The organism is Bacillus hominis (genome assembly GCF_030348325.1).
Lineage (GTDB): Bacteria > Bacillota > Bacilli > Bacillales > Bacillaceae_G > Bacillus_A > Bacillus_A hominis.
Map to the genome: position 1 here is coordinate 3821112 of NZ_JAUCFS010000005.1, position 57671 is coordinate 3878782.

The window sequence follows — 57671 nt, forward strand, 5'->3', positions numbered from 1 at the left end:
CTGTACAAGAAATTGCAGATGAGTTTGACATTCATCCAAACGTGGCGCGTTTACATTTATCTAAATTAGAAGATGTTAATATGCTCAAATCAGAAACAAAAAAAACTGGGAAAGGTGGAAGACCAAGCAGACTATACGTCTTGTCTCAAGATGTCATCCAGTTACAATTTCCATTTCGTGATTATCAATTATTAGCGAAGATAGCATTTAATTCACTGCTAAGCTTAGGTAGCGCTGGTGAAAAAGCGCTATATGAAACAGGGAAACAATTCGGCAAAGAATTAATGCAACAACATATGCATCGCTTAAATGTAAGTGCAGAAGCATTAACAATAGAACAAAAAATGCAAATCGCAAAAGAAGCATTCTCAACAGCTGGTTTATCTCCTGCTTTTGAATTAAGTACGGATGGTACAAAAATTTTCTATAATGTACACAATTGCCCATTTAAAGAAGTTGCTACGCATCATCCGACTGAGATTTGTAATATGCACGGAGATATGATGAAGGGGATTTTTGAAATCCTATTCCCGAACGTGGAATTAACACGAAACGATAGTCTACTAGATGGATGCAAATCTTGTAACTATAAAGTGCAACTTTAATCAGTGGGGGGTTTTTTCATCCCCCACTGATTATTAGCCTTCACCAATCGGGCGTTTACGGGCAGCAGGGCTCCCACCTAACTTCTTTGCTCAAGCCGAATTTTGAGGTGGGAGTTTTACTGCCCGGCAAATAGCGGGATAAAGTTCAAATTTAGTTTTTCAACCAAGAAGAAGTCAATATTATAATTGGCTTCTTTCTTTTATATGAATGAATATTTACAATAGTTAGAAAAATAAACTATAATGAAAAGAGGTTTTACTTTTTTTAGAAAAGGAGGGAGATGGCATGGAGCGCATGTTTCGCGTTCTCGGCTTTTGGACTGGAATTTTCTCGGTTATGTTTTACGTAGGGGATATGCATTCGACCGCACTACTATTTTTAGGACAAACAGGATTCTTCGTACTTTTAAGTTATTTAAAATTAACAGAGCGTATGTATATATACGTATTCGGGGCATATTTAACCGTTTTCTTCATTGGATTTACATGGTACACAACATTTTTACTTGTCCCTGGAGCTGGGCATTAAGAGATGGCAAATTGCCATCTTTTTTTTAATTCCGCAATTCCCTAGTTGACTTATAGGTTTTATTACCTTATATTCTATATAACAGATTGGAATTAGGGGGAATCAACATGAATACACTGCTTGTCGGAATTAACGTTGCAGTCATGCTCATTTTAGTTGGCGTATTATATTATATGCAACGTAAGCATGTATCTTTTAATAAACGTGTATTTACTGCTTTAGGAGTCGGAATTATATTCGGTCTTATATTACAATTTATTTATGAGCCTACTTCTAAAGTAATTATCGACTCAAATAACTGGTTTGGTTTAATTGGTAACGGTTATGTAAAATTGCTTCAAATGATTGTTATGCCACTTATTTTAGTATCTATTATTTCAGCATTTACAAAATTACAATTAACGAAAAACCTTGGTAAAATCAGTGGTCTTATTATCGGAATTTTAATTCTTACTACAGGAATTGCCGCAGCTGTCGGTATAGCTGCAAGCGCAGGATTTGATGTATCAGCAACAGGATTACAACAAGGTGATGCAGAATCTGCTCGTCTGAAATTAGTAGAAGAAAGATTTACTTCTATTGAAAAGACAACAATTCCAGACAAATTATTAGAATTGTTGCCTACAAATCCGTTTCTTGATTTAACAGGTGTTCGTCCAACATCAACAATTTCTGTCGTAATATTTGCAGCCTTTATCGGTATTGCCTTTATAGGTGTAAAACGAAAATATCCAGAACAAGCAGAGCTATTTAAGAAGATGCTTGATGCTGTATATGCAATCGTAATGCGTATGGTAACGTTAATTTTACGCCTTACTCCATACGGCGTATTAGCTCTTATGGCAAAAACAGTTGCTGGTAGCGATATAAATGCTATTTTAAAGCTTGGTAACTTCGTGTTAGCGTCTTACGTAGCACTTATCGTAATGTTCGTTATTCACTTATTATTAATTGCTCTATCTGGTTTAAATCCAATTCAATATTTGAAAAAGGTGTTCCCTGTATTAACATTTGCATTCACATCTCGCTCTAGTGCTGGTGCAATGCCATTAAATATTGAAGCACAAAAAGAAAAGCTTGGTATTTCTGAAGGAATCGCAAACTTCGCAGCTTCATTCGGGGTATCTATCGGTCAAAACGGTTGCGCAGGTATTTATCCAGCGATGCTTGCTATGATGGTCGCTCCAACTGTAGGAATCGATCCATTACAACCACAATTTATTTTAACTTTAATCGCTGTCGTTGCTATTAGCTCATTCGGTGTTGCCGGTGTTGGTGGCGGTGCAACATTCGCAGCATTAATCGTACTCTCTACAATGAACTTACCAATCGGCATTGTCGCTCTTGTTATCTCAGTTGAGCCATTAATCGATATGGGTCGTACAGCTCTTAACGTAAGTGGTTCTATGACAGCAGGTCTTATTTCTAGTAAATGGCTTGGTGAATTAGATCAAGATACGTACAATCAAGATGATGTAAAAACTGGTGAAATTGCTTCATAATAGAAAAGGCCGCTAACAATTTATACTGTTAGCGGCCTTTTTTTATTTCTTTCCATCTTCCTCTTTATCTTTTAAACATAAGGCATAACATATTGTCTCAAACACTATGAATAAAGCTCTACCGATTACTTCAGCCATGATAACAACATCACCTATATATCTATTAATTTCTTATAAATAAAAGACGAATTATTATTCCGCATCTGCAAACTGTAAAAACTCTTCCAACCGCTCCTTTAACTCCTCCTCTATCTCACAATATGATTCATCAACAAGTTCACCCCTTAACTTACTCCCAAAAACCCTCATTTGAAGTGGCATTCCTAAAAAATAATTACTACATTCCCAGATAGGAACTGTGTAAAATTCAATCATCGCTCCTTCTTCATCTAATACAGCTATCGAAATGGATGAAGAATATCCTGCTTCAAAAGAATTTTCTTTATCTCTGATGAGTTCCATAAATAGTTCCATGTTTTTTTCTATGTATAAGTGTGAATAATCTTTAAAAAGTTTAAGTGATATTCTCTCTATTTCATTTTCCATACTTTGAATCTTCTCTTTCAACTCCAATGTAAACTCCTGTTCTTTATATTTCATTTCCGCCTCCTTAATCATGGAAAAAGAGAATACAATTTTGTATTCTCTTTTTCTCAAATGTATTTTATTATCTCACAGCCCGTCCCTTTTACAAATAACCATTCTGCTCGCACCATTTATGAAATTGTCCTACATCTACTCCAACTAACACGATATCCTTTAGCTCTACAGCAATACTTTGTTCCCCAATTACAATAGCAAAGTGGGATTCTAATTGTTTTTCATTTTTTTTTACAGTTCCAATTCGGTTCCGATGCGGCCCATCTTTTATATATGCTTTTTGTCCTACAATATCAAAGTTCAAGATTCTCACCTCTTTTACTGCGCTCAAATTGGAAATACAATCTCCACCTCGGAAAATTTCCTTTCATTGCACTATTTCTCTATATATATGACGAAACAATAAAAGAGTCCTTCCTTCTTTACAATTATTTTTTCTTTGTTTCATTTTTATGATTAAAACGTAAAGTTTATAATAAAATACACTTGGAAGCGCTTTCTGTGTAATTTTTTATGCTATAATATAAAAGTAGAACTTCGTAAAGAGGGTTAAAAAATGAATACAAAAATGATTAACAAAGTAATTGAAGCATTAAAAGTATATGGCTTTCAGGATGTATCATTCTGTGAAGAAACGAAGCAATTTTTATTTCATAACGAAACCGATATTATGAGCGGCTATGCAGAAATAACATATAGTAGTCAATTCGAAAAATTTAACGTACAAATTCATCCAATTGAAACGCATCACCAAGCAGAGTTACAAGAGGTTGAAAGACATATACAAGCTTGTATACGAAAAGTAGAGTATTTAAATGCACTTCTTACTGGACAAACAAAGCTAGATGATAAAATTATGATTATGTAAAAAAAAGAACGTGATATCCTCACGTTCTTTTTCTTTATATGTTCATCTTTTCTTTCAGTTGTAATCCTGTAATGGATTGTAATACATCCATTACCTCTCCTAAAGTCATATCAAAAATCGTTTTATCTTCTATGTATGGGAACTGTCTAAAACGCTTTTCTAACATTTTCACCGCATCCGATGTGAAATTTGCGCTATCAATACCAAATTCTGTTTCAAGAAGCACGATCCAATCTAACACATGAAAACCTAATCCATTTACGAATGAAATAAGTTTTTCTTCTGGCTGTGAAGATAAGAATACGTTTCGCTCCATCTCACTAAAAAGTTCTTCTCCTAAAATTCCTGCTAACTCATCATCATGTTCGCGTTCAATAATCTCTTCATAGCCGTAATCATCCACAAGCTCTTCTACTTCTTCACTATCTGCAAAAAGCAATTGGCTAAGAAGCGCATCTTTCTTAAATTCACTCTTTTGTACCACTTCTAAAAAACTCGTTTCCCATCCATTTTCTAATTTCATATTTATAACTCCTTTATATGCTTTACTTATAATAACTGTGCCCAAAAGATCCCTTTTATAACCTTTTAGGTAATTACTATTATTCCATATGCTTCATAACATAAGATGCGAACTCAGCTGCATCTCCTTCAAAAATATTTATCTCTGGTAAATGATAAAACGTAGTTTGCAGTGGGTTTCCTTCATGATAAATATATACCTTTTTCTCTAGCGCAATCGCCATTCCAAACTCTGTATGACTTCCATTTCCGCCATCTAGTATAAGTAAAAAGACATCAGCTTCTCGGATCGCTTTTTGTTCTTCTTCACCAAGTTTTTGCAATTGTTCTCTATTAGTTGCTCTTTCATTTTTCGTCCAATCATATGTATGATGCCATCCTACTTCTTTCAACTGGCTTGATATGAAACGTACAAGATGCTTATTTTGAAATCCTGAAGCAATATAAAATTTCATTTATACTCACTCCTTAAATATACATGGGGAAACTCCGTTTTAGCGTTAATAGGATTTTTTTCAAAAAAAAATCCCCATCTTTAGAACTTATTTGCGTTTCAATGATGGGGTGCCTCATGATCTTCTTTTATTTTTTGTTTTTTATAACTTTCATCAGCTAACATTTCTAGTTCAGCTGTTATTTCTGATTTTTCAAGTTCTCGTTCTTGTGAAAATTTCCGTGAAATATAAACAATAACACTACCAACGTACAACACAAAGCATATAATAAGTGCAGTATTTTCATAGAGACTTAGCTCCAACACAGTCACTCCTAATCCATTCGTATTTTCACGCTTAATCAATTGGAATTTCCCTATTAACCATTTGTTATTGTACCATAAAAATATCAATTCTTGGAATCTTTCATCCTATTAAAAAAGGCATGATTATATAATCATGCCTCTGAAATATGTTGAATGATAGTTTTAATTGCTTCTTTTCCATTATATTTTTTTAATGCTGTTTTATACGTCTCATTATTATGAGATAGCTCCTCTATATGCTTTGTAAGCGCGTTTACCGTTACATCCTCTTCATATAATACCGATGCATACCCTTGTCTTTCAAAGGATTCCGCATTTAAAATTTGGTCTCCACGGCTTGCAAATTTCGATAACGGAATTAAAACCATTGGCTTTTGCAATGTTAAAAACTCAAAAATTGCATTGGAGCCCGCACGCGAAATAACAAAATCTGTTGCCGCTAATATATCTGGCAACTCCCCATGTACATATTCAAACTGTCTATATCCTTCTTTATTCTGTAAACTTTCATCGAGATTACCTTTTCCGCAGAGATGAACAATTTGATACTTTTTAAGAAGTTCTGACAACGCCTCTCGAACTGTTTCATTAATTTTCTTCGCACCTAAACTTCCTCCCATGATCGTAATAACCGGCTTTTTACGTGAAAACCCTAGAAACTCTAAACCTCTTTCACGATTTCCGCTTACTACGTCTTCACGTACAGGCGATCCTGTATATACTACTTTCTCTTTTGGTAAGTGCTTCGCAGCTTCTTCAAATGTAACAAATATTTTCGAGGCAAAACGGAGCGCAATTTTATTTGCTAGTCCAGGTGTCATATCAGATTCATGTAGTAAAACTGGCACCCTATTTAACCATCCTCCAATTACGACTGGTACAGATACGAAACCACCTTTTGAAAAAATAACATCCGGTTTTAGTTTACGAATTGTTACGTACGCATCCATAACACCCTTCATCACGAGAAAAGGATCTTTTATATTTTTTAAATCAAAATAACGACGTAGCTTCCCGCTTGCAATACTATGGTACGGAATACCTTCCTTTTCTATAATCGTTTTCTCAATTCCTTGATGAGAACCAATGTAAGAGATGTCCCAATTTTGTTCTTGTAAATGTGGAATAATGGCCAAATTAGGTGTTACATGCCCTGCTGAACCGCCACCTGTAAAGACTATTTTTTTCATACGTCTCCCCCTTCTACACTATAGTACACTAAAATACCTTGCCTCAGGGTGAGAAAATACCATAGCCGTTACAGACGCTTCTGGCTCCATCATAAATCCTTCTGTTAATGTAATACCTATTTCCTCTGGATGAATTAAGCGAAACAATTTTTCTTGGTCAGCAAGTTCTGGACATGCTGGATAACCAAATGACACGCGTATTCCTCTATATTTTGTGCGGAAACGCTCCTCCATCGTCAGTTCAGGCGAATCTGGAATGCCCCAGCGGTCACGAATAAGCATATGTGTTTTTTCAGCAAGTCCTTCTGCTAATTCAAGTGCTAACGATTGAATTGCATGACTGCGTAAATAATCTCCCTTCGCCTTCCATTCCTCTGCAATATCTCGAACTCCTTCTCCAACGGTAACAGATAAGAAAGCGACATAATCCATCTCATCTCCAATAGGGCGTATATAATCTCCTAAAGTACGGTATGGCGCTTTCCCTTGTCTCGGAAATTCAAATCGCTCTATAATACGTGTGTGATCTTCCGGATCGTATATAATTATATTTTGTCCATCACTTTGCGCCGGGAAAAATTGATACACCGCTTTTGGACGTAACCAAGATTGTCCTTCTTGTAATAATTCATCAATTAAATCATTTAGCTCATGCGCTCTTTTATCCCCTTCTTGCAGGAGTTTTTTTACGTTTCCTTTTAATCCAAGGTGATGTCCAAGTAGCATTTGTCTATTTAAAAACGGCGCGAGATGTGCAACTGGAATATCGCGTAATACAATTCGTTTTGTTGAATCAGGTATCATAACCTCCGCCTTGAGTAATGGCTCAATTACTGCTGGAATTTCCACTTTCTTCTCTTCTTTTTTTACGATATGAAGATGACGTTCTTTTTTATCCTGTTTCATCTTCTCACGTTCTTCTTCTTTTTGAAGCTTATTAATAATATCAAGCCCCGTCATAACATCACTCGCATAGCATACGAGCCCTTTATATGATGGAGAAATACGATTATCTGTAAATTTTCTCGTTAGCGCTGCACCACCGACAACGATTGGAATATCAATATTTGCCGCTTTTAAATCTTCAGCTGTTGTTACCATTTGTTGGGCTGATTTTACTAGCAAGCCTGAAAGACCAATAATATCAGGCTTCTTCTCTTGTACTTCTTGAACAATTCGATCCGAACGAACATTAATCCCTAAATTAATAATTTCATATCCGTTATTTGATAAAATAATTTCAACGAGATTTTTCCCAATATCATGTACGTCACCTTTTACAGTCGCTAATAACACTTTCCCTTTTTTCGCACTATCACTAGATTCCATATGTGGCTCTAAATAACTTACGGCAGCTTTCATACTTTCAGCACTTTGCAATACTTCAGCAACGATAAGCTCATTACCATTAAATAATCGTCCCACCTCATCCATTCCTGTCATAAGCGGCCCGTTAATAATATCCAGAGGTTTTCGTCCTTCTGTAAGCGCGAGACTTAGATCTTCTTGTAGTCCTTGCTTCGTACCTTCTACAATATAGTTTGCCAGTCGTTCATCAAGCGTTAGCGTTTCTTGTGTAGCGACTTCTTTCTTTTTGGCAACACGATAAAAGTTTGTAAATTCTTCTAACGTCTCTTTCGTCGTTTCAAATAATAATGCATCTGCAAGACGTTTTTCTTCCTCTGGAATTGACGCATAGCGTTCTAATTTTTCCGTGTTAACAATCGCATAATCTAATCCTGCTTTCGTTGCATGGTATAAAAAGACAGAGTTTAATACTTCACGTCCAGCTGGTGGTAAACCAAAAGATATGTTACTCACACCTAGAATCGTTAAACATTCTGGTAACGCTTCTTTAATAAGACGAATTCCTTCTATAGTCGCTGCCGCTGAACCTATATATTCTTCATCACCTGTTCCTACAGGAAACACAAGCGCATCAAAAATAATATCAGATGGGCGTATACCATACTTCTTCGTTAGTAATTCATAGCTTCTTTTAGCAATCTCTATCTTTCTTTCTGCACTAACTGCCATACCATCTTCATCAATTGTCCCTACAACTATCGCAGCACCGTATTTCCGAAGAAGGGGTGTCACTTTTTCAAAACGTTCTTCTCCATCCTCTAAATTAATAGAATTGATAACACCTTTTCCTTGAATATAAGTAAGAGCTTTCGCCATAACATTTTCATCTGTTGAATCAATCATAATAGGTACTTTTAACACTTTCGTAACTTCTGCCAGGAATCTTTCCATATCTTCTATTTCATCACGATCAGGGTCTGCCATACAAATATCAATAATATGAGCATTTTTCTTCACTTGCGCTCTTGCCACTTCAGCAGCCTCTTCAAATTTCCCTTCTGCTACTAATCTTTTAAACTTACGCGATCCAATTACGTTCGTCCTTTCTCCAACAAATAAAGGTCTCATAGAATCATCGTATTGCAACGCTTCTAGCCCACTAATTCCATGTCCAACCCTTTCATGATGCTCACGAGGATTAATCGAGGCAAGCGCCGATTTCATTGCACTTATATGTTCTGGTGTTGTGCCACAACAACCACCAATAATATTAATCCATCCTTCTTCAGCAAATCGCTTCACTTTTTCAGCAAGGGAAGATGGAGATTCATGATAATGTCCATCTTCATCAGGAAGACCAGCGTTTGGATAACAGGAAATATAACACTCCGATAAATCAGATAGAGAACGAATATGTTCCCTCATAAATTCTGGACCTGTAGCACAGTTTAATCCAACCGATAATGGCTTCATATGCTCTACCGATAAATAAAAGGCTTCGATCGTTTGACCCGCTAAAGTCGTTCCCATCGGTTCAATTGTTCCGGAAATCATAATAGGTACTATTTTGTTTAGTTCTTCAAACGCCGATTGAATTCCAAGGTAAGCAGCTTTCACATTACGCATATCTTGACTCGTCTCAACGAGTAATACATCAACTTCTCCTCTTAATAATCCTCTCGCTTGCCTTGTATATGCTTCGATTAACTCTTCAAAAGTCACACCGCCTGTAACACTAATTGCTTTCGTCGTTGGTCCCATCGCTCCCGCAACATATACTTCTTTCCCACTTTCTTTGACCGCTTGCTTCGCCAAAAGCGCTGCCCTTTCGTTTAACTCTTCATCTAAATGAGACAATGCATAATCACTTAATACAATATTCGTTGCACCAAAAGTATTCGTTTCAATAATATCTGCTCCAGCTTCAATGTAGACTTTATGAATATTTAAAATAACATCCGGTCTTGTTTTTACTAAATATTCATTACAACCTTCATATTCTTCTCCTCCAAAATCTTCCGCTGTTAAGTCTTCTTGCTGGATCATCGTTCCCATTGCACCATCTAATATTAAAATTTCATGTTGTAATCTCTCTTCTATTCGTTTCATCAATTAATACCCTCTTTCATTTCTTGCTTTTCTCTCACATATTTCACGAGATGTTCTGTAATTTCATATTTTAAAAACGGCGTAATAAGATAAATACCGTTAAAATATTTCATTGCCGCATCGATCAACTCTTGTGAAATACGAATTCCTTCCTCAATAGCAGCCTCTTTCGTTTCATGTCCATCCATTCTTTGTCTTATCTCTTCTGGAAGAGTAATACCCGGCACTTCAAAATGAAGAAAATCTGCATTCCGCTTACTTACTAACGGCATAATTCCAATAAAGATTGGTTGTTCCAAATGCTTTGTCGCTTCATATACTTCTTTAATTAAAGCTACATCATAAATCGGCTGAGTTAAGAAATATTCTGCTCCAGCATCTATTTTTCGTTCCATTCGTTTTACCGCTGCTTTTAAATGCCTTACATGAGGATTGAATGCCCCACCGACAGAAAACCTTGTTGCCGGACCAATTGATTTCCCTAAAATAGAGCGACCGTCGTTCATCTCTTTAATCATTTTAATTAGCTCTATAGATGACAAATCATATACAGAAGTTGCACCTGGAAAATCACCAACGCGCGCTGGATCACCAGTTAAAGCTAGCACTTCCTCCATACCTAATGCTGATAATCCAAGCAAGTGAGACTGTAGTCCAATGACGTTATGATCTCTACACGTTAAGTGCGTCAATACTGGAATATCATGCTTCGTTAATAATGCACCCATAGCCATATTCGAAACACGAGGAGATGCTAATGAATTATCTGCTAGAGTAATAGCATCCGCTCCAGCCCTTTTCAGTGCTCTTGCCCCTTCAAAAAATCGCTGCGTGTCTAACGTTTTCGGTGGATCTAATTCCACTACAACTGTCGTTTGTTTCTTTGCCTTCTCTGCGAGAGTAACATGAGCTCTCGAACGCTTCTCGTGTGTATGGACCACTTTAGGCCTTTGAATCGTCTCCTTTGCTATTACAGGTGTAATATTTGCAATAGCACGTTTCATTCCTGCAATATGTTCCGGGGTAGTACCACAACAACCGCCTAATAAACGAATACCTTGTTCAATAAATTTTGGTGTCATCTCTTCAAAATATGCTGGACTTCCCTCGTACACATAACGCCCTTCCACATAATTCGGGAGACCTGCATTCGGATATGCTGATAAGTAGCCATTTTGAGGAATCGATATCATTTTGAAAGCTTCCGTCATATGAAGTGGCCCTAGTTGACAGTTCAATCCAACAACATTGGCACCGTAGTCTAAAAGCTGTTTTAATATTTCATTGACATCATTCCCATTTTGAGTCGTACCTGCCTCATGTAACGCTAACTGAGCAACAATCGGAATATTCGTTTGTTTACGCAATACTTTAACGGCATGCAATAATTCAAATTCATCATAAAAAGTTTCTAATAGTAATCCATCAACCTGTTCTTCTAGTAAAGTACCTGCCTGCTCAAGTAACATAAATTCTCGCTCTATGTCAGTCGTTGTAACAGCACCAATATGTTTCATACCTCCAATTGTCCCTAAAATTGCATTCCGCTCTGTTACTGATGCTTTCGCAAGCTTCACTGCCGCTCTATTAATTTGGACAACTTGATTTTCTAATCCATACATACGTAATTTCGCTTCATTTGCCCCATACGTATTCGTTTGAATAACATCCGCTCCAGCAGCTACATATTGTTTATGGATTGATATAATTAAGTCCGGATCAGACAAATTCAATTCTTCAAAACTACTTTGTAAACCATGCGAATGTAATAAAGTTCCAACCGCACCATCGCCTATTACAATTCCTTTTGATAATAAATCTAGTAATTTCACGAATCTCCCTCATTTCTATCAATATAAAAACCCCTCTTCAAAGTGAAGAGGGGGACATAATCGTTCCTCCTCTTATTATGCAAAACACACGTTTTGCAGGTTTTAGCACCGTTTCAAACATTTAGTTTGAAGGTTGCCGGGTTTCACAGGGCCTTTCCCTCCACCGCTCTCAATAAGAGTTTGTCTTTATTATTTTATTTATGTAGCTAAAAGGAAATGCGTTCCCCTTTTAACAATGTTTGTTAATTTTTTATAAATTTAGCATGCACAAAAATAAAAGTCAATGACACTTGCGGAAAATTAAAAAAATATTTAAAATAAAGTTGCAATTCAATTATCTTTTGTTGTAAAGTTAAAAACATAATAAAATTTCATACGAACATTCTTATCTAGAGAGGTAGAGGGACTGGCCCTGTGACGCCTCAGCAACCATTAACGTTCATTCGTTAATAAGGTGCTAATTCCAGCAAATTGTGAAAGATTTGACAGATGAGAAGAAGACTCTATTCAAAACGAAAGCCTTCTTCTTAGAAGGCTTTTTTTATTTTACCCCGCATTAACGGGCAGTAAGATTCCCACCTCAAAATTCAGCTGGAACAAAGAAGTTAGGTTGGAATCGAACTGCCCGTAAAAGCCCGATTGGTTCAACTAATTGTTAATTTAAAAAGGAGGAATTTTCATATGTCAACTATCGAAACAAAACTAGCACAAATCGGAAACCGTAGCGAAACTACAACAGGAACTGTTAATCCACCCGTTTATTTCTCAACCGCTTATCGTCACGAAGGGCTTGGTAAATCTACTGGCTTTGACTATTCAAGAACTGGAAATCCGACTCGTGGTCTATTAGAACAGGCAATCGCAGACTTAGAATATGGCGAACAAGGTTATGCCTGTAGTTCAGGAATGGCAGCTGTGCTCCTCGTCCTTTCGTTATTCCGTTCTGGAGATGAACTTATTGTATCCGAGGATTTATATGGGGGAACGTATCGATTATTTTCTGAGCATGAAAAAAAGTGGAATATTCGATGTAGATACGTAAATACACAATCTATTAAACAAATTGAGAAAGCTATCACAACTGAAACAAAGGCTATTTTCATAGAAACTCCGACTAATCCACTAATGCAAGTTACTGATATCGCAAGTGTCGCAAGTGTAGCGAAAAGGCATGGACTACTTCTTATTGTAGACAACACATTCTACACGCCTTATATACAACAACCATTAACAGAAGGCGCCGATATCGTACTTCACAGTGCAACGAAATATTTAGGTGGGCATAACGATGTACTAAGCGGACTTGTCGTTGCAAAAGGAAAAGAACTTTGTGAGGAAATTGCTCATTATCATAATGCCTCAGGGGCTGTCTTAAGTCCATTTGACTCATGGCTATTAATTCGCGGTATGAAAACTTTAGCGCTTCGCATGAGACAACATGAAGAAAATGCGAAAGCAATTGTTGCTTATTTAAATGATGAAGACGGTGTGACAGATGTATTTTATCCAGGAAGAGGTGGTATGATTTCATTTCGTCTTAAAGATGAAACATGGATTAATCCATTCTTACAATCTTTATCTTTAATCACATTTGCTGAAAGTCTTGGTGGTGTAGAAAGTTTGATGACTTATCCAGCAACACAAACGCATGCTGATATTCCTGAAGAAATCAGAACGGCAAACGGGGTATGTAATCGTCTTCTACGATTCTCCGTCGGCATTGAAAATAGTAACGATTTAATCCAAGACTTAAAGCAAGCCATTAAACTTGTAAAAGAAGGTGTAAGAATATGAGTTATTCTATAGATACACTATTACTACACAACCAATATAAACACGATACACAAACAGGAGCTGTTAACGTTCCCATCTATAACACATCAACATTTCATCAGTTTGATGTAGATGCTTTCGGAAAGTATGACTATAGCCGCTCTGGAAATCCAACACGTGAAGCTCTTGAAGATATCATTGCTTTATTAGAAGGCGGGACAAAAGGATTCGCCTTTGCATCAGGTATTGCAGCGATTTCCACTGCATTTCTCCTTCTTTCACAGGGCGATCACGTACTCATTTCAGAAGACGTATATGGAGGCACTTACCGAATTATTACTGAAGTACTCTCCCGTTACGGTGTTTCACATACATTTGTTGATATGACCAATTTAGAAGAAATAAAGCAAAACATTAAACCAAATACAAAACTCTTTTATGTAGAAACACCTTCTAATCCACTTTTAAAAGTAACAGATATTCGTGCCGTTTCTAAACTTGCAAAATCTATTGGCGCTATTACTTTTGTTGATAATACATTTTTGACACCACTATTCCAGAAGCCACTTGATCTTGGCGCCGATGTCGTTCTTCATAGTGCCACAAAATTTATTGCCGGTCATAGTGATGTTACTGCCGGATTAGCGGTCGTAAAAGATGCCGAACTCGCTCAAAAAATTGGATTTTTACAAAATGCATTTGGTGCTATTTTAGGTCCTCAAGATTGTTCTCTCGTGCTTCGCGGTCTAAAAACATTGCATGTACGTCTCGAGCATTCAGCTGCAAATGCCAATAAAATTGCACATTATTTACAAGAACACGCTAAAGTTCAAAATGTCTATTATCCTGGATTACAAACACACCTTGGATTTGATATTCAACAATCTCAAGCCACATCAGCTGGAGCTGTCCTATCTTTTACTTTGCAGTCAGAAGATGCACTCCGCCAATTTTTATCAAAAGTAAAATTACCTGTTTTTGCAGTTAGTTTAGGGGCTGTCGAATCGATTCTTTCCTACCCAGCTAAAATGTCACATGCAGCACTGTCGCAAGAAGCACGTGATGAAAGAGGTATTTCCAATTCATTACTCCGTTTATCGGTTGGTCTTGAAAATGTTAACGATTTAATATCCGATTTCGAAAATGCTCTTTCTTATGTAGAAGAACCTGTAAATGCATAGAGAGAAAAGAAGATATGAAATTAAGTTTTCATATCTTCTTTTTATGCTGTCTAGCATATTTATTTTAATGTTTTTTCTTTTTGTATAGTTCATTAAAAAATAAAAGTATATCATATATTTCCAAGTAATGGATTAATTGATATATTAAGAAATAAAAGGGGGGAAAATAATGGATACTTGTGCAGATATTTTAATCGTTATCGATTTACAAAATGGGGTATGTTGTAACGGAGAGCATTTATTTGATTTACAAAACTTGCTTACAAAAGTAAATAAAAGAATTTCTTCATACAGAAAATTAAATAAACCAATCATTTTTGTTCAACATTGTGATGATGATTTAGTACCCGAAAAAGAACTTTGGGCTATTCATACCGATCTAGATGTTCAAGAACAAGATTTTTTTGTAAGAAAAACACATGCAAATTCATTTTATAAAACAAACTTAAAAGAAATTTTAGACAAATCATCTGTAAATCGTATTGAATTTTGCGGTGCCCAAACAGAGTACTGTATGGATGCTACGATTAAATTTGCTCACGGACTAGGATACGAAAACTTCATGGTTCAAAAAACAACCTCTACGTTAAATAATCCATTTATGTCCGCAAAAGAGACAATTGATTTTTATGAGAATATATGGAACCACAGATTTTTAAAGTTGCTAAAAGATGAGCTCTAGAATAAATGACTAATGGCTTGATCATTCTAAGATTTATCAGCTACACTCAATTGTTTCATTATCATCATAAAAAAGCTGATTACATCGGGCTTCTTTTAACCTGTTATATATTCTATATATAACATTATAATTCCTTTGTCATATTATTTTAAAAATTTTGTATATTCATTTGAAAGAATAAGAAAATCATGATAAAATTGTGTTACGAATATATCTATATCTTTCAATTTTTGAAACGCATCAAAATTTTCAACCAAAAATGTCATTTTACAAAACTGTGCAAATTTATCTATTTTATTTACATCAGGGTCTCTTTTCTTACAATTTCTTTACTTTAGGACTTTTTTTCTGCAACAACTGTTTTCTTTTCTTTGATTTTTTGGTATGTATAGTATGGTATAACAGCTCACACGGAGGTGGAAAAGAACATGTTAGAAACCTTTCAAAAAGAAATAGAACTATATGAAAGCAATGCAGAATTATTGAAAGTGCTTGCTCATCCTGTTCGCTTATGTATTGTAAAGGGATTAATTGAACGTGGCCCAAGCAACGTTTCTACAATGTACACAGGCTTGAACATGCCACAATCTACAATTTCACAGCATTTAGCAAAGTTAAAAAGTGCTAAAATCGTTTCTAGTGAAAGAAAAGGATTAGAAATTTACTACAAAGTAGAAAACGAAACAATTATTCAACTCGTTCGCGTATTATTAGGTTAGGGACCTATAGACAGAGAAAAAGAACGTATTCTATATTTTCCATCTCATATCTTTAATATAAATATATATCATGAGAGAAAATATATAATGCTACATACTAAACGTCGTATTAAAAAACAAGACACAGAAAATACTGTGTCTTGTTTTTTCACATGTACAAATAACGATTCAAATATAAATCTTTCATGTCTTTCGTATGTATAACAACATCGAAAGCATTACCTAATCCTCCGTTCAAAATCATAGAGCGAATAGCTCTATTTAGTTTTTGAGTTTCAGAAAAAGGGTTGGTATCTTGATGGCTGGTAAGCTGATCTAATATTCCTGCTGCTAACAAAAACTCTGATTGCTTCCTATGCCATATCGTATTAATTCCTTGTAGCTCAAAATTCACCTTCAACTCATCCCAATGAACATGCGTAGTAAGGTCCATTTCTCCTGGATATGCAAGCGGATTACGAATTAGCTTATGCTTATAATATCCTCTTAAACTTCCTTCATGATGTGCAGGATGCATCCATTCTTCTTTTGTATATCCATAATCAACTGTAATACATATACCTTTTTGAAACCATTTCGCAATCTCTTCTATATACTCTTCCATTGCAATAGACACTTCAAAACGCTGTCCTTCCGCAATATGAATGTTATATTTCAATAAGTAACGACCGATTTTTTTCTCTATCGGTCTAAATACTTCTGTAAGGTTTCCATCATCTGTATACGTGATACGTACTTCATATAAAATTCCATTTCTTTTCTCAACTACTTCAACAGGAAACGCATCAAATAATTCATTCGAAAAAATAATCCCTTCGAAAGACTCTCCTATTTCAATATAAGATGTATAATACGACACATTATCAAATGAGCAAAGACTCTCTTGCTGTAATTTTCTATGAAAAGGGCTCACTTCAATAATTGAATAGTTTAAATTGATAAAGGTTTCCGGAGATAATTGTTTCCATTCTTGTAAAACATCATAGGCAAACTTTCCTGTTCCTCCACCAATCTCACAAATATTTGGAGCAACTTCACCATTCTCAACAAGACGAATAAAAAACTTAGCAAACGTTTTTGCAAAAACAGAGGATACGTTGCTACTTGTAAAAAAATCACCTTGCCTTCCAATCTTTTCACGTTCCTTCATATAATAGCCATGTTCTTCTGTATACAATACGAGGTTCATATACGTACTATATGAAATTGAGCAATCCTTCTCTTTCCCCATCCATTCTCTTAAAATGAGCTCCATCCCCATAATAGCTCCTTATTGTAAAAATGGATTATTTTCTTTTTCAAAACCGATGCTTGTTTCTGGACCATGTCCACATAGCACCGCTGTTTCATCTGGTAATACAAATAATTTCTCTTCAATACTTCCAATTAATTCAGCAAAACTTCCACCAGGTAAATCCGTTCTTCCAATACTCATTTGGAATAATACATCTCCAGAAAATACAGCATTCGCCTCTTTGCAATAATAAGAAATGCTTCCCGGAGAGTGTCCTGGTGTTTCAAAAATTTCAAAGTTAAATGAACCGATAGTTAATCTGCCCTCTGCATCAATAATATGATCTGCTGGTTTTGCTGTAATACTGCGATTCATCATAAAAATTTGAGAGCCATTTACAGTTCCATCTCCTAACCAATCTGCTTCTTCTTTATGTACGTATACAGGAATATGGAAAGCGTCTCTCACCGCATCAACGGCACCAATATGATCAAAGTGAGCGTGTGTTAATAAAACCGCCAATGGTTTTAATTGTTCTTCTTGTAAATATGTAACGAGCTTCTCTCCTTCATGGCCAGGATCAAAGATAATACACTCATTTTGATCGTTCGTTAAAATATAAGCATTTGTTTGTAATGGGCCTAACGGCATTTGTATCCACTTCATATGAAAATCTCCTCCAGTTATTAAACTTACTTTTAATGATACAACATTTCTTTCTCTTAGGAAAAGAAAGGATGCTATCTCGACAATCATTTTTAAAACATGTACAATATAAAAGAGTAAATATTCCAAAAACTCACATTGAGGAATCGGTAGACAGAGGAGGGTATTGTATGGGCCTTGTTATTATTTTTGCGCTAGTCACTCTGTTAGCTGTATTTGCTACGCTTAGAACACTTCGCGAAAAAAACTTATTCGCGGGCGGCTTTGCAATTGCAACTGTACTCGTTTTCGGATGGTTTACGATCATGACTGTTCTATATAACGGGTACCCACCAGCAGCTTAATTCATTTACATGTTATTCTTCATCAAGATTTTGCACAAAAAGAGGAAGGGTTTCCCCTTCCTCTTTTCATATTTCACAACTTATATCATCTTCGCTTCGTATTTGTGCTTTTTTACAAGCCAAGCTCCTCCGATAACACCTGCATCATTACCAAGTATTGCAATTGCTAACTTTGTGCTCTTTACAGCACGTGAGAAAGCATATTGCTCGAAATAACGTTGAATTGGCTCTAATAGTGCATCTCCAGCTTTAGATACGCCACCACCAATTACGATTTTCTCTGGGTTCAACGTACTAGCAAGGTTCGCTACAGCTAATCCTAAATAAGAAGCTACTTTTTCCACTACTTCACCCGCTAGTTCGTCACCTTGTCCAAGCGCTTCAAACACATCTTTTGATGTAATAAGCCCTTCTTCTGCTAACATAGAACGTAAAACACTTTCTTTATCTGTCTCTTGTATTTTTTGCATAGCAACACGCACAATACCTGTTGCAGAGGCTACCGTTTCTAAGCAACCCGACTTCCCACAATTACATGGAAAAGCGTTCTCTGTAACAACTGTAATATGTCCAATCTCACCAGCAGCACCGCTTATACCATGTACAATCTCACCATTGGCGATAACACCACCACCAACACCAGTGCCAAGTGTCATACAAATTAAATCTTTTGCTCCTTCGCCAGCACCTTTCCACATTTCACCAAGCGCCGCTAAGTTTGCATCATTATCAATAACAACAGGTAATCCTGTTTCTACTTCTAGCAAGTCTTTTAACGGATAGTTTTTCCATCCTAAATTAACCGCTTCATAAATCATTCCAGATGCCACATGTACAGGACCAGGAGCTCCCATACCAATACCAATTAACTTGCTTTTTAATTCACCTAACTCTTCTAACTTTTTATCGATAGCTTTCGCTACATCAAGTGTAATATGTTTTCCTTGCTCATTTGTATTTGTAGGAATTTCCCACTTATGTAAAATTTCACCGTACACATTAATAAATGCTAATTTAATCGTTGTACCACCAAGGTCAACACCAACTAACCATTTCTCTTCCATGCCGCTTACCTACCTTTATCTAATTCTTATTTATCTCTTTTTGAATTTCTTGCTTCAATAAAAATAAAGCTGTTTGATAGTCTTGTGGATCGATTAGCTGTGATTGATTTAATTCACGCAATTCATCTTGCATTAATTGTAAATCAGCGATTCGATCACCCGTATAAATAATCGTGCCAAATTTCTTTAGCAATTGCTGAATATCATAAATGGATATCATTTTATCACCCTCTATGCTCACTTACTATAAAAAATTATAATAAGAAAACGTTCACATATTTTATTATAATCAAGAAGAAAAAGTCTCGTCAATTTTTATTTGTCTATACAAGCCCATTTATAACCATTGTTCCTTTTTCTGTAATAATTTTTTCTACATTTTTATCAAATGGCTCTACCGGAATATGTTTTACCATTTGAAAATCATAAGCTAATGATAGCGTTTTCCCTTTATAGTGCACGAGATAACGATCATAATAGCCACCGCCATATCCAATCCGTTCTCCTCGCTGTGTATAAGCTACTCCTGGCACGATAAGAAGATCAATTTCACACGCATTCACTTCTTCCGTAAGCGCTGGAATCGGTTCACATAAATTCATATATACTGTTTCTAATTGATTTAAATTACTAATTTGTCGGAAAGTCATCGTTCTTGTCCCTTTATTACACTTTGGAACAACAATTTTCTTTCCTTCTTCCCAAGCTTTTTCGATAATAGGATATGTATTCACTTCATGCTCCATCGAGAGAGTGATTCCAATTGTTTTAGCTTCAACCCACTCTTTTTGTTCATACACCGAAACTGCAATTTGTTCCGATAAAGTTGTATACTGTTCTTCAGATAAAGAATTCATGTGTTCTATTACTTGTTTGCGTAAACGTATTTTCTCTTCTTTCACACACTTTTCCCCCTTGCAGTGACACTTTACTCTACGAAGATAGTGTATCACTTTTACGTAGGAATCGCATAAAAAAAAGAAACAGTAGGAAAATATTCCTACTGCTTACTTTGTTTCACGGTGTAACGTAGACTTCTTGTCACGCTTGCAATACTTTTTAAGCTCGATACGCTCAGCGTTGTTACGTTTATTTTTCTTTGAGATATAGTTACGATCTCCGCATTCTGTACATGCTAGAGTAATATTCACACGCATTCTTATTTCCCTCCAGTCACTAATAACTTAAATCAGACTATACTATAATACCACTTTTAAAATAAAAATTCTACACCTTTTGATATTGTCTAATTTTTTCTATAAGGTTTTTCATGTTTTCCCTTGCTATTACTGGGTTTCTAGCATGTGAATACACCAAAAATTTTGGTTGTTTTGTATCAGAAACGATATAAGACCACTCTTTTTCTGTATATTTGAACTGTATTCCTTCAAATATACCTTCTTCTTTTCTTTCCATATCGGCCAATAATTTCCTCATTACTTTCCCTTTTTCCTTCCATGAACATACAACTTCATCATAAAGTAGATACAGTGGAGGAGATTGCTCTGCTATGCTAAGTAATGTTTTTCCTTGCAACGCTATTAACTCGAATAATTTTCCAATTCGATATAAAATATCTCGCTTCCATCTTATTTGAAAAGAATTTTTTTCATTATGCATATAAAAGAGGAGATAACATTCCCCTAATTTCAAAGACATTGGGTAAATATTATCTGCTGATTCGAGTAATAAATCCGGAATATCTACTTCTTCAAAATCAGTACCTTGGTAAATATTACCGTGATTGTCATATAATTCGAAGCGATTTCCGTGTTCAGAAAACATAAGCGCCATATTCGCTTTACTCGATTTCATCAAAGCTTTCACATGATCTTTTTGTTCACTCGCATAAACCCATGTAACTGTGCATCCAAGCCTTTGTAGAAAGAGCATAAGTAAATGTTGTAACATATCATTTCTCTTATTAATAAGAAGATGAAACTTCTGTTTTTGTATCGTTTCAATATCAATACGCTCTAACACAGCTTCTACATAATTATTTACAGAAACGTGAACTAGCTTATTTCGTCCCATTTCTTTCTCACAAGCGTAATAAAACGACTCAGACATATATACTTGTTCTATCGCCTTTTGCTGCTTATACGTTAAAAACGAGCCCTCCTTACCATACAGTTGTATAACAATCCCTCTTTCGCTTTCCACTTGAACGAAAACTCCACCTGCACATTGCAAATTATGAATGGCATACTGAAAAAGCGACTCATTCATTTCTTTACATTCCATCGTATGAATCCCACTGCTATGAATGGTATGAAGGAATAAATTTTTAAAGGAAGTTGTTTCTATATTTTCCTGACTTCCAATCAATATACTCTCTCCTTTTGCAAAAAGAGATCCATAAGCCATTGCAACTTTCACAATAAATTGAGGAGTAATTTCAACATTACCCCTTCCTACAATCCGGCTTTTTTGTAACCATCCTGTACTCTTTTCACTCTCTTTAACACCGGCAGAACCTACTATCGAATGACTATCTATCTCCTTATATGGCCATATTTTTCCTTTTTGCTTAATTACTGTACTTTTCCCTATATGACAATGGTCCGCTACAATACTTTTTTGAAAAAGTGTAACATCATCTTCGACCATTGTATGATCTCCTATTGTTGTTTCTAACAACTCACAATTTTTTCCTATATGAGCGTTTGCAAAAATGATGCTTTTTTGAAGATGAGAATAACTTGAAACGATACTATTTTTCCCGATAATAGAGTACGGTTCAATTACAGCCCCCGCACCAATCATTGCTCCTTCTCCAATAAAAGAAGGGCCATGAATTTTCGTCCCTTTTCCTATCGTTACACCTTCTCCCATCCACACCATCGGTAATACTTCTGTATATGGAATAGGCACCTTCAATTTTTTCGTCAACAAATCGAATTGAGCTTGCCGATATTGATCAAATGTACCAATATCTAGCCAATAGTCTTCTGATAAATATGCAAATAAAGCATTTTTATTTGCCAATAATGGAAACACATCATGACTGAAATCCGAAAATTCCATGGATGGTATGTAAGAAAAGATTTCTGGCTCCATTATATAAATACCTGTATTCACAATATTAGAAACTACCTCATTCCAGCTCGGCTTTTCTATATATCGTATAATTTCTTGTTCTTTATTCATTACAACTAACCCAAATGAGAGTGGGTTTTCTACTTCTTTCACAAACATCGTTACCATTCTCTTCTTCTGTTCATGAAATGCAATTCCTTCTGATAATTGAAAGTCAGTTAATGCATCCCCACTAATAACAACAAATGTTTCATCTAAAAAGCTTTCCGCTTGCTTAATGCTCCCTGCTGTTCCAAGCGGAGGAGAGTCTTCAAAATAATACAAGTTAACTCCCCACTTACTACCATCACCAAAGTATTGCTTAATGGCAGTACTCATATATTGAACTGTAATTGCAATTTCACGAATACCATGCTGACGTAATAATTCAATATTATATTCAAGAACTGGTTTTTCTAACAATGGTAACATCGGTTTTGGAGTATTACATGTTAATGGTCTAAGGCGTCTTCCTTTTCCTCCAGCTAAAATAACCCCCTTCATATACTTCAGCCTCCACTTATATAATGTTCAAGAACTCCGTATATCATTTACCCCACATTAACTGCAGTAAAAGTCCAGCTTGGTTTGGTATGATCTAACAATTAGTGAGAGACAGCCTCACTTTATGAATAAATGTACCTTTTAACTCCCAACAAAAAGAAAGCGCTTACCATTAACTTGGTAAAATAATTAATAAGACGTAACTAACACATATGTACTTATTTTTCCATTAATTATGATACATCTTATCATCATAGACTAAAGGAAACAACGAGCTTTTTTTGTCATGTTTTGACTAAAAAAAGCAGGTGATTTCTCATCACCTACTTTTCCCCCTACTCATTCAATAAATAATGCTTTCCTTTTACTAAATAAAATACATTCTCAGCAATATTTGTAACATGGTCTGCTACACGCTCAATATATCTTGCAACAAAGGATAGTTGTGTAATTTGTGTAATTGTTTCTGGTTGTCCAGGGATAGAGGAAATAAATTCACGAATCGCCTTCCCATAAATTTCATCAACTGAATCATCCATTTCAGCAATTTGTTTAGCAAAAGTTAAATTTTCTTGCTCGTATGCTTCTAATGCTAAATTTAACATCTTATGAGCAATCTCAAACATTTCCTCAAGGTTCTGCAAGCTAACAACCACTTCTTTTTCTCCAAGGCGAATTGTTGATTTCGCAATATTAACAGCATGGTCTGCAATACGTTCTAAATCTGTCGCTGTTTTAATTGAAATGAAAATTCTTCTTAAATCACTTGCTACAGGCTGCTGCTTTGTAATAAGCATAAGCGCAAGGTCATTTATTTCCTCTTCTAAATTATCCATGCGATAATCCCCATCAATGACTTCTAACGCTTTCTCTACATCCCTGTTGTGAAGACCTTCCATAGCAATCAATAAAGCTTCTCTTGCTAACTCACCAAGCTCGATCACCTTTTGCTGTAACGTTTTTAAATCACATTGAAATTGTTCTCTTACCATCGTTTCTTCCCCCTCAATATTATGTGCCATTATATATAAAGTGAAACTTTAATCAGTATGGGGGTTTTTCATCCCCACTGATTATTAGCCCGCACCACTCGGGCGTTTATGGGCAGCCCGACTCCTAACTAACTTCTTTGTTCCAGCCGAGTTTTACTGCCCGCAAATAGCGGGATAAATCCCCTATCCAGCCTCTTATACGTTTACTAAGCCTTGAGAAAAGAGAAATATTACTCCCCTTTAAAATAAGGTGAAAGTGAGAAATGCCCTCTGTTAAGAGGGCATTTACTCTTATCCTTACAACGATATCAACCAAATCGTCCTGTAATGTAGTCTTCTGTACGCTTATCTGTAGGTGTTGTAAATAATTTGTTCGTATCTGTATATTCCACAACTTCTCCACTTAAGAAGAAAGCAGTTTTATCTGAAATACGTGCCGCTTGTTGCATGTTGTGCGTTACGATAACAATACTAAAATCTTTCTTTAATTCCTGAATTAGTTCTTCTACTTTTGATGTTGAAATTGGATCTAGCGCTGATGTTGGTTCATCCATTAAAATAACGTCTGGCTCAATCGCTAAGCAGCGTGCAATACATAGACGTTGTTGCTGTCCACCAGATAAACCGTATGCATTATCGTGCAAACGATCTTTTAACTCATCCCAAATAGCTGCTCCGCGCAAGCTTTTTTCAACGATTTCATCAAGTGTTTTTTTGTCACGAACACCATGGATTTTCGGACCGTATGCTACATTTTCATAAATAGATTTTGGAAATGGATTTGGCTTTTGGAACACCATACCCACATGCGTACGTAATTCTTCAACCGGATATGATTTATCGAATATGTTTCGTTCTCTATATTCGATAACGCCCGTAGTTCGAACGATAGGCACTAACTCTACCATACGATTTAGCGTTTTTAAGTATGTTGATTTCCCACAACCACTTGGACCGATAATCGCTGTTACTTCATTCTCATGAATACTTAAGTTGATATCTTTTAAAGCATGGTCTTCTCCGTACCATAAATTTAAATTTTTCGTATCAAATACTACTTTTTGGGGTGCTGTCTCAATCTTTTTCTCATTTTTCACCTGTACATTTACTACTGTTGCTACCATTTGAATTCCCCTTTCATCCACTTCCAACTTATTTTCGATTTCGTAACCATAAGACAAATATATTTATAAAGAGCAGCAATCCTAGCAAAACAATCATCCCAGCTGCTGCTACATACTGAAATTCTTCTTGTGGTCTACTCATCCAATTAAAAATTTGAATTGGTAAAACCGTAAATCTATCAAACATACTGAACGGAACATAATTTGCAAAGGCAAGGGCCCCAATGACTAATAATGGCGCTGCCTCACCAATTGCTCTCGATACCGCTAACGTACATCCCGTTACAATCCCTGGCAAAGCTACTGGCAATACAACTTGATACATCGTTTGCCACTTCGTAGCACCTAATCCGTAAGAAGCCTCTAATAATGAACTCGGTACAGATCGAATCGCTTCTTGGCTCGCTACAACAACAGTCGGTAAGACGAGCAAGCTCATTGTCAGTGCCGCCGCGACTATGCTTTCTCCTAAGTGGAGAGCATATACGAAAATAGTTAATCCGAGTAAGCCGAACACAACAGAAGGTACCCCTGCTAACGTTTGGTTATTTAGCTCTATTAACTTTTTAAAGACGGAGTCCTTCGCGTAATGCTCTAAATAAAGAGCTGTTCCGACTCCAAATATAAAAGAGACCGGTATAACAATGCTCATAAATAGTATTGTTCCTGACAAAGCAGCGGCAATCCCAGCTTCTCTCGGATTACGTGAGGCGAAGTTTGTAAAGAAATCTATTGAAAGATAACTTATACCTTTTTCAAAAATTTGAAAAAGCAATATAAAAAGTATTACTACTGAAAACAAAATTGCTATATAAAAAAAACACTTGTAAATCCGATCCTTTAAAAAACGCGATGCCATATTTTCTTGTATTTTTTTATGGTTTAACATTCGCATATTATGTCATCCTCCTAAAACGGCGCATAATATATTGCGAAATGATATTCATAATAAAAGTAAACATAAATAACGTTGCACCTACAGCATACATGCTGTAATAAGTAATCGTTCCGTGCGGAGCATCACCTAAACTCACTTGTACAATATAGGCTGTTAATGTTTGAATAGAATGAGTCGGGTCTATCGATACATTAGGTGTTGATCCAGCTGCAATAACAACAATCATCGTTTCACCAATTGCTCGAGAAGCTGCTAATATAATCGCTGCCATTATGCCCGTAAAAGCCGATGGAAACACCACTTGTTTTACCATCTCAAAACGAGTTGCTCCTAGCGCTAATGAGGCTTCTTTAATTTCTTTCGCTACAGCTCTCATCGCATCTTCAGAGAGAGACGCAATCGTCGGTATCATCATAAACCCTATAACAATACCTGGACTAATAGCATTAAAAAACTGCAAACCTGGTATAATCCGTTGTAAAAGCGGTGTGACAACTGTTAACGCGAAAAAACCATATACAATTGTCGGAATGCCTGCCAGTAGCTCTAACAACGGTTTTAATATTTTTCGAGCGCCATTCGAAGCATATTCGCTTAAAAACACGGCACAACCTAAACCAATAGGAATTGCTACGAACATGGCAATTGCTGTTACAAGGATTGTTCCACATATAAGTGGTAATATACCGAATTTCGGATCTTCAAAAAAAGGTAACCATTCTTTCTCTGTCAAAAAAGAATACAATGATATCTTTTGGAAAAACATGATTGTTTCATTTGCCAACGTAATAATAATTCCAAGCGTCGTTACAATGGACACGCTAGCAAGGGCTTTTAATATTAACGGAACAATTCGATTGATTCGCTGCGTTTTTTTTCTTCTATTTGTATTTCTCTCAATCAAATGCTGTACAGAAAATGTAATTTGACTTTTGTCATTATGAGCCAAAGATGAAAACCCCTTTCCACCCTGACATTACCTTTTTATTTCTGTTAACATTCGCAGCTGTTCATTATATTTTTCTTTTGGTAATTTTACATATCCGACCTCTTCAGCAAGACTTCCAACATGCTTAATCATAAACTCAACATAATTTGCTACATTAATTTTATTTCTGATAGATGCATGATTTACATACGTAAATAGCGGCCTAGATAATGGTTTATACGTACCCGACTGAATGGTCTCTTTCGTTGGAAACACGCCATCCACCTGTATTGCTTTTAACTTATCTCGATTGGCCATATAATAAGCATATCCTACAAAAGCAATGGCATTTTTATCATTCATTACCCCTTGCATAATAACTTGATCGTCTTCAGACAAAGAAACCGTTTTTACAAGGCGATTATTTTGTAAGACAACATTTTGGAAATAATCATAAGTACCAGAGTCTACGCCTGGCGCATAAAATTTAACTTGTTCACGTGGCCATGATGAATGAATTTGTGACCATCGTTTCAATCTTCCATTTTCACTCCATAATAGACGTAACTCGTCTAGCGTCATATTGTTTACCCACGTATTTTGACGATTCACAACAATCGTTAGACCATCATAAGCGACCTCAAATGGTGTAAATTGAATGGAGTTTTTCTGCATTGCATTTTCTTCTACCGGTTTCATCAATCTCGAAGCATTGTTTATATCTACTTCTCCTTTACTGAAACGATTAAATCCTCCTCCTGTCCCAGAAATACTAATAGAAATTTTCACATTTGGATGGGCCTTTGTATATTCCTCTGCTACTGCCTCTATAATAGGAAAAACCGTTGAGGATCCGTCAACTCTCACTTCTCCCATTTCATTTGTAGCGAATGCAGTAGACGTATTAAAACAAAGGAAACATGTCGATAATGTCAAAACTTTAATCGATGCGCTCATCCATTTCACGTGTTCTTCCTCCTAGAAGTAACCGGAAATAACAGGATTACAGATATAAGAATACTGCTAAACTATTAATTCGGTTTTAATTGTTTGTAAAAGTTTTGTAAATTTCCACAAAAACAACTGTATACACAAACTTGATTTTCACTTTTGTACTTTAGATGCAGGAATTTTTCTAATCATCCATAAAACTGCTATCTCCTATCACACAAGACAAACTTAGAGCGTATGCACTAATCTTGTTATGTTCATCGTTTTTGAAACTACATGTTTTTTTCAACATTTTACGCTTGTCCACATTTACTAAACCATATGCATAAAGCATAAAAAAAAGCACACTATCTTTTCAGATAGTGTGCTTTTTTTACAACTTTTTTATTCATCATCTTGTGTATTACTTTTTTTCTCTTTTTCATCTTTTGGAGCTTCACCAGTTAATGCTTGTTTTTTCAAATCAAAGTAAGCGTCCATTATTTCACGACCAATATATCCATTAATCCCTGTTTTATCATCATGTACCCACGGCACAACAACAGAAAATGCTACTTCTGGATCTTCAAGTGGCGCATAACCTACTAATGTTAAGTTATATGTTTCAACACGCTCACCTTTTGCATTTCTACCAATCTCTTTATCTCCGCCATATACAGTTTGAGCTGTACCTGTTTTCCCAGCTGCTTTATATGGTGCACCTGCAAAGTATTTTGTAGCTGTACCACCTGAATCGTTAAACACTTGTCTAAATCCTTCTTGAACACGTTTAATTTGTGATTCAGGCATATCAACACGATTTAATACTTTTGGTTCCATAGATTGAACAACTTTTCCAACTTCCTCTGGCTTCGTAGCTGGCTCGCGGATTTCCTTTACAACTTGGGGTTGCATACGATATCCACCATTTGCAATCGTCGAAATATATTGTGCTAATTGAAGCGGTGTATACGTATCATACTGTCCAATTGATAAATCTAATAAGAAACCTGGTTGACTTCCTCTACCCATTTGACCAGCAGTTTCATTTGGCAAATCAATTCCTGTTTTTACACCAAGCCCAAACTGCCCAAAATAGTAACGCATAGTATCAAATGCTTTTTGCGGGATATCTAACGTACCGCCTCGTACGTATGGAACCCCTGCAATATTCATCGCTGTTTTAAACATATAAACGTTTGAAGACTGTTTTAACGCTGTAAGGTCATTAATATACCCCATCGTTTTCCAAGATGACTTCGTAGGTGTCCCTTTTAATTTAATCGGTTCATCTAACTGTACTGATCCAGGTTGAATCGCACCAGTTTGATATCCCGTAAGTACTGTCGCACCTTTTACAGTTGAACCCATCGGATAAGAACTCGTCATCGTTCCTAATGCGAAATCATTTACTTTCGTTTGACCATCTTCGTTAACTAATTGTTTCCCTGCCATGGATAAAACTTCACCATTTTTCGGATTCATCATTACAACGAAAGCGCGATCTAAAAGCGGTTCTGATCCTTTAAATTTAATTAAGTTTTTCTCAAGAATCTCTTCTACACGCTTTTGTAATTCCATATCAATTGTTAAATTCAGGTCATTACCTCGTTGCCCTTGTGATACATTAATAGTTTCTAAAATATTACCGTCTTTATCTGTAACATTTCTCACTTCGGATTTTGTACCGTGTAAACTATCTTCGTACTGTTGCTCAAGGTAACTTTTCCCTACGCGATCATTACGATTATAATCGCGAACAAGGTAGTAATCTAATCGCTCTCTCGGTAACCCTTCATCAGAAGACGTTACACCACCAAGTACACTTCGGAACGTATCCTCATACTTATATTTTCGTTCCCAGTCGACATTTGTATCTACACCTGGTAATTTTGCTAAATTTTCACTAATAATCGCATATTCTTCTTCTGTTGCACCTTTTTTAACGATTTGCGGCGTCATTGCATATCCGCTTTCCATCTTACTTTTGATCGCCAATATTTCTAAATCTTTTGCTGACAATTGACTGATCTCTTCTTCTGTTACACGATTTCGTTGACGCTCATCTAGCTCTTTCTCTTCAATTTTATTCGCTTTCAACTCTTCACGATCTTTTTTTGTGATTTTTGTTTTTGCTTCTTCTTTATGTAAAGCAAGCCAATAATCTTTTTTATCGCGATCTGTTAACTTATCTGTTGGGACCTCAATCAAATCTGCTAACTTTTTCGCCGTTTCTAAGCGATCATCTGCAGTTGATCCCTTCATTTTTGTAAATGTAATTGTACGAATAGGCTCATTATCTACAACTGGTTGCCCATTACGATCAAATATTTTCCCGCGCGGTACAGGATTACTTATCGTTGAATTTTCTTTTTTCTCAACTTCATTTTTATATTCCTCACCACGAACAATTTGTACGTATCCAAGCCTTACAATAACCGCGGAGAACATTAAAAACACGCAAAAAAACAACACGTTTAACCGAAAGGGAACGTGGGTCTTTATCTTTGTCTGGTTCTTTTTCTGTTTCTTGCTCATACAAACCCCCTCTACCAACAGCTATGTAATGTGAAAGGGACACCTTCATACAGGTGCCCTCACTGCTGTCTTACATCTTTTTCTATTCTAGCATAAAACACACGATAAGTTAACCTTCTGGTTCAGTTTGATTCTGCGTGGTTCCTTGCGCTACAACGCTGGTTTTGCTCACATTCCCCTCATCATATTTGACATTTTTAACTGCAAAATAAATAAGAAAATGTCCAGCTCCTAAAATACATAGTAAGAAAGGTAAACTTTTTTCAGGAGGAAAGAATATGACAGCACATAAAAAACTTAAAATGGAACAAATTCTTCCGGCATTTAACCATAATTCCCTGACAACTACATATTCTACACGCCATTCTCTCGCCTGTTTTGCTCTACCAATTACATCGTATGTCATGGATCCGTACGGAACAAGTAAAATAGGATATGCAATCGCAATACATGCTGCATAAATAAGTAATTTCGTATATGTAACATTAAAAATAACTAAAAATACGACCGCATATAAAATAATTCCACCAAGTAAAATTGCTTTTTTTCGCCATTCTTTCTTTAACATACGAGCAACTAAATAATAGCATACAAATGATACTGCAGAATTCACTAAACTATATTTCCCTAGTGCTAACTCGCTACCAGATGCTAAATAGACGTATACCGAAATAACGAAAATAAACGTTCCCTCTCTCAAACCTTGGAAGAAATGAGCGCGCGTAATTCTCCCCCAGTTTTCATCAACTTGCCGCTCTTTCAATACTTGTACAATTTCATAGCGTCCTTCACATTCTCTCTTCGATAAAAAAAAGCTTAGAACGACTGCAACCGCAAATAGCATTAACGAGAGGAAGAAAACGACAGTATAACCGCTCCATTTTTCCATACGTGAAATTGTATATCCTGCTGCTATCGGTCCAATCATTCCAGAGAAAGATGTAAGAAGTCCGAGAAAACCGTTAAAAAAATCTCTTGTTTCTGGTTCTGTAATCTCAAATGTCAACAAGTTAAAAGCGAGCCAATAAAAACCATAGCCAACTCCTAAAAGGGCTCCCATTAGTAAAATATAGTGAGATGCACTTTTTCCCGCTACTAAAACGACGATAAAAAAAACAGCTAACGTGCCTACACCTATTCTCAATAAAATCGAGCGATCAATACGTTTCGCTAATTTCCCGCCCACAAGAAATGTTAGAGGCTGCAATACAACGCTGGCCAAATTATACAAGCCCAGATTTACATAATTTTGTGTTTGCTTCCATAAATAAATGTTTACAAACGTATTCGATAAAGAAATTGCGAGCGTGTATAAACCTCCTATAACGAGCAATAATACTAAATCCCGATTCACTTCAACATCACCAATTACATGTTTCCACTTCATACACAACTCTCCTTTACTTCATGTTCTAGTCTTCCAAAGACAAGCTCAATTATGTAAAAGGAGAGCATAGAAAAAAGCTAGGAGAAAACTCCTAGCTTTTTTCTAGCTGTATTAACTTTAATTATTTTGCTTCTTGGTAAAGTTTTTCAGCAACGTTCCAATCTACAACGTTCCAGAATGCACCGATGTAGTCAGGACGACGGTTTTGGTAATTTAAGTAGTAAGCATGCTCCCAAACATCTAAACCGATAACTGGAGTTTTACCTTCAGTTAGAGGAGAATCTTGGTTTGGAGTGCTTGTTACTTCTAACTCACCATTGTTTACTACTAACCAAGCCCAACCAGAACCGAAGCGAGTTGCGCCAGCTTTTGCGAATTCTTCTTTGAATGCATCGAAGCTACCGAATTTCGCTTCAATCGCAGTTGCAAGTTCGCCTACTGGTTGTCCCCCGCCGTTTGGAGATAGGATTGTCCAGAAGAATGTATGGTTAGCATGTCCGCCACCATTGTTACGTACTGCTGTACGGATTGCTTCAGGTACTTCGTTTAAGTTTGCAACTAATTCTTCAACGCTTTTGTCAGCTAATTCTGCATGACCTTCTAAAGCAGCGTTTAAGTTTGTAATATACGTGTTGTGATGTTTTGTATGATGGATGTTCATTGTTTCTTTATCAAAGTGAGGTTCTAAAGCATCATACGCATAAGGTAAATTTGGTAATTCGTGTTTTGCCATTGTTATATTCCTCCCGGTTTATGTATTGTCACTATATATGTGACCTACAACTTCATTCTACCCTAATTGCCATAGGGTGCAAACAAATAAATCGCTTTGTCTTGCTATCATTAAAGTAGCAAAATTCCCACTTCTTTTCAATTAAAATGCTCATATATTCCGTAAAAAAAGCTTCCTTCTACAAGGAAGCTTCCTGCTGACATAATAAACATATGAAATGGATATGGACCCTGTAGGACTCGAACCTACGACCGGACGGTTATGAGCCGTCTGCTCTAACCAACTGAGCTAAGGGTCCACAATTATGTATGTAACATGAAAAACAACTAAATTCCCATCGGATATATCGTTTGAAAAATGTAAGATAAATTTACCATATACAAAAGAAAAGTGTCAATTGTATTTTTCTCTACTAAAAGAAGTAAATTAATAAGAAGAAATTTAGTCCTTTCTACTATATGTAAATATAATATATCTTGAGCTCCTCTAGATTCGTACGTTACAATGATTTTATACATACATAAAGGAAGTGAATCTATGTCCATTTTTACACAGCTAGCAAAAAGCGTATATTCGCCTAAAGATATGGCGCTTTTCCGTTTCCAAAAAATCGGTAAAACCATTTTGTATATTATGCTTCTTTGCCTAATCACTACTATTCCAAGAACTTTCTTGTACGGTAGCGTTATCCAAGATGGTGTTAACATGGTAAATAAAGTAATCGAAAAAGATTTACCTGATTTTAAAATTGAAAATGGCGAGCTACAAGCTGATATTGATCAACCTATCGAAAAAGAAGACGGAAATGCCCTTTTCGTATTTGATCCAAATTCAACAGACTTAGAAAAATATCAAAATAAAACAGGTTTATTTGTTTTAAAAGATAAAGTAGTCTCCATGGGGAATGGTCAAACACAAACATACTCCTATAATGACTTACTAGGCGCATCTCTTGAGAAAAAAGATTTACAAGATTTCATTTCGTTATTTGACAGTATTTATCCAATCTTATTATTCGTTATTGGGTTCTTACTGTACTTATTCCAATTATTTATTACCTTTGTAGGAGTTACATTGCTTGCCTTCATCGGTTCTGCGATGAGCGGTCAACGCAAATTATCTTATAAACAAGTTTGGACATTAACTGCTTACAGCTACACAATTCCAACAATCTTCTTTATGATTATGGATTTATTCAAAATAAACGTACCTGGTGCAACATTCATTTACATTGCAGTTGTTTTAATCGTTCTATACTTAACAATGAAAGAGGTTCCAAAACCGAAAGAAAAACAAGAACTATAAAAAAATGCCTAAATAGGCATTTTTTTTTTGGACAAGCATATATTCCTAGCAAAGGAGTGAAGGATATGAAGAGATTAGGTGTACTCTTATTCGTGCTTGTCCTCGGTTATATATTTTATTACGACATAAAAATCGGTACTTTACCGATGTTAAGTTCATACAAAAAAACCTCTGCTGCCCAAACGATAAAAAAAGAAAATACAGATACAAAACAAAATAAAGAGAAAGAAACAGAAAAAGAAACGGATACAGTTTATAAAGCAATCGAAGTAAAAACTGGCGATACAGTTCTTTCTATTACAGAAGCGATTAATAAGAAAAAAATTCCTTCTATTGAAAAAGTAATTGATGACTTTAAGCAATTAAATAAAAATACATCTGCTACAAAAATCCAAGTTGGAAAGTCTTATAAATTCCCGTTATATCAATAAGCCATCACTTAATCCTTGTCAATTATATAAAGGCGCTGATACAATAGTAAAAGTGAAACCGAGTACTTTGGTTTCTATAGCCCTTTCTCACACATACTATCATTGATGTAAGGGACTAAAATAAGAAACTTCTTTTATAAGGAGAGCGATCAATTCGTGAATGAAATGACTCATCGTACAAAAACACGTCCAGTTAAAGTCGGTAATTTAACAATTGGCGGTAACAATGAATTAATTATACAAAGTATGACAACAACAAAAACACATGATGTTGAGGCTACAGTTGCTGAAATTAAACGTTTAGAAGAAGCTGGCTGTCAAGTTGTTCGTGTTGCTGTTCCAGACGAACGCGCAGCAAATGCTATTGCTGATATTAAAAAACAAATCAACATTCCACTTGTTGCTGATATTCATTTTGATTATCGCCTTGCTTTAAAAGCAATCGAAGGCGGCATTGATAAAGTACGTATCAATCCAGGTAACATTGGACGTCGCCATAAAGTAGAAGCTGTTGTAAATGCAGCGAAAGAGCGTGGCATTCCAATCCGTATCGGTGTAAATGCCGGCTCATTAGAACGTCATATTTTAGAAAAGTATGGATATCCAACTGCTGATGGTATGGTCGAGAGTGCACTGCACCATATTAAAATTTTAGAGGACTTAGATTTCCACGATATTATCGTATCAATGAAAGCCTCTGATGTTAACTTAGCAATTGAAGCATACGAAAAAGCTGCTCGCGCTTTTGATTACCCATTACATTTAGGTATTACAGAATCAGGAACATTGTTTGCTGGAACTGTAAAAAGCGCCGCCGGTCTTGGAGCAATTTTAAGTAAAGGCATCGGAAATACACTTCGTATCTCTTTAAGTGCTGATCCAGTTGAAGAAGTAAAAGTTGCACGTGAACTATTAAAGTCATTCGGTCTTGCATCTAATGCCGCAACACTTATTTCTTGTCCAACTTGTGGTCGTATTGAAATCGACCTCATTAGCATTGCTAATGAAGTCGAAGAATACATCTCTACGCTTCAAGTTCCAATTAAGGTTGCAGTACTCGGCTGCGCTGTAAACGGTCCTGGTGAAGCTCGTGAAGCTGATATCGGTATTGCAGGTGCACGCGGAGAAGGGTTATTATTCCGTAAAGGGCAAGTCGTTCGTAAAGTACCGGAAGAAACAATGGTAGAAGAACTGAAAAAAGAAATCGATGTAATCGCTGCTGAAATGGCTGCCGAACGAGAAAAAGAAAAAGAAAAAGAAAAAGAAACACAAGAACAATAAAAAGAAGGTTGCCCACAATAATGTGTGAGCAACCTTCTTTTCTATGTAAAAAAGCTCGTCAGTTATATAACCGACGAGCTTTTACTTTGCACATTTTGGACAACGACCGTATATTTCAAATTTATGTCCCGTTACTTCATAACCGTTAAAATCTTTATTCATAAAATCCATTGGACAAGAAGTAATCTCTTTCGTGCCCCCACAATCTAAACAAATAAAATGATGATGATGTTCCATAATGGAACATGTAAAACGAAAATGTTTTTCACCATTTAATTCCGTTTGTTCTAAAACACCGATTTCAGCAAAAACCGTTAAGTTACGATAAATCGTATCAAAACTCAGCCCTGGATAATCATCCTTCATATGCTCTAAAACGTCTTTCGCAGTTAAATAGCGATTGTGAGCCGCGAATAACCTTAGCATCTCTTCCCTTTTCCCCGTATGTTTGTATCCTTTTTCTTTCATTAGGCGTAAAGCTTCTGTTAGATTCATACCTATCCCTACTTTATGCAGTTTTTTTCTTCTTCCATAAAATTGCACCGATCAAAATAAGAACTGCTATCATAACAATTGTACCACCTGGTGCTAGATCAAGTTGATACGAAGCAAACATTCCACCAATTACGGCAATTTCACCAAATAAAACGGAAAAGAAAATTGTTTGTTTAAATCCTTTTGCAATACGAATACTTGCTGCAACTGGTAACGTCATTAAAGATGATACGAGAAGAACACCTACAACACGCATTGATACGGCAATTACAAGAGCAACTAATATAATGAAAATAAAGTGAATCCACTTTGCACTCAAACCGGTTGATACAGCATATTCCTCATCAAATGATAGTAAAAACAACTCTTTGTATAATAAAACAATCGTTGCAATAACAACAATTGCTACTATACCAATAATAATTAAATCCGAGCTTGTTACAGCACTTACACTACCAAATAAATAACTAAATAAATCCGTATTGAATCCATTAGCAAGTGAAATGAAGATAACTCCAATTCCCATCCCTGCTGAAAGTATAATCGGGATTGCTAACTCTTGATAATGTTTATACACAGTACGTAATTTTTCAATTAGCAATGCCCCACCGATTGAAAAAAACATTCCCATATATAAAGGGTTTAAAAACCCACCAGTAAAGATTGTCTTTTCAAGTAATAAACTAGCTGCAATTCCCGATAACGTCACATGACTTAATGCATCCGCAATAAGCGACATGCGGCGAATTACAACGAACACGCCGATAAGTGGTCCGACAAGCCCTATTAAAACACCAGCGTATAAAGAATTACGTAAAAAATCATATTGTAAAAAATCCTGTATCATTATATCCTCCCGTGATGCCCATGTTCATGTTCTAAGCGATGAACATGATGCCCATATAAAATCGACATTTCTGCATCTTCTAACTCTCGGAATTTCTCTACATTCCCATGGAAATGTAGATGCTGATTTAAACATGCAACATGCGTCACCTTCTCTGTTACAGCACCCATATCGTGCGTAACAAGAATTAACGTGATCCCTAGCCTTTTGTTTAAATCCTCTAGTATCTCATAGAAGCTTTCCACATTTTTCACATCGATCCCAACAGTAGGTTCGTCCAAAATAAGCAATTCCGGATTACTTACAAGTGCACGAGCAATAAATACACGCTGTTGTTGTCCACCAGAAAGTTCTCCAATATTGCGACCTTGAAACTCACTCATACCTACATCAGCAATCGCTTTTTCTACTTTCGCATTATCGTCTTTCGTAAAAAAGCGAAAAAGCCCCTTTTTCGAAACGAGCCCCATTGAAACAACTTCAAAAACAGTTGCTGGGAAACCTGAGTTAAAACTACTTGCCTTTTGGGATACATAGCCAACTTTATTCCACTCTTTAAATTTCTTACTATCAATGCCAAACAATCTAATACTTCCTTGCTTCGGTTTTAAAACACCCAATAAACATTTAAGTAAAGTCGATTTCCCTGAACCATTTGGTCCAACTAAACCTAAAAAAGCTCCCTTCGGAACTTGCAAATTAATATCTTCTAACACGTTTCGATCTTCATATCGAAACGTTAATCCTTCTATTTCCAATATATTATTCATATCATCTCACCTATTTTAATTCAGAATGATTCCGATTTATCTCTATTTGAATTATAGTACAGCTTATTATAGTTGTAAACCAATCTGCCTAAAATATATTCTTTATTTCAAGAAACCTTATTATTATAACAAAAAGCAGAGAAGAATTCTCTGCTTTCAAAAGATATTACAATTAACTTTTTAGTGAATTGCTGATTTAAACTTACCACCATTTGTCTCTTGTGTATTCATAATCGTAACAAATGCGTTTTCATCAATTTCATGCACAATTGATTTTAACTTCGTCACTTCCAGACGTGTTACAACTGCATAAATAACTTCTTTTTCTTTATCTGTATAGCCACCTTTAGCAACAAGTTTTGTTGTTCCACGACCAAGGCGGTGTAAAATTGCATTTGATACTTCCTCATATTGATCCGATACGATTAAAACTGCTTTCGTTTCGTCTAATCCTTGAATTACCGTATCAATTGTTTTGAATGCGATATAGTACGTCATAACAGAATACATCGCTTGTTCAACACCAAAAACAAATGCTGCCCATGCAAAAATGAATAAGTTCACAAACATTACGAATTCACCAACAGAAAACGGTAATTTCTTCGTTAATAGAATTCCCATAATCTCCGTTCCGTCTAACGATCCACCATGACGAATAACAAGTCCTACACCAATCCCTAAAATAAGACCGCCGAAAACTGTTGCTAAAATCGGCTCTGTTGTAAATGGCGGTATAGCATGCAACGTTGATTCAATAAATGCTAAAGCTACAATTCCAAATGCTGAAGATAACATGAATGTTTTTCCAATTTGCTTATACCCGGAGTACATAAAAGGAATGTTGAGGATAACAACTAAAGTAGAAAAACTTAACCACCAAATATTAGGAGTAAGATAATCTAATATAAGAGAAATACCAATAATTCCACCATCAATAATTTTATTTGGCATTAAAAACAGTTCAATCGCTACCGCCGCACACGCTGCCCCAAAGACAATCATAACTAAACGATATACAAGGTGAATAACACTTTCTTTTCGATGTTGCTTTTTCTCCATAAGTCCTCCTTATACTCTTTATCTATAGTTTCGTTCTTATATTATAACATAAGCTTCTTTTCCCCATTGAAAAAATGCACCTTGATACGAATATGTACAAGCTACACTTACATATATTTCGATAGAAGAACGTGTGAAGGAGGACAACACGATGAACCTCATTAAACAAATTGTGAACAAAAAATTAAATCATATTTCTACAAAAGAGTTATTGAAATATAGTAAAGAATATGAAGTTTCAATTACGACTGCGCAAGCTGATCAAATTGTTTTACTTATGAAGGGAAAAAATATTAACATTTACGACAATAACGAACGACTAGAGCTCTTAAAACAAATAGCAAAAGTAACCTCCCCTGCTACTGCCCAACAAGTAAATACTTTATTTCAGCAACTATTAAAATAAGGAGGGGAAAATCCCCTCCTTATTGCGCTTTAATTTTTTCAAGAATTCCTTCATCAAAAGTACCATTTTTCAGCATTTCGATTTCTAATTTATATGGTGGCTTCTTGTCTTTTTTATCTTCACCGACATACGGCGTTTCAAGAATTTTTGGTACGTGCATTAACTGCGGATGATGTACAATGTGATGCAATGCTTTATAACCGATATGACCGAAACCGATATTTTCATGACGGTCTTTTCCTGCTCCGCATACATTTTTACTATCATTAATATGAAGTACTTGTAGACGATCAATTCCAACGATCTTATCGAACTGATTTAATACACCGTCAAAATCATTTACAATATCATATCCTGCATCGTGCGTATGACACGTATCAAAACATACAGAGAGTTTTTCATTATATTTTACGCCATCAATAATTTTCGCAATTTCTTCAAAGCTACGACCGCATTCTGTTCCCTTTCCTGCCATCGTTTCTAGCGCAATATTAACCGTTTGTTCTGGCGTTATTACTTCATTAAGCCCTTTAATAATTTGTTGAATACCAGCATCTGCTCCTGCACCAACGTGAGCTCCTGGGTGAAGAACAATTTGTGTTGCTACCCCTAATGCTGCCGTTCTTTCAATTTCCATACGCAGAAAATCAACACCTAATTGGAACGTCTCAGGTTTCGTCGTATTCCCAACATTAATAATATACGGAGCATGGACGATAATTTCCTCAATACCGTTTAGTTCCATATGTTTTCTTCCTGCTTCTATATTCAATTCTTCAATTGGTTTTCTTCGTGTATTTTGTGGCGCACCTGTATAAATCATGAACGTTGTTGCACCGTACGAAACAGCCTCTTCACTTGCTGCTAATAACATCTTCTTACCACTCATTGAAACATGAGATCCAATCTTTAACATACAATCACCTCTTCAATATACAATAGATATAATGATAGCATAATTTGTAGAAATATGTAGCGAATTGTTTGTTCCCACAAAAGGCACTATACAAATTAAACTGACTATTCAAATAATCTATATTCTACACTTAAGTTAACCGGATAAAGTGAAACTTCAGTCAACGTTTTTTCTACCCCTCACTAATTATTAGGCCGCATTAATCGACTTTCTCTCAAGTAGTGAGATAAAAAAAAATAAGGGAAATCCCTTATCTTTTTTTATTGCTATATTTTTTCTTCACTTTGTCACGTTCTGTTGCAAGTTTTCGTTTATAGTTTGGTTTTACTTTTTTCGGCTTTTTAACAACTTTTGTTGCCATAACATCTAGTCCATCATTTGGTTTTTTACGGCTCTTACGACGACGACGGTCACCTAAATCCGCCCATTCATCTCCGCGTAAATCTACATGCTTAAACTCGATATGACGTTGTTTTTCCAAACTATCTAACGCTTCTTCATTTGCTGGATCATAAATCGTTACCGCAATACCTGAATGACCCGCACGTGCAGTTCTTCCAACGCGGTGAACGAAGAAGTCTAAATCTGATGGAAGTTCATAGTTAATAACATGGCTAATTCCTTCAATATCAATACCGCGTGCCGCCAAATCTGTTGCGACAATGTATTGGAACTCTAAATCACGAACTTGTTTCATCATTTTTCTACGATCACGTGGTGATAAATCACCGTGTATACGTCCTACTTTTAACCCACGTTCTGCTAATCCATCGGCTACTTCGTCAGCCTTCTTCTTTGTGTTTGTAAAGACAATTGCTAAATATGGTTTAAATTGAAGTAGCATATTTTTCACTAATTCAATTTTATTACGGTGTCTTGAAGGCACAAGGTAATGATCAATATTTCCTGCTGCAACTTGCTTCGGATTAATATGAATATGTTCTGGATTCTCCATATATTTCTTCAAAAATGGTTTTAATTTTTGAGGAATTGTTGCAGAGAAAACTAACATTTGCAGATTTTTAGGCATACGTGCCGCAATTTTATCTACATCTTGAATGAATCCCATATCAAGCATTAAGTCCGCTTCATCGACAATAATAGTATCCGCTTTATAAACAAATAGCGCCTTTTCTTCTACTAAGTCTTTAATACGTCCTGGCGTTCCAACTACAATATGAGGTTGTTTTTTCAACTTTTCAATTGATCGTTGTTTATCAGTTCCACCAATTAAACAACGTGCTGTAATCATTTGATCTTCTGCACAGAACTTTGTTAGTTTCACAATTTCTTCGTAAATTTGTTGTGCTAACTCACGAGTAGGCGCTGTAATAACAAGTTGTACTTCTTCACGACTTGCATCAATTCTGTTTAATGTAGGAAGTAAGTATGCATGTGTTTTCCCAGAACCAGTTTGGGATTGTCCAATTATACTCACACCTTTTTTCACGACCGGGAAAATTTTCTTTTGAATTCCTGTTGGCTCTGTAAAGCGTAGTTCACGAACTGCATCTATTAAAAATGGTTTAAAATCATACTGTGTAAAAGTTTGTAGTGTCATAAGTTACACCTTCTTTCTAAAATTTCTACTGCGCACAAATCAGTCAAGTCTACATTATATCGAAATCTACAAGTAAAAGCCATCTTTTCTTTAGTTTAGCTTTTCATCATAATAACTAACCTTCTTTCCTTCCACTGCATATTGTATGTGTATATACCTAACTGAAGAAAGGAGGATTTCTCATATGTATCCACAATCCCCTATAGGACAAATGTATCCTAATCAAAGACAACAGCCTTACACACCATACCCGATTCCACAACTACCACCGATGGCACAAAAAAAGAAAAGTTTTCTTTCTAAACTCTTTAAAAAACACGATCCTACGGAGCCTTTCATGCAAATGGTCCCGCCTTATCGACAAATGGAAGGACCACCGATGATGCATCAGCAACCACCGCCGCAATATCAACAGCAATATCAGCAACAATATCAGCAACAATACCCCCAGCAATATCAACAATATCAACCATACATGCAGCAGCATCCCCAACAAATGATACCGCCTCAAATGTATGAATCAAATGAAACACGCGGTGCCGCATCAACTACAGCTACAGCAACATCAAGCAGCGGCATCGGAAGTTTTTTTTCGAACCTAATTTCGAATCCAACTAATATGATAAGCAATATCGAAAAAGTATCCCAAGTCGTTCAATCTGTAGGTCCTGTCGTCGAACAGTACAGTCCCATTATGCGTAACCTACCAAGCATTGTTAAAATCCTCACCTCTGGAAAAAGTACAGAAGAAAGTCAAACTGAAGACCTAACAGAAAAGATTGAGGTAGCAACTCCACCTCCTCCACCCCAAAAAAGAAAACGGAAAAGAAAAAAAATAGTGATTGAGCCAGTCATAGAAAAAGAATTACCAGAGGAGCCTGTTCAACAAATAGCAACAAAACCAAAACTATATGTGTAACAATCCTTTGTTTTCTATCCACTCCTCCTTTATAATGTAATGGACTATGCACAAAAGTATCCCTTGTTTAGAAGGAGAGGATTACTCACATGAAGATTGTTAAAATTTCCCCTCGTGGTTATTGCTACGGCGTTGTTGACGCGATGGTTATTGCACGTAACGCCGCATTAGATAAATCATTACCGAGACCCATTTATATTTTAGGTATGATTGTTCACAATAAGCATGTAACAGATGCCTTCGAAGAAGATGGCATCATTACATTAGACGGTCCAAGTCGATTAGAAATTTTAGATAAAATCGATTCTGGTACTGTTATTTTTACTGCACACGGTGTTTCTCCAGAAGTTAAACAACGCGCAAAAGAAAAAGGTTTAACGACAATCGATGCAACTTGTCCAGACGTTACAAAAACACATGACCTTATTGAAGCAAAGAAGGTTGAAGGATACCATGTCATTTATATCGGCAAAAAAAACCATCCAGAACCAGAAGGCGCAGTTGGTATTGCACCTGACATCGTTCATCTTATCGAAAGAGCTGATGATTTAAAAACATTAGAAATCCCAACGGATAAAATTTTAGTTACGAATCAAACAACAATGAGTCAATGGGATGTTCAACATTTAATGGAAGACATTCAGAAAAAATTCCCAACAGCAGAATTCCATAAAGAAATTTGTTTAGCAACTCAAGTTCGCCAAGAAGCTGTCGCTAAACAAGCTGATGTTGCAGATTTAACAATTGTTGTCGGTGATCCGAAAAGTAACAACTCAAACCGTTTAGCACAAGTATCACAAGAAATCGCTGGTACGAAAGCATACCGCGTTGCAGACGTAAGTGAAATTCAATTAGAATGGTTACAAGGTATCGAAAATGTCGCAGTTACAGCCGGCGCTTCTACTCCAACGCCAATTACGAAAGAAGTAATTGCCTTCTTAGAGCAATATGATCCAATGAATCCAGCTACATGGGACAGAATTCGAAAAGTACCACTTCAAAAGATATTGCCACGTGTAAAAGTAAAAAAACAACAATAATAAAAACCGTTGCCTACATGAGCAACGGTTTTTATTTTTCTTATACAAATGTGAACGGATCCGTATGTAACTGTGAAGCATGAATTTGTGCATTGAAATTCTTTTCATCTACTTTGGCTTGCAATTGTTTTTGTACACCTTGCTTCATTACTTTTTCAACGTTATGCCCTGGATCGACTATATTTAAACCAATCATCATCGCATCGTGAGCAACATGATAATACATATCACCTGTTACATATACATCTGCTCCTTTAAATTTCGCTTGGTTTATATATTTATTACCGTCACCACCAAGTACAGCTACTTTACGCACTTTATCATCTAACTTTCCAACAACTCTTGCACCCTTTACATGTAACGATTGTTTCACATGTTCAGCAAACTTCCCAAGCGTCATTTCTTCTTGTAAATATCCTATTTTACCAAGACCTAACGTTTCACCTTTATTATCAAGCGGATATACATCATACGCCACTTCTTCGTATGGATGGGCTACCAACATCGCTTTAATAATTTTTCTTTGTAATGAAGCTGGAATTATCGTTTCGATACGTACCTCTTCCACACGTTCTAACTGCCCAGTTTCCCCGATATAAGGATTTGTTCCCTCTTGAGGTACAAACGTGCCTGTCCCCTCATTACTGAACGTACAGTGGCTATAATTGCCGATATGACCAGCACCTGCATCTCCTAGTGCTGTACGCACTTCTTCCGCATGAGTTACTGGCACAAATACAACAATTTTCTTCATTTCTTCTGCGTATGTCGGTGCTAACACTTCTGTATTTTGTAACCCTAACGCATCAGCAAGTAAATCATTTACTCCGCCCTTAGCAATATCTACATTTGTATGTGCGGCATAAATTGCAATATCATTTTTAATACACGTTTCAATAATTCTTCCGTACGCCTTATCTGTATGAATCGCTTTTAACGGATTAAAGATTAAAGGGTGGTGCGCTATAATGATATTTGCTCCTAATTGGATCGCCTCGTCCACAACTTCCTCAGTTACATCTAATGCGATTAATACGTGCTGCACAGGTTTATTAAGCGCTCCAATCTGTAAGCCAATCTTATCCCCTTCCATCGCTAAATGCTTCGGATACATACCTTCAAATAAAGAAATAATTTCATGACCATTCGGAATTTTACTCATGATAAAACCTCTCCTATCATTTTCATTTTCGCTTCTACTTCTGCATGCTTCGCTTTTGTCTCTTCAGACTCTGTTGCACGCTCTAACTGTTTTAAAATATTTTGGAAGTTTTTCAATTCCCCTTCCCACTTTTCAACAAAAGCTTCACTTTTTTCTTTTATTAAAAATGGACCCATAAACAATTCAGCTTGTTTATTTTCAGAGTAAGGTACTGCTATATCCCCTCGCTCTCCGATTAAAATCTCGTAAATCTTTCCGTCTTCTATTACAATTTTCTCCCGGATAAGCTCCCATCCATTTTCAATAAACCATTCACGAATATGGTGTGCAGCAATATTCGGCTGTAAGATTAAACGTGTTACACCTTCTAATTTTTCTTTACCACTTTCTAAAATGTCACGAATTAACGCTCCACCCATACCAGCAATCGTAATAACATCCACTTCTCCTGGCGCGATAACAGCTAATCCATTCCCTTTACGAACGTCTACTTTATCTTTTAAGCCACTTTCAGCTACAGTTGCTTGTGCAGAGCGAAACGGTCCATCTACAACCTCTCCTGCAACTGCTTTTGTAGCAATATTATTTATAATTGTATAACACGGTAAATACGCATGATCTGATCCAATATCAGCTACTGTAGATCCTACCGGAATCTCCCTCACAACTTCTTCTAATCGTTTTGAAAGCTTTACTTCATTCATGTATTTCCATTACTCCTTCTCTTGTCAGTCTGTCTCCATGATAATGAATTTATAGTAGTTGTTGCAAGCCCATAACAACACTTCAATTCTCTATTACTAATCGTATTTTAGAAAGTATAGAAAAACAAGCCTTTTGCACAAAAGCAAAAGGCTTGTTTTTCTATACTTTACCCCGCATTAACGGGCAGTAAGACTCCCACCTCAAAATTCGGCTAGAACAAAGAAGCTAGGTGGGAGACCAACTGCCCGTAAACGCCCGATTGGTTCAACTAATAATCAATGGGGGATGCCCCCCCACTGATTAAAGTTTCACTTTATTTTTTCTTCGATAACCAATCAGCTACTTTAGTTGCTTGATCAGCTGGAACTATATTTGGTGGCATATTTCCTTTTCCTTTCGAAATAACTTCTTGAATCTCTTCTTTCGAAAGTTTTCCACCAATTTTTTGTAAATTAGGTCCGACTGCCCCTTGTAACTGGTCACCATGACAGCTCGTACAGCTTTGCTTCACAATATCCTCTGGTTTTGATGCTGTTTGCGCTGGCTTCCCGCCATTTTTTGCATCAGCTAACTCTTTAGATTTATTTAGCCCCTGAAATGAAAATACAAACATAACGATAATACCCAATGCTGCAATAAGAGCGAACGGAATCAGCGGATTACGTTTCATATCTCTTCTCCCCCCTCTATACCCCTAAATAGTTAGATGATTCAGTCATTTCCATTGTACTTGAAAACGCTCTATCAGAAAAGAGTAAACTATTACTTGTTAAAAATATTCCATAAATTCAGTTTATTGTTTTTTATTGTTATATCACTTATTATTTCGATAATTACTAACGTTTCTCGTCATATTTTTCATTTTTCTACATATGTTTTTGTATAGAATAAACAAAATTAATCGAAAAATCGAATAATGAGCATTTGCAAATCAAAAGACAATTCTGTAAAATAAATTACAAGAAATTGTAATCGTTGCCGATAGCTAAATTTTAACAAAAATTAACAAAATAAAAAAGTTTACTTCACAAAGGTGAAGTAAACTTAAAAAGAACCTATTCTAAGAAATCCTTAAGACGCTTACTACGGCTTGGATGTCTTAATTTGCGAAGTGCTTTTGCTTCAATTTGACGGATACGTTCTCTCGTTACGCCGAATACTTTCCCAACTTCTTCAAGCGTACGAGTTCGTCCATCATCTAAACCGAAACGAAGACGTAGAACATTTTCTTCACGATCTGTTAGTGTATCTAACACATCTTCTAATTGTTCTTTCAGCAATTCATACGCTGCATGGTCCGCAGGCGATGTTGCTTCTTGGTCTTCAATAAAGTCACCTAAATGGGAGTCATCTTCTTCACCAATCGGTGTTTCAAGAGAAACTGGCTCCTGTGCAATTTTTAAGATTTCACGTACTTTTTCTGGAGCAAGATCCATTTCTTCACCAATCTCTTCAGGAGATGGTTCGCGTCCTAAATCTTGTAATAATTGACGTTGTACACGAATTAACTTATTAATCGTTTCGACCATATGAACTGGAATACGAATTGTTCGCGCTTGGTCTGCAATTGCACGTGTAATCGCTTGGCGAATCCACCAAGTTGCATACGTACTAAATTTGAAACCTTTGCGATAATCGAACTTTTCAACCGCTTTAATTAGACCCATGTTCCCTTCTTGGATTAAGTCTAAGAAAAGCATACCACGGCCCACATAGCGCTTTGCAATACTTACTACAAGACGTAAGTTTGCTTCTGCAAGACGACGTTTCGCTTCTTCATCGCCTTCTTCAATACGCGTTGCAAGACGAATTTCTTCTTCAGCAGATAGTAAGTCTACACGGCCAATCTCTTTTAAGTACATACGAACAGGATCGTTGATTTTCACCCCTGGTGGTACACTTAAATCATTGAGGTCGAATTCTTCTTCCGTTTTTGTAATTTGGCGATTATTAGGACCTTCATCGTTTTCATTGTCACCAACTAAGTCAATCCCTTGTTCACCTAAATATTCATAGTATTCATCCATTTGGTCGGATTCAATTTCAAATCCATTCATGCGTTCTGCAATCTCTTCATATGTAAGAACGCCACGTTTTTTTCCGAGCTCAGTGAGTTGTTCTTTCACTTGCTCAAGGGTCATTTCAGTTTCAATTTGTTTAGAACGAGCTGGTTTATCAGCCATCTGTTCCCCTCCTTACGCGAGATACAAACATTCATTATACTAAAAATTTATCAAAAAAGCTATTTTCTCGCTTTTTGATTTTGTAAATATGCTACATAATATTTAGCAGCCTCTACAGGATCTGTTTTTTCCATTTGTTTTACTTTAAAGATAATTTCCATCTTTTCAAGTTTCTCTTTATGGCGCCTTAACGCCTCCAAATGACCTTGTAACGCTTCTTCTGTGTACTCTGGATTAATAAATTCATCCGTCGAAATATCCGTGATAATATTTTTCAACTTTTCATCAGAGAGCCAACTTAAAAATGTTCCGACTGAAGGTTCATTTCCCTTTTCATAATATGCGTATAGTTCATATAAAATCCCTTTATGTTCTTCTGTATAAAAATCTTCTATATGAGGTTCCATACGTACTGTCACTTCTGCACTTTGCAACATATGGTAAATAATTTCTCTTTCTGCCCTTTCAAAACCTGTTAACTTCGGTTTCGTTTGAACAATTTGAGATGGCTTAGAAACCTGCTTTACTTGTTTTTGCTGTACCTTTTGTTCTTTGCGATATTGGTGCAATTGATTCAAAAGTGTTTCCATTGAATACGAAAATTCTTGCGATAATGATTTTAAATATGATTCCGCCTGCATCGCATCCTGTAGCAATGATAACTCTTTTAAAACACTTTTTACATATTCTTCTTTGCCAGACTCATCTTGCAAATTTTTTCCTAAACGCAAATAATTTATTTTGAAACCAACAAAACTTATACTTGATTTCACAAGATTTTCAAAAGCGGTTGTCCCATATTGTTGCACATATTCATCAGGGTCAAGCTTATCTGGCAAGGGTGTAACTTTAACTTGGCAACCAACTTGCAATAGTAATTGCCCTGCTTTCATCGTCGCTTCTCGCCCTGCTTTATCACCATCATAGCAAAGAACAACAGTTTCAACGTTACGTCGCAGAAGTTTCGCTTGTTCCTCAGTTAAGGCCGTTCCCATTGTCGCAACAGCTTCTTCCACACCACTTTTCACCGCGGCTAGTACATCGGCATAACCTTCAAAAAGGACAACCTGCCCACGTTTTCTAATAAACGGCCTTGCTTGGTGGAAATTATACAACAGCTTACTTTTGTAAAAAATCGGTGTTTCAGGACTATTTAAATATTTCGGAGTATCCTCTCCTAATGCCCTTCCACTAAACGCTATCACCTTACCTTGTAAAGTATAAATCGGAAACATAACTCTTCCGCGGAAGCGGTCATAATGACTGCCATCCTTCTCACTTCTTACAAGAAGGCCAGCTTGTTCCATACTGGTTAGCGACAAACCTCTTTTTTGTAAAATTTTCGTTGCTGCATCCCAAGTTGGTGATGCATAACCAATTTCAAATTTCTCAATCATCTCTTTTGTAATACCACGTTTTAATAAATATGAAAGTGCTTCATTTCCTTCTTCTGTATTTACTAATAAATGATGATAATACTTTTTCAAAAGTTCATGAGCCTGTTGCATGATGACAGTGTCATCAGATATATCTTCTTGTTGTTGTCCTTGCCCTGATGTATATTCTGCAACTGCAATTCCATTTCTTTCGCCAAGCTTTTGAACAGCCTCGGTGAAAGCAAGTCCTTCCATTTTCATAAGAAAAGAAAATACATTTCCACCTTCTCCACATCCGAAGCAATGAAAAATTTGCTTATCAGATGAAACAGAGAATGAAGGAGAATTCTCACCATGAAATGGACAAAGGCCGAAATAGTTACGCCCCTGCTTTCTAAGTTGAACATACTCACCAATCACTTCTACAATATCAGATGATGTCCGAATCTGTTCAACAACTTCTTCTGGAATTCTGTTCCCCATAACTCCATCTCCGTGTCGTATTTTGTATTCGATATAAATTAAAAGATTCCTTTATAATTCGACAATATTTTTTCTGAATTTGTTAGAAAGTACTGTCGATCACATTGTGTAAACGTTTTTGGACCTTTCGTATAAGTCCCCAGTCTGCGTAAATCCGCAGATACATACTACTATATAAAATTGTATCCATTTGCTCATCTGTTACAAATGTATCTCTTGGAGACCCATACATATACTCCTTTTTCACAAGAAGACTAGCAAGCACCTTATCCTGTATGATCATGAGATCTGTAGCTTTTGCATGTTGATAAATATAAAAGTCAACTTCATCTTGCTCAGAATCTACATAGACCCAATTACCTTGCTGTTTTCTTGAACGATGAGCATAGGTTGCGACAAACAAAATTTCGACATAAAATTTTGTTCCAACTTGCACAATTGCATTCTTCACGGGACACGCATCTGCATCAACTAATATCTTACTGATGTTTTGCATATTTCTGTATTCTACATCCCTTCTGTGAATCCTTCCATAATGTGCGTTTTCTTGTCTAGATTTTGTCGATTTAACGTAAATACATGTCTTTTTCGAAAATCCTATCCCTAGTTTATTCTGAAAAATTAAAGTCTAAACGTAAAATATAGGTTTTTATCACAATTTTTTATTATAATATATTTTCTTCAACTACGCTACATATCCCTTTAATTTTCATTTTACATTTAAAGATAACAAAATCGTTCCTTTAGCATAATTAAAAAACAGAAGAATATAAGTATAACCATTCCGCTATATTCTATTACTAAGCTGAAAGTTCATGTTCTACTTTGCCTCTTCTTCTACCGCCTTCTCACGAGCGAAAAAAGCACATTCACCTTTGGTAAATGTGCTAAAACATTTTTTGGTTTTGCACTGCATTCACAATAATATTTGCTGTTTCTTCAATCGCCTTATTTGATACATCAATCACTTGACAATTTATTTTACTAATTACTTCCTCAAAATGATCAATTTCTTCTTTAATACGATTAATATTTGCATATGTTGCTCCATCACTTAATCCAAGTGATTTCAATCGTTCTTTTCGAATATGATTTAACTTATCCGGTATAATTTTCAAACCGAAACATTTCTCTTTTGCCACTTGATATAATTCCTCAGGCGGATCCACTTCCGGTACAAGTGGTACATTGGCGACTTTCAAACGTTTGTTATGCGCTAAATATTGTGAAAGTGGTGTTTTTGATGTACGTGAAATTCCAATCAACACGATATCAGCTTTTAAAATACCACGTGCATCTCTACCATCATCATACTTAACTGCAAATTCAATCGCTTCAATTTTTTTAAAGTACTCTTCATCTAATCTTCGAACGACACCTGGCTCATACCTTGGTACTTGCCCTGTAATTCCTTCAATTTGATCGATAAGAGGTCCGATAATATCGTATGCCTCTACTCCTTCTTTTGCCGCTTCTGTCAATAAATATTGACGCATATCAGGCTTTACTAACGTAAAACAAATAAGCGCTTGATTGCTCTTGGCAATCGAGATTACTTCTTTTAATGTCCCTGTATCTTCTACATACGGTACACGTCTAATATCAGGAGCGAATGGGAACTGTCCCATTGCCGCTCTAACAACCAAATCAGCCGTTTCTCCTACAGAGTCAGATACGACATATACGATTTTATTATCCATTACATTACCTCACTTTAAACAAATTACACTTATTCGTTATTTACTAAATTTACAAACGCACGCGTAATATTTGTTTTTGTAATTCGTCCAATCACTTCTAAACCTTGTTTCGTATCCTTCACAACCGGCATCGCATCAATCTGTCTTTCTATTAATTCCATCGCAATATCATATAAAGAATCCTCCCTGCGACACATCGCAATGTTTGGCATCCTTGTCATGATAATATTAACCGGAAGAGAGGTTAAATCCTGCTTTCCTAAGCTAGCTCGTAATAAATCTTTACGAGATACAACGCCAACTAATAAAGTAGATTGATCTACAATAAATAATGTACCAACATCCTCTAGAAACATAGTACAGATTGCATCGTATACTGATACATTTTTATCAATTACAGCCGGTCTAGATTGATAATCTTGCACTTTAATTTTCTTAACAGCTTCAGATAATAGCTGTCCCCCAGTTTTACCCGTATAAAAATAACCTACGCGTGGACGCGCTTCTAAATAACCAGCCATCGTTAAAATTGCTAAGTCTGGTCTTAGCGTTGCACGTGTTAAACCCAATTGCGCAGCAATTGACTCCCCTGTAATAGGACCGTGATCTTTTACAATCTGAATGATATGTTCTTGCCGTTTATTCAGCTCTATGATAATCACCACCTTTAATGCACAACGAAAAAAGTTATACTATCTCTTAAATATTATATACTAAATATGCTATTCGAAAAAGAAAGTATGTAAAAAGGACCTTATACGGCCCTTTTTATATTTGAAACTTATCAAGTTGTTCCAGAAAACGCCTTGATTTCAAATAAATCCCACAATATTCATCATAATATGTATTCAATACTGTGCGCATTTGTTTTTTTGTACTATCCTTCACCGATACATTACCGAGCCGGTGTAGATCGAAGTGAAAAAAGAGACGCAATAATTTATGAACAGCCTCTCCCACCGGAATACGATACGAATCTTGCTCCGCATGACGCGAGCACAGAAAACCGCCTTCCCTAACAGAGAAGGCGACAAAATCTGTTTCTTGATGACAAATAGCACATGTATCAAAGTATGGGCGCATCCCTAATACCGGAAGCATTTTCGTTTGATAAATTAATGATAATACCTCCGGATCAACACCCTCACACATATAATGCAACGTTTGATATAACATTTCAAATAAATACGGATTATGCTTCTTATCTTCTGTTGCTTTATCGGTTAATTCAATAATAAATGATGCATAAGCAGTTAAAAATATATCCTCGCGAATTTCTTTCATAGATGAAATAATCTCGCCTTGTTGCAAAGTTCCAAGTCCAGAACCCATTTGAATAAGAAAATGACCATGTGTCATAAGCTGCGAAATAGCCGCTAACCGACTCTTCGGCTTTTTCGCCCCTCTTGCCATTGCACTTACCTTACCAAATTCCCGTGAGTATATTGTAACAATCTTATTTGTTTCTCCGTAATCTGTTGTACGGATAACAATGCCCTCAACTTTTTGAAACATGTTCGTCACCATCCAAGGTTTGAACAAAACGGGTCAAGAAATTGGAGAGTCTAGATGCGCTAACTCTTCTTCATGTTGATCCATCTCATCGTTCACGTCTTTTTCCATTTCTTTCAAAAGCAAATACGTTTCAATGCTTCCTGTTTTGGAGAAAAACTTCCAGGTAAAATCTAGCATAAGAATCCACCTTTCTCAATAAGCGTAGCCTATAAACCAATTTCTTTTGTTGTTATTAAATTGACCCATTTTGTCCATTTTCATGTGAGAAAAATTTTTCCTAATTTATCAAAGTTCATAAAAACCAATAATCAGCGGACGAATAATACACCCACTGATTACAGCTTTACTCTATTTTAGTACTCGTCTTCGCGGAAACCAAGGTCACGAAGCTGAGACATTTTATTACGCCAATCTTTTTGCACTTTTACCCATACTTCTAAAAATACTTTAGAGCCAAGTAGTGCTTCAATATCAAAACGAGCTCGTTTCCCGACTTCTTTTAACATCTTCCCTTGCTTACCTATAATAATTCCTTTTTGTGATGCACGTTCAACAACAATCGTTGCGTTTATATAAACTGCACCGCCCTCGCGCTTCTGAATCGCATCAATAACAACCGCTACAGAATGCGGTACTTCTTCACGTGTTAAATGTAATACTTTTTCACGAATAAGCTCTGAAATAATAAATCGCTCTGGATGATCCGTTACTTGATTATCCGGGTAATATTGCGGTCCTTCTGGTAAATACTTTTTAATCGCTCCGATTAACGCTTCAACATTATTACCGTCCAATGCAGAAATTGGCACAATCTCCGCGAACTCATATAATTTACGATATTGATCAATCAACTCCAGCAATTGCTCTGGATGAACTTGGTCAATTTTATTAATTACTAAGAATACCGGTTGTTTCGTTTCTTGTAATTTCTCAATAATAAATTCCTCACCACGACCATATCCTTCAGTTGCATTGACCATAAACAAAACAATATCAACTTCTTTTAATGTCGTTTGAGCCATCTTCACCATGAAATCGCCTAGTTTATGTTTAGGTTTATGTATTCCTGGTGTATCAATGAAAACTACTTGTGAATCATTTTCTGTATATACACCTTGAATTTTATTACGAGTTGTTTGTGGCTTATCACTCATAATGGCGATTTTCTGGCCGATAATACGATTTAAAAATGTAGATTTCCCAACATTCGGTCTGCCAATAATAGAGACAAAACCTGATTTATAACCTTTTCTATTCATGTAAATCCTCCGCTAAAAATGCTCCTGGTAACAATTCTCCGACTGTTGTCTCTTGAACATCACCATGTAAGTTTGATAGGTATACTTTCGTATCCTGTTTACATAATTCTACCATAACTTGTCGACATGCTCCACAAGGAGGTACTGGGCGCTTTGTATCCGCTACGACTGCAATAGCTACAAACTCGTTATCTCCTTCAGAAATTGCCTTAAATAACGCTGTTCTTTCTGCACAGTTACATAAACCATATGATGCATTTTCAACATTACATCCACGATATATTTTTCCATCCTGAGTTAGTAAAGCTGCACCTACTTGAAATTTAGAATATGGTACGTACGCTCGTTTACGCGCTTCGGTTGCTTCTTGAATTAATTGTTTGCTATTCATATTCCCGCATCCTTTCCGTTCACAGATGTGAATAGATACACTCTTTCATTAAAGGCCTTCACGGCGCTCCTAAAGCTTAATAAAAGCTTCGGAATGCAACTATACCATATACGGTAAAAAGATAATAGCACCAATTACAGCAGCTATAATTGCAAACAATAAAACTGCCCCCGCCGCAACATCCTTTGCAATTTTTGCAAACGGATGAATATCGGCGGTTGCTAAGTCTACTGTTTTTTCAATAGCCGTATTCACCATCTCTAAACTCATTACAATCCCTATCACAATAAGTAATACAATCCATTCCGTTATTGTAATATGGAAATAAAAGCCGCAGCATATAACAATGACTGCGGCTAAATAATGAATTTTCATATTTCGTTCATGACGAAGACAAAAGTATATACCAGCTATAGCATATCCAAAACTATCTAAAAGTTTTCCTTTTTTCATCGTCCTAATCCAAATGCCTCTAAAATTTCTTTTTGTCTTCCAAACATTTCTTTTTCATCTTCTTCTGTCATATGATCATAACCAAGCAAATGCAAAAAGCCATGTAATGCTAAAAACCCAAGTTCTCGATCAAAAGAATGTCCATATTCTTCAGCTTGTTCTTTTGCTCTTGGAATAGAAATAATAAGATCTCCTAACATACGCGGCATCTCTGCACCGACAATTTCCATTTCGCCTTCTCCCATTTCTTCCATGGCGAAAGAAATAACATCCGTAGGCTGATCCTTATCTCGGTAATCACGGTTTATTTCACGAATACGTTCATTATCTACAAATGTAACCGATAATTCTGCGCCTTCTTCTATGTTCTCCATTTGGGCTGCTTTCTCTACCAACCCTCGAATCAAGCTTATATACTCGTCTTTCACTTCTTCTGTTTCATCAATAAAATCAATTAATAAACTCATTCTTTCTCCTTTTCTTCCGGCGGTTCCGGATATGTAATACGGGAATGGAAAATACCATTTAACGTTTCACATAACGTTTTTCCAACGATTTGTAGTTCCTTAAATGTCAAATCACATTCACTAAATTGACCATCTTGCAGGCGATCTTTAATAATACTTTGCACTAAATTATTAATCTGATCTGGTGTTGGATGGTTCATCGAACGTACCGCCGCTTCTACACTATCAGCAATACCAACGATCGCCGACTCTTTAGAAGTTGCTTTTGATCCTGGATAGCGGAACATTTCCTCCGTATATTTCTCTTTATCTTCTTTAATCGCCTTATAGTAAAAATATTTAAGTAACGTTGTACCATGATGCTGTCCAGCAATATCGATAATTTCTTGAGGTATATGGTGTTCTTCTAACATTCTCACCCCATCGGTTACATGAGCAATTATAATATCTTTGCTCGTTACAGGGTCTAATCTATCGTGCGGGTTTTCAATACCCATTTGGTTTTCAATAAAAAACTGTGGTTGTACTGTTTTCCCTACATCATGATAATACGCCCCTACACGCGCTAATACTCCATTTGCTCCAACTGCTTCACAAGCAGCTTCTGAGAGATTAGCTACCATTACACTATGGTGATATGTACCTGGTGCTTCTAATAAAATTTTGCGCAAAAGCGGGTGATTCGGACTTGAAAGTTCCATCAATTTCATACTCGATACAATCCCAAGACCACTTTCTAAATACGGTAAAATCCCCATAGCTAGAACAGAAGAGATAATACCCGAAACAGCAGCCATTAATAATTGCACCCCTATTTCAAGAGGCGAAAAGTTCCCATTTCGCAATAATAACAACGCCGCTAATACGACTACATTTAATACAGAAACGAGTATACCAGCTTGTAAAATCATCGTACGACGATTTTTTTCTCTCAAGAAAATACTAACTGATAATGAACTTAATAAAACATAAATCCCCACACTATAATTCAGTGTACTCGTTACACCTTCATTAAACATAATACTTCCGCACACAGAAAAAATCATACTCGTTAAAAATACAAATCGATCACCAATCATTAATTTTACAAGTATTGTTCCCATCGCAACTGGAACAACATACGCGATTCCTGCATATTCAAGTTTTTGAAACAAACTAATGATTTTCATTAAAACAATCGTGATAGACAAAATTGTGATATATGCTAAAACATACGGCCTATCTTCTCTTTTCCGCTGTAAAAACACTTCAAACTGCTTATGCATAAAGTACAATAACACACAAATGAGTACCGCTAGACCAACATAAGGTTGGAAGGTATTGCCCTTTTCTAACAATCCTGCTAACTTCAACTGCTCATATGCTTCTCGTGAAATCGTATCGCCTTCTTTCACAAGAACTTGCCCTTGAAGGATAAAAACTGATGCAACTGAATCTTCCGCTATTTTTTTACTATCTTTCGTCGCAGCTGAATCATAAAAATAGTTCGCTGTAATCGCATACTTCCCTAGTGTATTCACCGCATCTTTTAAATCACTGCTTATATTTACGCTACTCATTTCAGTAACGAATTGTTCTCTTGCAGCTTCTTCTTGATCCATCTTGATGTGTTCCCTCATAATTTTATTAACTGCTGTTACAGCCGCATCCTTTGCCAATGACAATTGACTTGAATCAGCATTAATAAATTTCAACAAAATCGAATCTGTTAAGCTTTTTGCTAAATCTGTTGGTAATTTCTTCTTTAACTTGTCCAATTTGTCCACATCAGAAATTTTTTTATACTCGTCTGGGCCAGTCGATTTAGCCTCTGCCTCTACTTCACTTACCGCATCAAAGACGAGAGTTACAATATCCACTTTATTTTGCTTATATTCGCTTTTATATGTATATTTATCCTCAACCTTTTGAGCGGCTTCGTTTTTCTTTTTCGCCGTTGCGGCTTTATCTTCAATTTTAATAGGAGAGTGAATTGTTTTTTTAGCAATATCGAGCTCTTTAACATCTAATTGCTCTGGCTTTACATTATTCATAAGTGCAAAAAACAGTACTGCTCCTAATAATACGTAAGAAACCCAACTTAGTTTTTTCGAATGTTGTATATTACGAAACCACTTAAAAATTTCTTGAGATCTTGACATGATTTCAATACCTTCTCCTCTCCAGAAATAAAGCGAAACTATTTATAGCTTTCATTTCTTCTAGGCAACGATACTTTTCGGACAACATTTTTATCCACTATCACCTATAGTTCATTTCCCTCGTCTTTAATGATAGTAAAAAATATGCCATTCGCCAACCTTATCATACAAAAAGAAATGATCCTGACAAATAGGATCATTCCATT

At 36.1% G+C, this 57671-nt stretch carries 60 protein-coding genes, 1 tRNA gene and 2 riboswitches (2 of these 63 cut by a window edge); of the genes, 15 read left to right on the forward strand and 46 right to left on the reverse strand.

Features of this window, described 5'->3' with window-relative positions; genetic code table 11:
* The 3 genes from QUF93_RS22390 to QUF93_RS22400 all read left to right on the forward strand — a co-directional run.
* Nucleotides 1-605: the 3' portion of a helix-turn-helix transcriptional regulator gene (locus QUF93_RS22390; RefSeq protein WP_289360228.1), read on the forward strand. 91 nt of this gene lie to the left of the window's left edge; the window shows 605 of its 696 coding nt (coding positions 92-696); its start codon lies off the left edge, out of view; the stop codon is at nt 603-605.
* A 286-nt stretch (nt 606-891) separates the two neighbouring features.
* Nucleotides 892-1134 carry a DUF2626 domain-containing protein gene (locus QUF93_RS22395; protein WP_002015110.1) on the forward strand — a complete coding sequence of 81 codons (243 nt, stop codon included), beginning with the start codon at nt 892-894 and terminating at the stop codon, nt 1132-1134.
* Nucleotides 1135-1241: 107 nt separating this feature from the next.
* The gene (locus QUF93_RS22400; protein ID WP_289360229.1) at nt 1242-2636 is read left to right on the forward strand and encodes an L-cystine transporter; all 1395 of its coding nucleotides are present in this window, start codon (nt 1242-1244) and stop codon (nt 2634-2636) included.
* Nucleotides 2637-2828: 192 nt separating this feature from the next.
* Here QUF93_RS22400 and QUF93_RS22405 read toward each other — a convergent pair whose 3' ends face one another.
* Both QUF93_RS22405 and QUF93_RS22410 read right to left on the reverse strand, forming a co-directional pair.
* The gene (locus tag QUF93_RS22405) at nt 2829-3236 is read right to left on the reverse strand and encodes a hypothetical protein (RefSeq protein WP_289360230.1); all 408 of its coding nucleotides are present in this window, start codon (nt 3234-3236) and stop codon (nt 2829-2831) included.
* Nucleotides 3237-3324: 88 nt separating this feature from the next.
* Nucleotides 3325-3540 carry a DUF3912 family protein gene (locus tag QUF93_RS22410; RefSeq protein ID WP_113935582.1) on the reverse strand — a complete coding sequence of 72 codons (216 nt, stop codon included), beginning with the start codon at nt 3538-3540 and terminating at the stop codon, nt 3325-3327.
* A gap of 252 nt (nt 3541-3792) precedes the next feature.
* Between QUF93_RS22410 and QUF93_RS22415 the strand changes: the two genes are divergently transcribed.
* Nucleotides 3793-4104, forward strand: coding sequence for a hypothetical protein (locus QUF93_RS22415; RefSeq protein WP_289360231.1), 312 nt, complete (start codon nt 3793-3795; stop codon nt 4102-4104).
* A 34-nt stretch (nt 4105-4138) separates the two neighbouring features.
* On the opposite strand, the gene QUF93_RS22420 is transcribed toward QUF93_RS22415, so the two are convergent.
* The 6 genes from QUF93_RS22420 to QUF93_RS22445 form a co-directional block, all read right to left on the reverse strand.
* On the reverse strand, nt 4139-4627 hold the full coding sequence (locus tag QUF93_RS22420) for a hypothetical protein (protein ID WP_289360232.1): 489 nt from the start codon (nt 4625-4627) through the stop codon (nt 4139-4141).
* 79 nt (nt 4628-4706) lie between these two features.
* On the reverse strand, nt 4707-5081 hold the full coding sequence (locus QUF93_RS22425) for a nucleoside 2-deoxyribosyltransferase (protein WP_289360233.1): 375 nt from the start codon (nt 5079-5081) through the stop codon (nt 4707-4709).
* 98 nt (nt 5082-5179) lie between these two features.
* Nucleotides 5180-5422, reverse strand: a complete 243-nt coding sequence (locus tag QUF93_RS22430; RefSeq protein WP_085960924.1) for a DUF3966 domain-containing protein — start codon at nt 5420-5422, stop codon at nt 5180-5182.
* Nucleotides 5423-5517: 95 nt separating this feature from the next.
* Nucleotides 5518-6576 (reverse strand): undecaprenyldiphospho-muramoylpentapeptide beta-N-acetylglucosaminyltransferase, encoded by a 1059-nt coding sequence (gene murG, locus QUF93_RS22435; protein ID WP_289360235.1) that lies wholly within the window; start codon nt 6574-6576, stop codon nt 5518-5520.
* Nucleotides 6577-6594: 18 nt separating this feature from the next.
* On the reverse strand, nt 6595-9993 hold the full coding sequence (gene metH, locus QUF93_RS22440; RefSeq protein WP_289375814.1) for a methionine synthase: 3399 nt from the start codon (nt 9991-9993) through the stop codon (nt 6595-6597).
* The gene (locus tag QUF93_RS22445) at nt 9993-11825 is read right to left on the reverse strand and encodes a bifunctional homocysteine S-methyltransferase/methylenetetrahydrofolate reductase (protein WP_289360237.1); all 1833 of its coding nucleotides are present in this window, start codon (nt 11823-11825) and stop codon (nt 9993-9995) included. The genes metH and QUF93_RS22445 overlap by 1 nt, the downstream gene beginning before the upstream one ends.
* Before the next feature lie 69 nt (nt 11826-11894).
* Nucleotides 11895-12004, reverse strand: a riboswitch (SAM riboswitch).
* 203 nt (nt 12005-12207) lie between these two features.
* Nucleotides 12208-12321: riboswitch (SAM riboswitch) on the forward strand.
* A gap of 185 nt (nt 12322-12506) precedes the next feature.
* Between QUF93_RS22445 and metI the strand changes: the two genes are divergently transcribed.
* The 4 genes from metI to QUF93_RS22465 all read left to right on the forward strand — a co-directional run bounded on the left by metI (nt 12507) and on the right by QUF93_RS22465 (nt 16180).
* The gene (gene metI / locus QUF93_RS22450; protein WP_215596895.1) at nt 12507-13619 is read left to right on the forward strand and encodes a cystathionine gamma-synthase/O-acetylhomoserine thiolyase; all 1113 of its coding nucleotides are present in this window, start codon (nt 12507-12509) and stop codon (nt 13617-13619) included.
* Entirely contained in the window at nt 13616-14779 is a 1164-nt protein-coding gene (gene metC / locus QUF93_RS22455) for a cystathionine beta-lyase (RefSeq protein ID WP_289360238.1), read from the forward strand. The genes metI and metC overlap by 4 nt, the downstream gene beginning before the upstream one ends.
* A 169-nt stretch (nt 14780-14948) precedes the next feature.
* On the forward strand, nt 14949-15461 hold the full coding sequence (locus QUF93_RS22460) for a cysteine hydrolase family protein (RefSeq protein ID WP_289360239.1): 513 nt from the start codon (nt 14949-14951) through the stop codon (nt 15459-15461).
* A gap of 428 nt (nt 15462-15889) precedes the next feature.
* Nucleotides 15890-16180 carry an ArsR/SmtB family transcription factor gene (locus tag QUF93_RS22465; protein ID WP_000894375.1) on the forward strand — a complete coding sequence of 97 codons (291 nt, stop codon included), beginning with the start codon at nt 15890-15892 and terminating at the stop codon, nt 16178-16180.
* Between the two features lie 148 nt (nt 16181-16328).
* On the opposite strand, the gene QUF93_RS22470 is transcribed toward QUF93_RS22465, so the two are convergent.
* On the reverse strand, nt 16329-17441 hold the full coding sequence (locus tag QUF93_RS22470) for a class I SAM-dependent methyltransferase (protein ID WP_088060016.1): 1113 nt from the start codon (nt 17439-17441) through the stop codon (nt 16329-16331).
* Between the two features lie 9 nt (nt 17442-17450).
* Complete coding sequence (locus tag QUF93_RS22475) at nt 17451-18080, reverse strand: MBL fold metallo-hydrolase (protein WP_289360241.1); 630 nt, start codon at nt 18078-18080, stop codon at nt 17451-17453.
* 170 nt (nt 18081-18250) lie between these two features.
* On the opposite strand from QUF93_RS22475, the gene QUF93_RS22480 reads away from it, so the two are divergent.
* The gene (locus QUF93_RS22480; protein ID WP_000524847.1) at nt 18251-18424 is read left to right on the forward strand and encodes a DUF2759 domain-containing protein; all 174 of its coding nucleotides are present in this window, start codon (nt 18251-18253) and stop codon (nt 18422-18424) included.
* Between the two features lie 80 nt (nt 18425-18504).
* Here the strand turns inward: QUF93_RS22480 and glcK are convergent, their stop codons facing one another.
* From glcK to QUF93_RS22550, 14 genes are all read right to left on the reverse strand, one after another.
* A complete protein-coding gene (gene glcK / locus QUF93_RS22485; protein WP_002145726.1) occupies nt 18505-19488 on the reverse strand; it encodes a glucokinase in 984 nt (327 codons plus the stop codon).
* Nucleotides 19489-19507: 19 nt separating this feature from the next.
* Complete coding sequence (locus tag QUF93_RS22490) at nt 19508-19708, reverse strand: YqgQ family protein (RefSeq protein ID WP_002173470.1); 201 nt, start codon at nt 19706-19708, stop codon at nt 19508-19510.
* A gap of 103 nt (nt 19709-19811) precedes the next feature.
* Nucleotides 19812-20390 (reverse strand): 5-formyltetrahydrofolate cyclo-ligase, encoded by a 579-nt coding sequence (locus QUF93_RS22495; RefSeq protein ID WP_289360243.1) that lies wholly within the window; start codon nt 20388-20390, stop codon nt 19812-19814.
* A gap of 105 nt (nt 20391-20495) precedes the next feature.
* The gene (gene rpmG, locus QUF93_RS22500) at nt 20496-20645 is read right to left on the reverse strand and encodes a 50S ribosomal protein L33 (RefSeq protein WP_001265616.1); all 150 of its coding nucleotides are present in this window, start codon (nt 20643-20645) and stop codon (nt 20496-20498) included.
* A 70-nt stretch (nt 20646-20715) separates the two neighbouring features.
* Nucleotides 20716-23070, reverse strand: coding sequence for a sugar phosphate nucleotidyltransferase (locus QUF93_RS22505; protein WP_289360244.1), 2355 nt, complete (start codon nt 23068-23070; stop codon nt 20716-20718).
* Between the two features lie 335 nt (nt 23071-23405).
* Entirely contained in the window at nt 23406-24062 is a 657-nt protein-coding gene (phoU, locus tag QUF93_RS22510; protein WP_289360245.1) for a phosphate signaling complex protein PhoU, read from the reverse strand.
* A 308-nt stretch (nt 24063-24370) separates the two neighbouring features.
* Entirely contained in the window at nt 24371-25186 is an 816-nt protein-coding gene (gene pstB / locus QUF93_RS22515; protein ID WP_002122548.1) for a phosphate ABC transporter ATP-binding protein, read from the reverse strand.
* 28 nt (nt 25187-25214) lie between these two features.
* Nucleotides 25215-26081, reverse strand: coding sequence for a phosphate ABC transporter permease PstA (gene pstA, locus QUF93_RS22520; protein ID WP_289360246.1), 867 nt, complete (start codon nt 26079-26081; stop codon nt 25215-25217).
* A gap of 1 nt (nt 26082) precedes the next feature.
* The gene (pstC, locus tag QUF93_RS22525) at nt 26083-27033 is read right to left on the reverse strand and encodes a phosphate ABC transporter permease subunit PstC (protein ID WP_289360247.1); all 951 of its coding nucleotides are present in this window, start codon (nt 27031-27033) and stop codon (nt 26083-26085) included.
* Between the two features lie 27 nt (nt 27034-27060).
* On the reverse strand, nt 27061-27978 hold the full coding sequence (locus QUF93_RS22530; RefSeq protein WP_289360248.1) for a PstS family phosphate ABC transporter substrate-binding protein: 918 nt from the start codon (nt 27976-27978) through the stop codon (nt 27061-27063).
* Nucleotides 27979-28347: 369 nt separating this feature from the next.
* Complete coding sequence (locus QUF93_RS22535) at nt 28348-30480, reverse strand: peptidoglycan D,D-transpeptidase FtsI family protein (RefSeq protein ID WP_289360249.1); 2133 nt, start codon at nt 30478-30480, stop codon at nt 28348-28350.
* 109 nt (nt 30481-30589) lie between these two features.
* On the reverse strand, nt 30590-31867 hold the full coding sequence (locus QUF93_RS22540) for an MFS transporter (RefSeq protein WP_212935699.1): 1278 nt from the start codon (nt 31865-31867) through the stop codon (nt 30590-30592).
* Between the two features lie 121 nt (nt 31868-31988).
* Nucleotides 31989-32600: a superoxide dismutase [Mn] gene (gene sodA / locus QUF93_RS22545; protein WP_001052033.1), complete on the reverse strand. Its 612-nt coding sequence runs from the start codon at nt 32598-32600 to the stop codon at nt 31989-31991.
* A gap of 224 nt (nt 32601-32824) precedes the next feature.
* Nucleotides 32825-32898 (reverse strand) — tRNA-Ile (locus tag QUF93_RS22550).
* A 239-nt stretch (nt 32899-33137) separates the two neighbouring features.
* Here QUF93_RS22550 and yqgB point away from each other — a divergent pair.
* The 3 genes from yqgB to ispG all read left to right on the forward strand — a co-directional run bounded on the left by yqgB (nt 33138) and on the right by ispG (nt 35617).
* Nucleotides 33138-33905 carry a protein YqgB gene (gene yqgB / locus QUF93_RS22555; RefSeq protein WP_002122562.1) on the forward strand — a complete coding sequence of 256 codons (768 nt, stop codon included), beginning with the start codon at nt 33138-33140 and terminating at the stop codon, nt 33903-33905.
* 65 nt (nt 33906-33970) lie between these two features.
* The gene (locus QUF93_RS22560; RefSeq protein ID WP_193656099.1) at nt 33971-34336 is read left to right on the forward strand and encodes a protein YqfZ; all 366 of its coding nucleotides are present in this window, start codon (nt 33971-33973) and stop codon (nt 34334-34336) included.
* A 165-nt stretch (nt 34337-34501) separates the two neighbouring features.
* On the forward strand, nt 34502-35617 hold the full coding sequence (gene ispG / locus QUF93_RS22565) for a flavodoxin-dependent (E)-4-hydroxy-3-methylbut-2-enyl-diphosphate synthase (RefSeq protein ID WP_165766150.1): 1116 nt from the start codon (nt 34502-34504) through the stop codon (nt 35615-35617).
* Nucleotides 35618-35698: 81 nt separating this feature from the next.
* On the opposite strand, the gene QUF93_RS22570 is transcribed toward ispG, so the two are convergent.
* The 4 genes from QUF93_RS22570 to QUF93_RS22585 all read right to left on the reverse strand — a co-directional run bounded on the left by QUF93_RS22570 (nt 35699) and on the right by QUF93_RS22585 (nt 38788).
* Nucleotides 35699-36112 carry a Fur family transcriptional regulator gene (locus QUF93_RS22570; RefSeq protein WP_001054515.1) on the reverse strand — a complete coding sequence of 138 codons (414 nt, stop codon included), beginning with the start codon at nt 36110-36112 and terminating at the stop codon, nt 35699-35701.
* Between the two features lie 13 nt (nt 36113-36125).
* Complete coding sequence (locus QUF93_RS22575) at nt 36126-36959, reverse strand: metal ABC transporter permease (RefSeq protein ID WP_002122567.1); 834 nt, start codon at nt 36957-36959, stop codon at nt 36126-36128.
* Nucleotides 36959-37729 carry a metal ABC transporter ATP-binding protein gene (locus QUF93_RS22580; protein ID WP_002111871.1) on the reverse strand — a complete coding sequence of 257 codons (771 nt, stop codon included), beginning with the start codon at nt 37727-37729 and terminating at the stop codon, nt 36959-36961. The genes QUF93_RS22575 and QUF93_RS22580 overlap by 1 nt, the downstream gene beginning before the upstream one ends.
* Before the next feature lie 180 nt (nt 37730-37909).
* Nucleotides 37910-38788 carry a YitT family protein gene (locus tag QUF93_RS22585; protein WP_002015168.1) on the reverse strand — a complete coding sequence of 293 codons (879 nt, stop codon included), beginning with the start codon at nt 38786-38788 and terminating at the stop codon, nt 37910-37912.
* A gap of 151 nt (nt 38789-38939) precedes the next feature.
* On the opposite strand from QUF93_RS22585, the gene QUF93_RS22590 reads away from it, so the two are divergent.
* Nucleotides 38940-39194 (forward strand): DUF2624 domain-containing protein, encoded by a 255-nt coding sequence (locus tag QUF93_RS22590; RefSeq protein ID WP_001048958.1) that lies wholly within the window; start codon nt 38940-38942, stop codon nt 39192-39194.
* 19 nt (nt 39195-39213) lie between these two features.
* Here the strand turns inward: QUF93_RS22590 and QUF93_RS22595 are convergent, their stop codons facing one another.
* Nucleotides 39214-40110, reverse strand: coding sequence for a deoxyribonuclease IV (locus QUF93_RS22595; RefSeq protein WP_289360252.1), 897 nt, complete (start codon nt 40108-40110; stop codon nt 39214-39216).
* Nucleotides 40111-40360: 250 nt separating this feature from the next.
* Nucleotides 40361-41671, reverse strand: coding sequence for a DEAD/DEAH box helicase (locus QUF93_RS22600; RefSeq protein ID WP_002122574.1), 1311 nt, complete (start codon nt 41669-41671; stop codon nt 40361-40363).
* A gap of 184 nt (nt 41672-41855) precedes the next feature.
* Between QUF93_RS22600 and vrrA the strand changes: the two genes are divergently transcribed.
* Both vrrA and QUF93_RS22610 read left to right on the forward strand, forming a co-directional pair.
* Nucleotides 41856-42590, forward strand: a complete 735-nt coding sequence (gene vrrA / locus QUF93_RS22605; RefSeq protein WP_289360253.1) for a VrrA/YqfQ family protein — start codon at nt 41856-41858, stop codon at nt 42588-42590.
* 89 nt (nt 42591-42679) lie between these two features.
* The gene (locus QUF93_RS22610) at nt 42680-43630 is read left to right on the forward strand and encodes a 4-hydroxy-3-methylbut-2-enyl diphosphate reductase (protein ID WP_289375817.1); all 951 of its coding nucleotides are present in this window, start codon (nt 42680-42682) and stop codon (nt 43628-43630) included.
* Nucleotides 43631-43670: 40 nt separating this feature from the next.
* Here the strand turns inward: QUF93_RS22610 and QUF93_RS22615 are convergent, their stop codons facing one another.
* From QUF93_RS22615 to QUF93_RS22690, 16 genes are all read right to left on the reverse strand, one after another.
* Nucleotides 43671-44792: a Nif3-like dinuclear metal center hexameric protein gene (locus QUF93_RS22615; protein ID WP_289360254.1), complete on the reverse strand. Its 1122-nt coding sequence runs from the start codon at nt 44790-44792 to the stop codon at nt 43671-43673.
* Nucleotides 44789-45496 (reverse strand): tRNA (adenine(22)-N(1))-methyltransferase, encoded by a 708-nt coding sequence (locus QUF93_RS22620; RefSeq protein ID WP_289360255.1) that lies wholly within the window; start codon nt 45494-45496, stop codon nt 44789-44791. Before QUF93_RS22620 ends, QUF93_RS22615 begins: the two co-directional genes overlap by 4 nt.
* 314 nt (nt 45497-45810) lie before the next feature.
* Nucleotides 45811-46167, reverse strand: a complete 357-nt coding sequence (gene cccA / locus QUF93_RS22625; protein ID WP_289360256.1) for a cytochrome c550 — start codon at nt 46165-46167, stop codon at nt 45811-45813.
* 385 nt (nt 46168-46552) lie between these two features.
* On the reverse strand, nt 46553-47680 hold the full coding sequence (rpoD, locus tag QUF93_RS22630; protein ID WP_070144887.1) for an RNA polymerase sigma factor RpoD: 1128 nt from the start codon (nt 47678-47680) through the stop codon (nt 46553-46555).
* Between the two features lie 59 nt (nt 47681-47739).
* Nucleotides 47740-49539, reverse strand: a complete 1800-nt coding sequence (gene dnaG, locus QUF93_RS22635) for a DNA primase (protein ID WP_289360257.1) — start codon at nt 49537-49539, stop codon at nt 47740-47742.
* Between the two features lie 82 nt (nt 49540-49621).
* Entirely contained in the window at nt 49622-50035 is a 414-nt protein-coding gene (locus QUF93_RS22640) for a DUF188 domain-containing protein (protein WP_289360258.1), read from the reverse strand.
* A gap of 391 nt (nt 50036-50426) precedes the next feature.
* Nucleotides 50427-51239 carry a pyruvate, water dikinase regulatory protein gene (locus QUF93_RS22645; protein ID WP_002122581.1) on the reverse strand — a complete coding sequence of 271 codons (813 nt, stop codon included), beginning with the start codon at nt 51237-51239 and terminating at the stop codon, nt 50427-50429.
* A gap of 29 nt (nt 51240-51268) precedes the next feature.
* Nucleotides 51269-51901, reverse strand: coding sequence for a transcriptional regulator CcpN (gene ccpN, locus QUF93_RS22650; RefSeq protein WP_080013325.1), 633 nt, complete (start codon nt 51899-51901; stop codon nt 51269-51271).
* Between the two features lie 106 nt (nt 51902-52007).
* Nucleotides 52008-52754: a DNA repair protein RecO gene (gene recO / locus QUF93_RS22655; RefSeq protein WP_289360260.1), complete on the reverse strand. Its 747-nt coding sequence runs from the start codon at nt 52752-52754 to the stop codon at nt 52008-52010.
* 33 nt (nt 52755-52787) lie between these two features.
* On the reverse strand, nt 52788-52931 hold the full coding sequence (locus QUF93_RS22660; RefSeq protein ID WP_000883924.1) for a YqzL family protein: 144 nt from the start codon (nt 52929-52931) through the stop codon (nt 52788-52790).
* 176 nt (nt 52932-53107) lie between these two features.
* A complete protein-coding gene (gene era, locus QUF93_RS22665) occupies nt 53108-54013 on the reverse strand; it encodes a GTPase Era (RefSeq protein ID WP_002122584.1) in 906 nt (301 codons plus the stop codon).
* A complete protein-coding gene (locus QUF93_RS22670) occupies nt 54006-54404 on the reverse strand; it encodes a cytidine deaminase (RefSeq protein ID WP_002111886.1) in 399 nt (132 codons plus the stop codon). The genes era and QUF93_RS22670 overlap by 8 nt, the downstream gene beginning before the upstream one ends.
* Nucleotides 54405-54503: 99 nt before the next feature.
* Complete coding sequence (locus QUF93_RS22675; RefSeq protein ID WP_289360261.1) at nt 54504-54857, reverse strand: diacylglycerol kinase family protein; 354 nt, start codon at nt 54855-54857, stop codon at nt 54504-54506.
* Nucleotides 54854-55324 (reverse strand): rRNA maturation RNase YbeY, encoded by a 471-nt coding sequence (gene ybeY / locus QUF93_RS22680; protein ID WP_002088675.1) that lies wholly within the window; start codon nt 55322-55324, stop codon nt 54854-54856. The genes QUF93_RS22675 and ybeY overlap by 4 nt, the downstream gene beginning before the upstream one ends.
* Complete coding sequence (locus tag QUF93_RS22685) at nt 55321-57465, reverse strand: HD family phosphohydrolase (RefSeq protein ID WP_289360262.1); 2145 nt, start codon at nt 57463-57465, stop codon at nt 55321-55323. The genes ybeY and QUF93_RS22685 overlap by 4 nt, the downstream gene beginning before the upstream one ends.
* A 196-nt stretch (nt 57466-57661) precedes the next feature.
* Nucleotides 57662-57671, reverse strand: partial view of a PhoH family protein gene (locus tag QUF93_RS22690; protein WP_002015189.1) — the final stretch only. It continues 950 nt past the right edge of the window; 10 of the gene's 960 nt are visible here — the last part of the coding sequence; the start codon falls outside the window, past its right edge — the gene reads right to left on this strand; its stop codon occupies nt 57662-57664.

Coding starts and splice junctions, on each gene's coding strand:
- QUF93_RS22400 (WP_289360229.1), top strand. CDS start 1,242: ATGAATACACTGCTTGTCGGAATTAACGTTGCAGTCATGCTCATTTTA.
- QUF93_RS22620 (WP_289360255.1), bottom strand. CDS start 45,496: ATGAATGAAGTAAAGCTTTCAAAACGATTAGAAGAAGTTGTGAGGGAG.
- cccA (WP_289360256.1), bottom strand. CDS start 46,167: ATGAAACGTAATCCGCTGATTCCGTTCGCTCTTATTGCAGCATTGGGT.
- metH (WP_289375814.1), bottom strand. CDS start 9,993: ATGAAACGAATAGAAGAGAGATTACAACATGAAATTTTAATATTAGAT.
- vrrA (WP_289360253.1), top strand. CDS start 41,856: ATGTATCCACAATCCCCTATAGGACAAATGTATCCTAATCAAAGACAA.
- sodA (WP_001052033.1), bottom strand. CDS start 32,600: ATGGCAAAACACGAATTACCAAATTTACCTTATGCGTATGATGCTTTA.
- QUF93_RS22480 (WP_000524847.1), top strand. CDS start 18,251: ATGGGCCTTGTTATTATTTTTGCGCTAGTCACTCTGTTAGCTGTATTT.
- dnaG (WP_289360257.1), bottom strand. CDS start 49,539: ATGGGGAACAGAATTCCAGAAGAAGTTGTTGAACAGATTCGGACATCA.
- QUF93_RS22460 (WP_289360239.1), top strand. CDS start 14,949: ATGGATACTTGTGCAGATATTTTAATCGTTATCGATTTACAAAATGGG.
- QUF93_RS22615 (WP_289360254.1), bottom strand. CDS start 44,792: ATGAGTAAAATTCCGAATGGTCATGAAATTATTTCTTTATTTGAAGGT.
- QUF93_RS22420 (WP_289360232.1), bottom strand. CDS start 4,627: ATGAAATTAGAAAATGGATGGGAAACGAGTTTTTTAGAAGTGGTACAA.
- QUF93_RS22595 (WP_289360252.1), bottom strand. CDS start 40,110: ATGTTAAAGATTGGATCTCATGTTTCAATGAGTGGTAAGAAGATGTTA.
- QUF93_RS22675 (WP_289360261.1), bottom strand. CDS start 54,857: ATGAAAAAAGGAAAACTTTTAGATAGTTTTGGATATGCTATAGCTGGT.
- QUF93_RS22600 (WP_002122574.1), bottom strand. CDS start 41,671: ATGACACTACAAACTTTTACACAGTATGATTTTAAACCATTTTTAATA.
- metC (WP_289360238.1), top strand. CDS start 13,616: ATGAGTTATTCTATAGATACACTATTACTACACAACCAATATAAACAC.
- yqgB (WP_002122562.1), top strand. CDS start 33,138: ATGTCCATTTTTACACAGCTAGCAAAAAGCGTATATTCGCCTAAAGAT.
- QUF93_RS22580 (WP_002111871.1), bottom strand. CDS start 37,729: ATGAATAATATATTGGAAATAGAAGGATTAACGTTTCGATATGAAGAT.
- QUF93_RS22685 (WP_289360262.1), bottom strand. CDS start 57,465: ATGTCAAGATCTCAAGAAATTTTTAAGTGGTTTCGTAATATACAACAT.
- glcK (WP_002145726.1), bottom strand. CDS start 19,488: ATGGAAGAGAAATGGTTAGTTGGTGTTGACCTTGGTGGTACAACGATT.
- QUF93_RS22470 (WP_088060016.1), bottom strand. CDS start 17,441: ATGGGGATGGAGCTCATTTTAAGAGAATGGATGGGGAAAGAGAAGGAT.
- metI (WP_215596895.1), top strand. CDS start 12,507: ATGTCAACTATCGAAACAAAACTAGCACAAATCGGAAACCGTAGCGAA.
- rpoD (WP_070144887.1), bottom strand. CDS start 47,680: ATGGCTGATAAACCAGCTCGTTCTAAACAAATTGAAACTGAAATGACC.
- QUF93_RS22505 (WP_289360244.1), bottom strand. CDS start 23,070: ATGAAGGGGGTTATTTTAGCTGGAGGAAAAGGAAGACGCCTTAGACCA.
- ispG (WP_165766150.1), top strand. CDS start 34,502: ATGACTCATCGTACAAAAACACGTCCAGTTAAAGTCGGTAATTTAACA.
- QUF93_RS22660 (WP_000883924.1), bottom strand. CDS start 52,931: ATGCTAGATTTTACCTGGAAGTTTTTCTCCAAAACAGGAAGCATTGAA.
- QUF93_RS22395 (WP_002015110.1), top strand. CDS start 892: ATGGAGCGCATGTTTCGCGTTCTCGGCTTTTGGACTGGAATTTTCTCG.
- QUF93_RS22670 (WP_002111886.1), bottom strand. CDS start 54,404: ATGAATAGCAAACAATTAATTCAAGAAGCAACCGAAGCGCGTAAACGA.
- QUF93_RS22465 (WP_000894375.1), top strand. CDS start 15,890: ATGTTAGAAACCTTTCAAAAAGAAATAGAACTATATGAAAGCAATGCA.
- QUF93_RS22415 (WP_289360231.1), top strand. CDS start 3,793: ATGAATACAAAAATGATTAACAAAGTAATTGAAGCATTAAAAGTATAT.
- QUF93_RS22645 (WP_002122581.1), bottom strand. CDS start 51,239: ATGGATAATAAAATCGTATATGTCGTATCTGACTCTGTAGGAGAAACG.
- QUF93_RS22640 (WP_289360258.1), bottom strand. CDS start 50,035: ATGCAAAACATCAGTAAGATATTAGTTGATGCAGATGCGTGTCCCGTG.
- pstA (WP_289360246.1), bottom strand. CDS start 26,081: ATGCGAATGTTAAACCATAAAAAAATACAAGAAAATATGGCATCGCGT.
- phoU (WP_289360245.1), bottom strand. CDS start 24,062: ATGGTAAGAGAACAATTTCAATGTGATTTAAAAACGTTACAGCAAAAG.
- QUF93_RS22425 (WP_289360233.1), bottom strand. CDS start 5,081: ATGAAATTTTATATTGCTTCAGGATTTCAAAATAAGCATCTTGTACGT.
- QUF93_RS22575 (WP_002122567.1), bottom strand. CDS start 36,959: ATGATACAGGATTTTTTACAATATGATTTTTTACGTAATTCTTTATAC.
- ybeY (WP_002088675.1), bottom strand. CDS start 55,324: ATGAGTTTATTAATTGATTTTATTGATGAAACAGAAGAAGTGAAAGAC.
- recO (WP_289360260.1), bottom strand. CDS start 52,754: ATGTTTCAAAAAGTTGAGGGCATTGTTATCCGTACAACAGATTACGGA.
- QUF93_RS22610 (WP_289375817.1), top strand. CDS start 42,680: ATGAAGATTGTTAAAATTTCCCCTCGTGGTTATTGCTACGGCGTTGTT.
- pstB (WP_002122548.1), bottom strand. CDS start 25,186: ATGGTAGCAACAGTAGTAAATGTACAGGTGAAAAATGAGAAAAAGATT.
- QUF93_RS22590 (WP_001048958.1), top strand. CDS start 38,940: ATGAACCTCATTAAACAAATTGTGAACAAAAAATTAAATCATATTTCT.
- QUF93_RS22570 (WP_001054515.1), bottom strand. CDS start 36,112: ATGAATCTAACAGAAGCTTTACGCCTAATGAAAGAAAAAGGATACAAA.
- murG (WP_289360235.1), bottom strand. CDS start 6,576: ATGAAAAAAATAGTCTTTACAGGTGGCGGTTCAGCAGGGCATGTAACA.
- QUF93_RS22475 (WP_289360241.1), bottom strand. CDS start 18,080: ATGAAGTGGATACAAATGCCGTTAGGCCCATTACAAACAAATGCTTAT.
- QUF93_RS22585 (WP_002015168.1), bottom strand. CDS start 38,788: ATGGAGAAAAAGCAACATCGAAAAGAAAGTGTTATTCACCTTGTATAT.
- QUF93_RS22405 (WP_289360230.1), bottom strand. CDS start 3,236: ATGAAATATAAAGAACAGGAGTTTACATTGGAGTTGAAAGAGAAGATT.
- QUF93_RS22490 (WP_002173470.1), bottom strand. CDS start 19,708: ATGATATCCATTTATGATATTCAGCAATTGCTAAAGAAATTTGGCACG.
- rpmG (WP_001265616.1), bottom strand. CDS start 20,645: ATGCGTGTGAATATTACTCTAGCATGTACAGAATGCGGAGATCGTAAC.
- QUF93_RS22540 (WP_212935699.1), bottom strand. CDS start 31,867: ATGAAGTGGAAACATGTAATTGGTGATGTTGAAGTGAATCGGGATTTA.
- era (WP_002122584.1), bottom strand. CDS start 54,013: ATGAATAGAAAAGGTTATAAATCAGGTTTTGTCTCTATTATTGGCAGA.
- QUF93_RS22560 (WP_193656099.1), top strand. CDS start 33,971: ATGAAGAGATTAGGTGTACTCTTATTCGTGCTTGTCCTCGGTTATATA.
- QUF93_RS22535 (WP_289360249.1), bottom strand. CDS start 30,480: ATGAGCAAGAAACAGAAAAAGAACCAGACAAAGATAAAGACCCACGTT.